General features: G+C 61.2%; 44 protein-coding genes and 8 pseudogenes (1 of these 52 running past the window's edge). 13 read left to right on the top strand and 39 right to left on the bottom strand.

The features are described 5' to 3' along the window. The 4 genes in view from WDLP6_RS34870 to WDLP6_RS34855 are tightly spaced (at most 13 nt apart) and all read left to right on the top strand, a layout consistent with a single transcriptional unit that may run on beyond the window. Positions 1 to 404 carry the 3' portion of a TraX family protein gene (locus WDLP6_RS34870; RefSeq protein ID WP_269474032.1) on the top strand. The gene continues 295 nt to the left of window position 1, outside the view, so 404 of the gene's 699 nt are visible here — the last part of the coding sequence; its start codon lies off the left edge, out of view; the stop codon is at positions 402 to 404. 13 nt (positions 405 to 417) lie between these two features. Beyond that, positions 418 to 843: an OmpA family protein gene (locus tag WDLP6_RS34865; protein WP_053057113.1), complete on the top strand. Its 426-nt coding sequence runs from the start codon at positions 418 to 420 to the stop codon at positions 841 to 843. A 1-nt stretch (position 844) separates the two neighbouring features. Further along, positions 845 to 1330, top strand: a complete 486-nt coding sequence (locus WDLP6_RS34860; protein ID WP_015063510.1) for a thermonuclease family protein — start codon at positions 845 to 847, stop codon at positions 1328 to 1330. Continuing rightward, positions 1327 to 1734 carry a hypothetical protein gene (locus WDLP6_RS34855; RefSeq protein ID WP_031944013.1) on the top strand — a complete coding sequence of 136 codons (408 nt, stop codon included), beginning with the start codon at positions 1327 to 1329 and terminating at the stop codon, positions 1732 to 1734. The genes WDLP6_RS34860 and WDLP6_RS34855 overlap by 4 nt, the downstream gene beginning before the upstream one ends. On the opposite strand, the pseudogene WDLP6_RS34850 reads toward WDLP6_RS34855, so the two are convergent. Beyond that, positions 1691 to 1972: pseudogene (locus WDLP6_RS34850) on the bottom strand (helix-turn-helix domain-containing protein); the annotation flags it as partial. The gene WDLP6_RS34855 and the pseudogene WDLP6_RS34850 sit on opposite strands and share 44 nt — an antisense overlap. Positions 1973 to 1995: 23 nt before the next feature. Here WDLP6_RS34850 and WDLP6_RS35600 point away from each other — a divergent pair. Next, positions 1996 to 2100, top strand: a complete 105-nt coding sequence (locus tag WDLP6_RS35600; protein ID WP_197894043.1) for an antitoxin VbhA family protein — start codon at positions 1996 to 1998, stop codon at positions 2098 to 2100. 111 nt (positions 2101 to 2211) lie between these two features. Here WDLP6_RS35600 and WDLP6_RS34840 read toward each other — a convergent pair whose 3' ends face one another. The 9 genes from WDLP6_RS34840 to traJ form a co-directional block, all read right to left on the bottom strand. After that, positions 2212 to 4350, bottom strand: coding sequence for an AAA family ATPase (locus WDLP6_RS34840; RefSeq protein WP_443083313.1), 2139 nt, complete (start codon positions 4348 to 4350; stop codon positions 2212 to 2214). A 146-nt stretch (positions 4351 to 4496) separates the two neighbouring features. Beyond that, entirely contained in the window at positions 4497 to 5171 is a 675-nt protein-coding gene (locus WDLP6_RS34835; RefSeq protein ID WP_162572167.1) for a recombinase family protein, read from the bottom strand. A 314-nt stretch (positions 5172 to 5485) separates the two neighbouring features. Next, positions 5486 to 9664, bottom strand: a complete 4179-nt coding sequence (locus WDLP6_RS34830) for a zincin-like metallopeptidase domain-containing protein (RefSeq protein ID WP_162572151.1) — start codon at positions 9662 to 9664, stop codon at positions 5486 to 5488. A 3-nt stretch (positions 9665 to 9667) separates the two neighbouring features. Further along, positions 9668 to 10045, bottom strand: a complete 378-nt coding sequence (locus WDLP6_RS34825) for a hypothetical protein (RefSeq protein WP_011171724.1) — start codon at positions 10043 to 10045, stop codon at positions 9668 to 9670. Positions 10046 to 10049: 4 nt separating this feature from the next. Then, complete coding sequence (locus WDLP6_RS34820; protein ID WP_011171725.1) at positions 10050 to 12242, bottom strand: DNA topoisomerase 3; 2193 nt, start codon at positions 12240 to 12242, stop codon at positions 10050 to 10052. Between the two features lie 8 nt (positions 12243 to 12250). Continuing rightward, a complete protein-coding gene (gene traF, locus WDLP6_RS34815; RefSeq protein WP_011171726.1) occupies positions 12251 to 12787 on the bottom strand; it encodes a conjugative transfer signal peptidase TraF in 537 nt (178 codons plus the stop codon). Next, the gene (locus WDLP6_RS34810; RefSeq protein ID WP_015063532.1) at positions 12784 to 14697 is read right to left on the bottom strand and encodes a type IV secretory system conjugative DNA transfer family protein; all 1914 of its coding nucleotides are present in this window, start codon (positions 14695 to 14697) and stop codon (positions 12784 to 12786) included. Before WDLP6_RS34810 ends, traF begins: the two co-directional genes overlap by 4 nt. Then, positions 14694 to 16886 carry a TraI/MobA(P) family conjugative relaxase gene (gene traI, locus WDLP6_RS34805; protein WP_015063533.1) on the bottom strand — a complete coding sequence of 731 codons (2193 nt, stop codon included), beginning with the start codon at positions 16884 to 16886 and terminating at the stop codon, positions 14694 to 14696. Before traI ends, WDLP6_RS34810 begins: the two co-directional genes overlap by 4 nt. Before the next feature lie 34 nt (positions 16887 to 16920). Further along, a complete protein-coding gene (traJ, locus tag WDLP6_RS34800; protein WP_011171731.1) occupies positions 16921 to 17310 on the bottom strand; it encodes a conjugal transfer transcriptional regulator TraJ in 390 nt (129 codons plus the stop codon). 391 nt (positions 17311 to 17701) lie between these two features. Here traJ and WDLP6_RS34795 point away from each other — a divergent pair, with 391 nt between their 5' ends. From WDLP6_RS34795 to WDLP6_RS34785, 3 genes are read left to right on the top strand one after another with little or no spacing between them, the layout of a single operon-like run. Further along, a complete protein-coding gene (locus WDLP6_RS34795) occupies positions 17702 to 18100 on the top strand; it encodes a TraK family protein (protein WP_011171732.1) in 399 nt (132 codons plus the stop codon). Further along, positions 18100 to 18825 (top strand): nucleotide-binding protein, encoded by a 726-nt coding sequence (locus WDLP6_RS34790; protein WP_011171733.1) that lies wholly within the window; start codon positions 18100 to 18102, stop codon positions 18823 to 18825. Before WDLP6_RS34795 ends, WDLP6_RS34790 begins: the two co-directional genes overlap by 1 nt. Further along, entirely contained in the window at positions 18825 to 19262 is a 438-nt protein-coding gene (locus WDLP6_RS34785; protein WP_011171734.1) for a conjugal transfer protein TraM, read from the top strand. The genes WDLP6_RS34790 and WDLP6_RS34785 overlap by 1 nt, the downstream gene beginning before the upstream one ends. Before the next feature lie 70 nt (positions 19263 to 19332). Here the strand turns inward: WDLP6_RS34785 and WDLP6_RS34780 are convergent, their stop codons facing one another. From WDLP6_RS34780 to qacG2, 23 genes and pseudogenes are all read right to left on the bottom strand, one after another. Next, positions 19333 to 19983, bottom strand: coding sequence for an IncP plasmid survival protein KfrC family protein (locus WDLP6_RS34780; protein ID WP_220812009.1), 651 nt, complete (start codon positions 19981 to 19983; stop codon positions 19333 to 19335). 30 nt (positions 19984 to 20013) lie between these two features. Further along, complete coding sequence (locus WDLP6_RS34775) at positions 20014 to 20358, bottom strand: KfrB domain-containing protein (protein WP_015063536.1); 345 nt, start codon at positions 20356 to 20358, stop codon at positions 20014 to 20016. A 16-nt stretch (positions 20359 to 20374) separates the two neighbouring features. Then, positions 20375 to 20983 carry a Fic/DOC family protein gene (locus WDLP6_RS34770; protein WP_011171676.1) on the bottom strand — a complete coding sequence of 203 codons (609 nt, stop codon included), beginning with the start codon at positions 20981 to 20983 and terminating at the stop codon, positions 20375 to 20377. After that, the gene (locus WDLP6_RS34765; RefSeq protein ID WP_011171677.1) at positions 20980 to 21168 is read right to left on the bottom strand and encodes an antitoxin VbhA family protein; all 189 of its coding nucleotides are present in this window, start codon (positions 21166 to 21168) and stop codon (positions 20980 to 20982) included. Before WDLP6_RS34765 ends, WDLP6_RS34770 begins: the two co-directional genes overlap by 4 nt. Positions 21169 to 21232: 64 nt before the next feature. Continuing rightward, positions 21233 to 22249 carry a DNA-binding protein gene (locus tag WDLP6_RS34760; protein WP_011171678.1) on the bottom strand — a complete coding sequence of 339 codons (1017 nt, stop codon included), beginning with the start codon at positions 22247 to 22249 and terminating at the stop codon, positions 21233 to 21235. Positions 22250 to 22443: 194 nt separating this feature from the next. Further along, entirely contained in the window at positions 22444 to 23517 is a 1074-nt protein-coding gene (locus tag WDLP6_RS34755) for a transcriptional repressor gene korB (RefSeq protein ID WP_011171679.1), read from the bottom strand. Then, entirely contained in the window at positions 23514 to 24287 is a 774-nt protein-coding gene (locus WDLP6_RS34750) for a ParA family protein (RefSeq protein WP_162572150.1), read from the bottom strand. The genes WDLP6_RS34755 and WDLP6_RS34750 overlap by 4 nt, the downstream gene beginning before the upstream one ends. Further along, on the bottom strand, positions 24284 to 24592 hold the full coding sequence (locus WDLP6_RS34745; RefSeq protein WP_015063537.1) for a transcriptional regulator KorA: 309 nt from the start codon (positions 24590 to 24592) through the stop codon (positions 24284 to 24286). Before WDLP6_RS34745 ends, WDLP6_RS34750 begins: the two co-directional genes overlap by 4 nt. Before the next feature lie 161 nt (positions 24593 to 24753). After that, the gene (locus WDLP6_RS34740; RefSeq protein ID WP_162572163.1) at positions 24754 to 25275 is read right to left on the bottom strand and encodes a DUF2761 domain-containing protein; all 522 of its coding nucleotides are present in this window, start codon (positions 25273 to 25275) and stop codon (positions 24754 to 24756) included. A gap of 1 nt (position 25276) precedes the next feature. Next, positions 25277 to 25600 carry a KleE stable inheritance protein gene (gene kleE / locus WDLP6_RS34735; RefSeq protein WP_075122821.1) on the bottom strand — a complete coding sequence of 108 codons (324 nt, stop codon included), beginning with the start codon at positions 25598 to 25600 and terminating at the stop codon, positions 25277 to 25279. A gap of 116 nt (positions 25601 to 25716) precedes the next feature. After that, positions 25717 to 25974: a stable inheritance protein KleA gene (kleA, locus tag WDLP6_RS34730; protein ID WP_011171685.1), complete on the bottom strand. Its 258-nt coding sequence runs from the start codon at positions 25972 to 25974 to the stop codon at positions 25717 to 25719. 190 nt (positions 25975 to 26164) lie between these two features. Next, complete coding sequence (locus WDLP6_RS34725) at positions 26165 to 26422, bottom strand: helix-turn-helix domain-containing protein (RefSeq protein WP_011171686.1); 258 nt, start codon at positions 26420 to 26422, stop codon at positions 26165 to 26167. A gap of 14 nt (positions 26423 to 26436) precedes the next feature. Beyond that, the gene (locus tag WDLP6_RS34720; RefSeq protein ID WP_011171687.1) at positions 26437 to 27843 is read right to left on the bottom strand and encodes a hypothetical protein; all 1407 of its coding nucleotides are present in this window, start codon (positions 27841 to 27843) and stop codon (positions 26437 to 26439) included. 47 nt (positions 27844 to 27890) lie between these two features. After that, entirely contained in the window at positions 27891 to 28325 is a 435-nt protein-coding gene (locus WDLP6_RS34715; RefSeq protein ID WP_011171688.1) for an antirestriction protein, read from the bottom strand. A gap of 96 nt (positions 28326 to 28421) precedes the next feature. Next, a complete protein-coding gene (locus WDLP6_RS34710) occupies positions 28422 to 28706 on the bottom strand; it encodes a hypothetical protein (protein ID WP_015063519.1) in 285 nt (94 codons plus the stop codon). A gap of 1145 nt (positions 28707 to 29851) precedes the next feature. Beyond that, positions 29852 to 30766, bottom strand: a pseudogene (locus WDLP6_RS34705) (Tn3 family transposase); the annotation flags it as partial. Positions 30767 to 30859: 93 nt separating this feature from the next. Beyond that, positions 30860 to 31624 carry an IS21-like element helper ATPase IstB gene (gene istB / locus WDLP6_RS34700; RefSeq protein WP_162572170.1) on the bottom strand — a complete coding sequence of 255 codons (765 nt, stop codon included), beginning with the start codon at positions 31622 to 31624 and terminating at the stop codon, positions 30860 to 30862. A gap of 38 nt (positions 31625 to 31662) precedes the next feature. Further along, positions 31663 to 33189 carry an IS21 family transposase gene (istA, locus tag WDLP6_RS34695; protein ID WP_162572162.1) on the bottom strand — a complete coding sequence of 509 codons (1527 nt, stop codon included), beginning with the start codon at positions 33187 to 33189 and terminating at the stop codon, positions 31663 to 31665. A 239-nt stretch (positions 33190 to 33428) separates the two neighbouring features. Continuing rightward, positions 33429 to 35435 (bottom strand): annotated as a pseudogene (locus WDLP6_RS34690) (Tn3-like element IS1071 family transposase); the annotation flags it as partial. Positions 35436 to 35549: 114 nt separating this feature from the next. After that, positions 35550 to 35714, bottom strand: a complete 165-nt coding sequence (locus WDLP6_RS34685; RefSeq protein ID WP_162572161.1) for a DUF3150 domain-containing protein — start codon at positions 35712 to 35714, stop codon at positions 35550 to 35552. Between the two features lie 324 nt (positions 35715 to 36038). Continuing rightward, positions 36039 to 39008: pseudogene (locus WDLP6_RS34680) on the bottom strand (Tn3 family transposase). Positions 39009 to 39010: 2 nt separating this feature from the next. Further along, positions 39011 to 39571 carry a recombinase family protein gene (locus tag WDLP6_RS34675; RefSeq protein ID WP_108499742.1) on the bottom strand — a complete coding sequence of 187 codons (561 nt, stop codon included), beginning with the start codon at positions 39569 to 39571 and terminating at the stop codon, positions 39011 to 39013. 309 nt (positions 39572 to 39880) lie between these two features. Beyond that, positions 39881 to 40213 carry a quaternary ammonium compound efflux SMR transporter QacG2 gene (gene qacG2, locus WDLP6_RS34670; protein ID WP_162572169.1) on the bottom strand — a complete coding sequence of 111 codons (333 nt, stop codon included), beginning with the start codon at positions 40211 to 40213 and terminating at the stop codon, positions 39881 to 39883. A 217-nt stretch (positions 40214 to 40430) separates the two neighbouring features. Here qacG2 and WDLP6_RS34665 point away from each other — a divergent pair. Next, positions 40431 to 40715: pseudogene (locus tag WDLP6_RS34665) on the top strand (phage integrase N-terminal SAM-like domain-containing protein); the annotation flags it as partial. 193 nt (positions 40716 to 40908) lie between these two features. On the opposite strand, the pseudogene istB (WDLP6_RS34660) reads toward WDLP6_RS34665, so the two are convergent. Beyond that, positions 40909 to 41421: pseudogene (istB, locus tag WDLP6_RS34660) on the bottom strand (IS21-like element helper ATPase IstB); the annotation flags it as partial. 151 nt (positions 41422 to 41572) lie between these two features. Between istB (WDLP6_RS34660) and WDLP6_RS34655 the strand changes: the two are divergent. The 4 genes and pseudogenes from WDLP6_RS34655 (at position 41573) to WDLP6_RS34640 (ending at position 49039) form a co-directional block, all read left to right on the top strand. After that, positions 41573 to 44488: a Tn3-like element IS1071 family transposase gene (locus WDLP6_RS34655; protein WP_162590687.1), complete on the top strand. Its 2916-nt coding sequence runs from the start codon at positions 41573 to 41575 to the stop codon at positions 44486 to 44488. A 123-nt stretch (positions 44489 to 44611) separates the two neighbouring features. Next, positions 44612 to 45733 (top strand): annotated as a pseudogene (locus tag WDLP6_RS34650) (IS91 family transposase); the annotation flags it as partial. Positions 45734 to 46493: 760 nt separating this feature from the next. Next, positions 46494 to 47525 carry a helix-turn-helix transcriptional regulator gene (locus tag WDLP6_RS34645; RefSeq protein ID WP_162577738.1) on the top strand — a complete coding sequence of 344 codons (1032 nt, stop codon included), beginning with the start codon at positions 46494 to 46496 and terminating at the stop codon, positions 47523 to 47525. Between the two features lie 86 nt (positions 47526 to 47611). Continuing rightward, entirely contained in the window at positions 47612 to 49039 is a 1428-nt protein-coding gene (locus WDLP6_RS34640; protein WP_162572158.1) for an amidase, read from the top strand. Positions 49040 to 49890: 851 nt separating this feature from the next. Here WDLP6_RS34640 and WDLP6_RS34635 read toward each other — a convergent pair. From WDLP6_RS34635 to trfA, 5 genes and pseudogenes are all read right to left on the bottom strand, one after another. Then, positions 49891 to 51012, bottom strand: a pseudogene (locus WDLP6_RS34635) (IS91 family transposase); the annotation flags it as partial. A gap of 123 nt (positions 51013 to 51135) precedes the next feature. Then, positions 51136 to 54051, bottom strand: coding sequence for a Tn3-like element IS1071 family transposase (locus WDLP6_RS34630; protein WP_162590687.1), 2916 nt, complete (start codon positions 54049 to 54051; stop codon positions 51136 to 51138). Positions 54052 to 54198: 147 nt separating this feature from the next. Continuing rightward, positions 54199 to 55227: a DNA adenine methylase gene (locus WDLP6_RS34625; RefSeq protein WP_162572157.1), complete on the bottom strand. Its 1029-nt coding sequence runs from the start codon at positions 55225 to 55227 to the stop codon at positions 54199 to 54201. Positions 55228 to 55326: 99 nt separating this feature from the next. Then, the gene (locus WDLP6_RS34620) at positions 55327 to 56433 is read right to left on the bottom strand and encodes a NotI family restriction endonuclease (protein WP_162572156.1); all 1107 of its coding nucleotides are present in this window, start codon (positions 56431 to 56433) and stop codon (positions 55327 to 55329) included. Between the two features lie 368 nt (positions 56434 to 56801). Next, positions 56802 to 57671 (bottom strand): plasmid replication initiator TrfA (gene trfA / locus WDLP6_RS34615; protein ID WP_015063508.1); only part of this gene is annotated, 870 nt, incomplete at its 5' end.

Raw genomic sequence — 57671 nt, 5'->3', positions numbered from 1 at the left:
CGCTGAACGTGATGTTCACGCTGCTGGCCGCAACGGCCGTGCTCTTCCTCATCGACCAGGGAGGCCGTCCGCGCCTGGTTGCCGCTGCCGCCGTGTTCCTCGTCGCCGGCAGCTCGGTCGAATACTGGTGGCCGGCGCTCTCGATCTGCCTGGCTGTCTGGTGGTACTGCAGGAAGCCATCGGTGCCGGCGCTCGCGCTGCTGCTGGCGTCCTGCGCCGCGCTGTGGTTCATCAACGGCAATTTTTGGGCGTTGGCGGCGCTCCCCGTGGTCGCCGCGGCTGCGCACGTCGATGTGCGCCTGCCCCGGCTGCGGTGGGCGTTTTACGCCTACTACCCCCTGCACCTGATCGCGCTTTGGCTCATCCGAATCCCGATGAGCAAGGCCGGCTACCTCTTTTTCTGATTGGAGCGTGTTCATGTTCAAACCGTGCCTGCTGGCCCTCTCTGCTGCCTTCCTGGTGGCCGCGCAAAGCGCATCGGCCCAGCCGATGACCGAATACGGCAGGCCGGTCCTGTCGGGTGTCTTCGTGTCGTTCCCCCATGGCGGCACGGCCTTCCGGCCCACGGCACGGCAGGAAGCGGAATTGCTCAACGCGAAGGATGCCGACCTGGTGACGATCAAGGGACGGACCAGCACACTCAAGCCGAGCGCGCAGGATGAATCGCTGGCCCTTGCTCGGGCACTGTCGGCGCGCTCCTATCTCATCGCACGCGGCGTTTCGCCGTTGAAGATCGTCGTCAACTTCGCATCTGCTGCAGACTTCATCGCGGACAACTCGACGCCAGAAGGCCGGCTTGAGAACCAGCGCGTGGAAGTCGAACTTGTCTTCGTGGGCAACTGACATGGCGCGCTTGGCTCGCCTGGTCGCGCTGGTCCTGTGCATCGCTGCAGGACAGGCACACGCCGATTTCGCGGGCCGCGTCGTCGGCGTTCTCGATGGTGATACGGTGGATGTGTTGGTGGATCGCACGCCGATCCGCACGCGCCTGGCTGAGATTGACGCCCCCGAGAAGGCGCAAGCCTTCGGCACCAGGTCAAGGCAGGCGCTTGCTGCGGCGGTGTTCCAGAAGTCGGTCTACGTGCGATCGGCGTCCGTCGATCGCTACGGCCGCGCGATCGGCACGCTGTTGGTGGACGGCCGCAGTGTCAACCGCATGATGGTGGAACAGGGCATGGCCTGGGTGTATCGGGCCTACCTGGTGGATCGGTCGCTGCTCGACGTCGAAGCAGCGGCACGCGCTGGGCGGGTCGGCCTGTGGGCCGATCCGCACGCGGTCGCGCCCTGGGAGTGGCGCGCAGAAAAAAGAAAGGGATGGGACGCCAAGTGAAATTCACCGACGAACAGAAGCACAAGGAAACGCTGGCCGTGCTCGAGAACGTTCTCGACTACCTGCAGCGTCTTCCCTCGGTGCCGGCCACCACGGCCATGTGCGAGAAGATCAAGGCCCACATGGACAAGCCGGCGCAGCGCCTGGTCGCCGACTCCAAGCGCGAGCTGATAGGCATGTGGATCACGCCGGCCGGCAAGCGCATGTTTGAAGCCTCATTGATCGGGGATCAGCTCACCGTGAGCGTTCCAGATTCAACGGATGACCTCCCACGCAAAAGCGTCGAAGAGAAAGCGCAGTCCCGCAATGAGGTGTCGGCCGCCGTGGTTAAGGCTCTCATGCGGCCTGCCGGCGTCACGGTCAAGCTGGTGAGGCCGTCGCCCGCATTGACCAAACGCGCTTGACCTGGCTTTCGCTGCAGCCGGCCAGCCTGGCCGTATCGGGGATGCTGTGCCCCGCAGTGCGCAGCGCAATGATCCTCTCGTGAGTTGCTGTGTCGGCCTGGCGGCCGGTGTACCGTCCCGCTTCCTTTGCAAGCGCCACGCCCTGGCGCTGCCGCTCGCGCCGGTCTTCGTAGTCGTCGCGGGCCATCTGCAGGGCAAGGCGCAATAGCAGCTCCTGCAGCGACTCCAGCACGATCTTCAGTGAACTAAGCCCGCGCATCCGTGGGCCTTGAAGGGTTCAAGCTATCCGAGGCCGAAGAACAGCGGGCCGCCAGGTTTGTTGCCGGTGAAATCGACCTTGCCGAGTTCGTGAAGCCGGTACGCTGAATTTGTCTTGCGTGGGCGGTTACGCCGGAATCGCATATTTTCGGGAATAGCGTAAAGCCAGGGACAGCGCAGGTTGAATGCCAAATAGCTGTCTTCTAATTCGCCCGCCACCTAAGCCAGAGGTAACATTCGCACGCATTCTTCGATGACATACTCGGGGATACTCTCAAATTTGTGGGGGTTGAGCTGCATAACATACTCGTTTTCGATGTGGTACGACTCGTTGATAAATTTCCGGATTACATCGTCATCGTGCGCAATGTTGAAAATTCGGAATAGTTGGATTTTCTCGTAACCGACATCGGTCGCTAGAAATTTGACTCGGATGCAGTTCACATTGTTCACTTCTGCGACAAGGGAGTCGTAGTTGAAACCGGGAAAGTGTTCGGTTTGAATATTGGCCTCAGCCGATTGCTTTTCCTCGGATGTCATGTCCCGATTCTCAGTCGCTGATTGCAGCGTCGGCACGACTCGACCCTTGAACAGGCTAGCCAATAGGTTGTATTCCAGACCGACTTCATCTCGCAGCTCATAGTCGCGCCGTAAATAAACCGCTTTAAGAATTGGATCGTGAAGGGTGGTAATGTTTGCTCGACAGATCATTGCAAAAGTTTGGATGTCTTCTTTTGCGATGGGCACTTCCCTCACCACACCATTACGCGATGATAGGAACGATGCTGAAGGCTTAGATGCCTGGAAAACGTCTTTGGTTGTCTTTATGATATCGATGGCAGGCTCAATGTCGTGAGTGAGCATCAGGGTGGTTCGCCCCTTGAGACTGGCTTTACCTTGGAACAACTCGTGGAGGATGGCGAATTTTTTATTCTTGTCGAACGAGGATATTGGGTCATCCAACACCACAAGGTCAGGATTCTCACTGAACACCTGATACATGAAAAGAACCAGGGCGAAGGCGTTCTTCTCGCCGTAGCTTAAGTGTTTTGAGGCAGTTTCCAGGTGCCCAATTAGGTCGCGGTGCACCAGCTTCATTTTGTAGGATTCGATCTCCGGTACGATCTCTACAGTGTATTTGTAACCTGCTGACTTCAGAAATGCATTGATGCTGGTCTGATTGGCCTCAATGGCCTTCTTGATTTTTGTTTTGTGCTTATTGACCTGTCCGGTTAGCTCACCGATCTTCAACAATAGCTCTTCCAGTTGCGCATTGACCGGATCAGTGATGCTCCTGGTTTCCCCGGAGTCCAGCTTGTCCATAAGTGCAAGGTCGATCTTCAGCGGGGTGATCCGCGCGTTGATTTGCTCTACGTCCCTCAATGAGAAGAAAGAAATAGCTCGCAGGCCTTCAAGTTGCGTGATCAAACCATCTATTTCAGCCTTAAGTCCAGTCAGGAAGCTCAGTTCCTGCGCGGTCAGCTCAACCTTGGTTTTCGTCACCTTCTCAAGGTTTTCGCGGCACCTCACGCTGAAGTACTTGCCGAGTCGTTCGATAACGGCCTTAAGCGTGTTTAGATGACCCACCGCAGTCGCGTCATACTCTTTCTCAACAGCAAGTGCAGTGTCTTTCTGGCCCTCGCCTGCCAATGCGGTTGAGCAATATGGGCAGGTATCGCCAAGCTTCAAAAAATCGTTGCCCTTAATTTGCCAAGCGATCCACTTAGATGGCTCTTGGCCCTTGATGAACGTCTCAAAAGGTTTCAGAGCCGCTGGGATGTTTTCAATTTTATTGCCAGTGCCAAACGCCTTATGAATTTTGCTATTCTTCGGGATATTGCCGGGTTTGGAATTGCCGAACGCATCACGTAATTCCTTCAAATCGGAAATGGTTTTCTCTATTTCGGCGTTGTTAGTGAGCGCCTTCTTTACACCCGACAGCAGGGCATCGATCGCGTCCATCGCTGCAACATATTCCGGGGTTTTTATAAAGATGTCGAAACTGTTTTTGAGCACTTCGTCTTTTTGGAATACGAACTGCTGGACGTAGCCCTCATCAAATACCAGAGTAGACTTCAAGTCATCGACGCCATCCACTTGGGGAGGCATGGCTTCCGCTTTGCCACGGTTCTTAAATGGAACGAGATCTTGGAGACTGCCATCCCCGCGGATTTGGCTAACGATTGCCTTTGCTAGGGTACTTTTACCCAAACCATTTGGGCCATACTTTATATTTAGCGTGCCTTTCGTGAGAACAACATCGGCCCGGTCAACGCTGTTGCAGTTGCTAATAGAAATATTAAATTGATTCACTTGCAACCCCAGAAAGTTACTTGCCAAAATATTGATATTGTTCATACCCTCCTATAGGAGGGCGTGAACCGTGCACCGAATTAATAACACTGCCGAGTAGAGTAATTGATGCTTTAAATGCGAGAATGAGTTTAGTACCGCTTCGCAGTCCGGTTGGGCTTAGCCTTCCTATATAGTGACAGGTTTATGACCTAGGGCTCCTTCATGTCGCCAACCGCTGGTAACGCCATCGCGCATATGCGCTTCACTTGGCTTTGACTGCATCCGGCCAGCCTTGCCGTTTCCGCGATGCTCTTACCGCCTTCGCGCAGGGCCACGATGCGGGCATGTGTGGCGGTATCGGGCGTGCGGCCAGCATAGCGGCCCGCAGCCTTCGCCAGCTCAATGCCTTGGCGCTGGCGTTCGCGCCTGTCCTCGTAGTCCTCGTGGGCCATTTGCAGGGCCAGTTTCAAAAGCATGTCCTGCACGGACTCCAAGACGATGCGGGGCACGCCCTGTGCTTCGGCCGCCAGTTCGTCCAAGTCGATGATGCCGGGCACCGATAGCCGGGCACCCTTGGCGCGTATCGAGGCCACAAGCCTTTCGGCTTCGGCCAAGGGTAGGCGGCTGATGCGGTCGATCTTCTCAGCCACCACGATTTCACCGGGTTGCAGATCGTCAATCATGCGCAGCAGCTCGGGACGGTCAGCGCGTGCCCCTGATGCCTTTTCCCGATAAATGCCGGCGACGTAGTACCCGGCCGCCCTTGCGGCCTGCGCGATACCTTCCTGTCGCTCCAAATCCTGCGCTTCGGTGCTTACTCGCATGTAGATGCGGGCAACCTTGACCGGCGCGGCCGAGCTGGTCGTCTTCCTCTTTGTCGTCATGGCATGGCCTTTTAGGGTATACGCAAATGAGCTGGTCATGCTACAGGGGGCCAAGAACTCGCGCCACGGGTCAAATTGGCCGGGTCGATTTTGGCTACCCAAATTGGCCGGCGTGGATCTCGTTCGGGATCTGCTGCAGTAGATCTCGACCAGGTTGGCCACGGCCGCCGCGTGCATGCTCGATGCGCGGCAGGGGCAAAAAAAAGCCGCCTCGGGGTGCGAGGCGGCAAGGGAGGCTGCGGAGCGGTAGGGAGGGAGGGAGGAACCCGCTCACACAGTGCAGCCATTATGCGGGCGGTTCGTTAAATCCGTTGTCAGATTTTCGCAGCGCGGCGCGGCTGCAACGGTTGGTCCTGTCGTTGCACGCGCTGTTGCTGCTGCTCGATACGCGCCTGGTGCTTCTCGATCACGTCATGGACGGCGGCCCGCACCTGGCGGTCGATCCCTTCCTTGCCCAGCACGCTCTTGTTCGCCAGGTCGTTGAAGTCGGTCTTGCCCTTCATGTGATCGAGCGCGGCAAGCTGCTGGTCGCTGAGTGTCGTCCCGGTGCGCTGATGCTCCCTGAACTTGTCCGGGGTGACGGGTGGAAGGCCAGCGGGATAGCTGTTCTCGCCCGGCGCAAAGATCGGCAGCATTGCCTTGCCTCCGGTGATCTTCGCGGCCTCCTGGGCCTTCGCCTTGCCTGGGTTGACGCCCTGCGTCAGCTCCAGGTGGCGGTCATCGTCGCCGGCGATGATGACGGGCTTGTCCGGGAATTTCTCGTGCAGCGCCTTCGCAACGGCCGGCAGGTTCCCCGAGTCGAACGCGGCCACGGTGGCGAAGCCCAGCGATTGCGACAAGCTGCCGGCAGTCGCATAGCCTTCACCGATCACAAGGGCGGGGGCCTGGGCCAGCGCATCCATGCCGCCGACGACATGGAAGCAACCTTCCTTGCGGCTGTCCTTCGCAAACCGCTTTGTGCCGTCCTCCTGGATGTATTGCATCGTCCACTGCTTGCCGTCCACGTCCGTTGCGGGGATGTAGGTCTTCTGGCCTGCGCGGTCGGTGAAGACGCCGGCCTGCGGCTCGATGCCCTTGGCCTGCATGTAGGGCGTCGGCTGCTCGACCGGCACCAGGTCGGCCATCTGGCGGCCGACACGTTGCGCGGTCGCTTCGTGGGCCTGAGCCTGCTCGGCTTCGCGGGCCTGCAGCTTGGTGGCGGCCTCGGCCGCCATGCGTGCCTTCTCTTCGGGATCGAGGGTGTAGCCCTTGGACTTCCATTTCATGTCGATGCCGGTCTTGTTGTTCTTCATGTAGCCGGCAGGGTGTCCGTCAAGATGGCCGACATAGAAACCCGAGCCGGCTTTCTCGCTGGGCTTCTCGCCTTCCACGCTGATGCGGTGTTTCTTGCCGTCCATGATGGGATGCTCGCCGCTGACCACGCAGCCGATGGAGCGCAGCGCATCGGCAAACTCTTCCTGCGGCGTCATGGCCGGCCCCTGCTGGTCGGGCACGTTCTCGGGCTTCCAGCGGGCCAGCTTCTCCATGTCGGCCTTCGGGCCGGCATACCAGGACTTCGCTACCTTGTCCCACTCGGCGCCGGCCGCCTTGGCCGCGATGCGCTCGCCGTAGGGAACAGCCAGGTATTCCCGCTCCTGGGCCGCTTTGCGGCCCACGGTGGGGCCTTCGGTCGTCTGCACGGCCTGCGGCGCGTCTACGGCGGCCGTAGCGGCCCCCTGCGCCCATTTTGCGAAGGGGCCTGCAGCGACACCGGCCGGAACGTACCAGGACTGTTCCTGCCGGTCCCACTTCGCACCCAGCGCCTTCGCCTCGTCTTTCTCGCGGTAGGGCACTTGGATGAAGGTCTTTTGCGCCTGGGCCTCGGCCTTGATCTGGCTCGGGGACTGCGCTGCCGGCGCTGCGGCCTGCTGCTGGCCCCGTTCCCGCTCGAACTCGGCGATTCGGCGCTGCATGTCGGCATCGTTGAGCATGGCCGCGCCCTCGGCATCCTTGCGGGCCTCTTTAGCGGCTGAAATTTGCTCGTCCGTGCTGTTCGGGTCGCGGCGCACCGCGTTTTCGAGCACGCGGGCCAGCTTGGCCGCCTGCTCGTGCGGGTTCTGCTCGGTAATGGCATCGACCATGCGCAGCTGGTCGGCCAGCTCGTCGGCCTCGGTGACGGATGGGAAGTCGGCCAGCCACTGATGCGTGCCGTCCTCGTGCTGCGCGTAGACCCCGAAGAACTCCGGTTCAACGCCAAGGGAATGTGCTGCGGCGACGTGAGGCTTGCCGTCGATCTGTTGCGTCACGTTGCCCTGCACATGGATTCGACCGTTCCAATCGGCCGGCATGTCCACGCCGAAGCCTTCCTTCGCGCTCTGCTGGAACGATGCCGGGCTGATGGTGCGTGCGTCGGCCGTCAAGATGATGGCGTTGCGCCGCTCGGCCAGCTCGAATTTCTCGCTCGTCTGCAGGGCGGCCGGGTCGGACACCCGCGTGACGGCTTCTAGTACGCGCTCGATGTAGGCCGCCTCGGCCCGCTTGGCTTGTTGTGCTTGCATGTTCGCCTCCTGCTGCTTCCCTTCGTCCAACATGGCGGCAACGCGGACGCCGTAGGAATCCTGAATCGACTTATCGGCCCGTGCGGCGGCGGCTGTCGCAATTCGGGCGGCCTGCTCGGCCGTCGCACCTACTGGAATGAGCGCGCCATCTGCCGCCACCACGTTGCGCCCTTCGCTGAGGTACTGGAATTGCAAAGTGCGGTTGATGCCATCGCCGGCCGTGATGAACGCATGTGCATCGTTCTTACCGTTCACCGTATCGAACGACTTGGACGCGATGGCAGCGCCATCGCTGCGCACCCAGCCGGCCGACTCCAGCGCGGCCACAACACTTTCAGCTTGTGTCTCCGGCAGCGCCTGGCGCTGCTGCTGCTGGTCCTGCTCCTGCACCTGTTGCTGCTCCAGGCCCAGCACATAGTCTTGAATCTTCTCGGCATCTGCAGCGGCCCGGAAAATCTCCAGCGGATCGTCCTGCAGCGCCTTGATCCACGAACCCACATAGGCGACGTGCTGGCCGGGATCGTGGCCGATGCCCAGCTCGTCGCCCAAGATCATGCTGGCGATTTCCGCCCGCAGCTCTTCCTTGGCGTACCCCTCGGACCCGAATGGATTGGACAAGTCTCGATCAAGGCGCGACTCGTGGCCGGTCCAGTGGCCCAGCTCGTGGAGCGCGGTCGCGTAGTAGTTGTCGGCCGTGGGGAACTGCCCCTTGTCGGGCATGTGGATGCTGTCCGTCGCCGGGCGGTAGAACGCCCGGTTCTGCTCGCCGTGGCGGATCACGGCACCGGACGCCTGCAGGATGTGTTCGGCGCGCTCCACGGCCGTCCAATCCTGTTGCTTGCGCGGTTGCAGCGGTGGAAGCCCGTCGATCTGCTCGGCGTTGAACACCGTCGCAAAGAACACCCTCGGCCGCTCCAGCTTGACCGACTGCTTGACCGGCTCGCCCTGTGCATCAAGGACGGGCTTGCCGTCCGCGTCGGTCTTGATCTGCTCGTCGCTGAACTTCCAGTATTGGATCGGCGTTCCCTTCTCGCCCTTGCGCACCTGGGCACCAACGGCAGCCGCCTGCTTGTAGGTCATCCAGCGCTGGTCGCTGTGGCCCTGGCTCATGAGCTGGATAGCGTTGATGCCCCGGTAGCGCTTGCCGGTGGTCGGGTTCGTCGGAATGAAAGCACCAGGTTGACCAGGCTCCCACGGCTTTTGCCATGGAGCGGTGCCCTCTTTCAATTGCTCGATCAGCTTCTCGGCCACTGTCTCGTGAAATGGCTTTTTCGGCTCCATCTTGTCGTCCCTTCTGAATAGCTCGTTGATCTGCGGAAAGGTCTGCTGCGTCCTGGATCGGTCGTGCAGGCCCTGAGCGACGACGCACACGATGTTGTGCAAGTCGTCCGCCTGCATGGGCCGCACGCGGGCGATGCAGGTTTCCGCGAATGACTGCTGGCCCTTCTGCCGCACCTGGTCTGTGCCCTGGGCGAAGAGGTCCGCGCCCTGGTGATGGCTTGGCTCGATGCCCTCGCAGTACAGGGCAAAGACTTCCTCGGCGCGCACGTCCACGGGATAGCCGGCGTAACGCCGGTCTATGTCGTCCCATAGCGGTTTGAGGCTGGGTTCCTCGCGGGCGGCCACCAGGCCGTCCAGCAAGGCACGCTTCTCTGCCGGCGCGAAGGTGTTGGCTCCGTAGTGGCCCAACACCTCGTGCCGCAGCGTCAGCAGCAGGTCGCCGGCATCCTCCACGTTCGCCAGGGGCACGTCCACGCGGCCACGGTAGGCACGGCCGGCGTGCTGCGTCTCCTTCGGGACGTAGCCGCCTTTCATGTCCTGGGGCACTTCGGCGGCTCGCGGCCCGTACAGCTCGGCGGCGTCCTCGCGGAATTTGTAGGCCAGCTCAAGCGCGCCGGGGTAGTCGCGGACAAAGGCCCGCGTCACCTCCTGCGCCTCGGCTTTCGTGATGGGCATGGATCAGCCCTCCTTGGCCTTGCGTGCGGCGGCCTGGGCGACCGACTCGCCGGGGCGCAGCTCGTACAGCTTGCGGGCGTTGGTGGTCGAGACGATGCGCGGGAGGTCTGCGCTCGGGCCGTCATCGTCAAGGAATGCCGGCTCCAGCGACCCATCGCCGGCCAGGTCGGCCAGGTCGTCGGTGCTGGCGAGGGCATCGCCTTCGCTCAAGGCGTCTTCTGCGAACGCGCCGGCACGGTCGGCCTCGTCGGGATCGAATTCGGCCTGGTAGCCGGGCGTCTGTGCATCGGTCAGCTTCTCGCGCAAGGCTTCCGCGCTGGCTGCGGCGTCGTCAATGGCCGGGATCACTTCGGCGGCCTGGTCGTTGGTTTGCTGGGTCATGTCATCACTCCTTCGGTTTGCTGTAATCGGGCTTGCCCTTGATGTCGGGATAGGTCTGTGTGCATGTCGGGTAGTTGCTGCAACCCCACCAGAACATGCCTTTCTTCTTCGTGCTGGCCCGCCTAGACAAGCCGCTGCCGCAAGCCATGCACTTGTGCAGCTCCGACACCTTTGGCGTCTCTCGCGGCACGGGCTTGCCGGCCTTGTCTTCGCAGACGAACTTGCAGCCATCGGCGAAGCCGGTGCATCCCCAAAAGAACTCGTTCTTTTCCTTCTTCTTGATGCGGCGCAACGGCTTGGCGCAGAGCGGGCAAGGGTGCGTGTCAACCTTGATTGCCAGCCCGTTTTCCTTCACGCCGGCCACCTCGCCAGCGATGTAGTCCATCAGCTCGCGCACGAATGATTCGGTGTCGCGCTGGCCGGCCTGGATGGCCTTCTGCTGCTCATGCCAGAGCGCGGTCATGTCGGGGAATTTGGCCTGGTCGGGCAGGGCGTCGTAGAACTCTTCGGCCGTGGGTGTGGGCACGATGTTCTTGCCTTGCTCGACCAGGTAGGCGCGCTCGAAGAGCGTGGCGATGATGCTGTCTCGCGTGGCCGGCGTCCCGATGCCGCCATGCTCGCCTTCCTTGCCCTTGTCCTTCTCCAGCAGCAGCTTGCGCAGGCGGTCGTCGCGGATGTACTTGGCAACGCGGGTCAAGTCCCCTAGCAGGGTCGCCATCGTGTAGAGCGGCTGCGGCTTCGTTTCCTGCTTGGCGGCCTCGGCATCGACGCAGACGCCGGCCTGGCCGTCGCGCAGCGTGCGTATGTCGATGGACAGGTCGTTCTCGTCGCCTTCCAGGTCTTCATTGCCCGCGTCGTTCTTGTAGAGAACAAGCCAGCCTTGGCGCGTGGTGACGTTGGAGCGCACGGCGAAGCGGTGCCCCTCGGACTCCACCAGCACATCGGTCTGGTCGTATTGGTGCTTGGGCCAGAACTGCGCGATGTAGGCGCGGGCGATCAGCAAATAGATCTTCTGTTCCCCCTCGCTCAACGCCGCCAGGTTCGCCGTCGCCTCTGTTGGAATGATCCCGTGGTGGGCGGAAACCTTGGACGAATTGAAGGCCCGGCTCTTGATCGAGGGATCGGCCCGCTGCGCAACGGCGGCCAACATGGGCGCGGTCTGCGTGATCGCCGCCAGCACGCCCGGCGCGTCCCCGTGCTGCTCGTCGCTGAGGTATTCGCAGTCGCTGCGGTTGTACGTGATGAGCTTGTGCTTTTCGCGCAGCGACTGCGTTATGTCCTTGGTCTGGTCGGGCTTGAAACCGAACTTGCGGGAGGCATCGGTTTGCAGCTTCAACAGGTTGTAAGGCAAGGGCGGATGCTGTTCTTTCTGCTTGGTGTCGGCGCTGACGATTCGCGCAGGCTTGCCCTTGACGGCATCCGCGATGGCCTGGGCATGCTGCTCTTCGATCAGCCGGCCCTTCTCGTCCACTGGATCGGCTTCAACGATCTGATACCGCGCAGGGAAGGCAACGCCTTCGACCTCAAACCGTCCGGTGACGTTGTAGTAGTACGCCTTCTTGTGGGCCTTGAATGCCCGCGTGCGGCGCACGACAAGGCCGACGATGGGGGTCTGCACCCGGCCCACGCTCATGACGCCCTGGTAGCCCTTCTGGCGGGCCGCCAGGGTGTAGGCGCGGGTCATGTTGTAGCCGTAGAGCTGGTCGCCCACGCTGCGGGCCTCGGCGGCGGCCGACAGGCCGGCGAACTCGCGGTTGTCGCGCATGCTCTCCAGCGCCTTGCGCACAACCTTGGTGTTGTTGTCGTTGATGAGAACCCGCTTCACCGGAAGAGTGCAGCCGGCGTACTCCAGGATTTCATCGACAAGAAGCTGCCCTTCATCGTCGGGGTCGCCAGCGTTGACGACGCTGCTGGCTTTCTTCAACAGGCCGAGAATGACCTTGAGCTGGTCCTTCGCGCCCTTGTCACCGCTGGGCTTCTTCTTCCAAGGAATATGGGACATGGGCAGGTCGTCCATGTTCCATTTGCTGTATCGCTCGTCGTAGTCCTCGGGGTCCAGCAGTTGCAGCATGTGGCCGTAGCACCAGGCCACATAGTCGCCGCCGCAGTCGTAGTACCCGTCCTTGCGGCTTCCGCCTCCCAAGCCTTCGACAATGGCTTTCGCCAGGTCGGGCTTTTCTGCAATGAACAAACGCATGGTGCCTCCTACCAGGTGATGACCGGGACGATCACGGTCTTGATTTGCGAAACGTTGACCGGCCCGAAGTAGCGGCCGTCGAACGATGTGCCGCTCACGTCCGACATAAGCAGCACCTCGGAATTGCCCAGCTCGTAGCTGTTGGTCTGGTAGCGCGGCAAGGGCCGGCCAGCCTTGTCGGTCTTGAGCGGTGCGCTCAGTGGCAGCAGTGCGCCATTCACTCGCACGCCGTCATCGGCCACGGTGACGGCATCGGCTTTAGCGGCTAAAACCTTTTTCATGAGGTAGCCGTAGCCGCCAGGGCAGAACCCGCCCCCGATGTAGCCCCGTTCCTTGGCGTCACCGAACACGCCGACTTGCGGCGGGCAAAACATGACGTAAGCGCCCTTCTCTACCGGCGCGCTGCTTGCCCAATAGAGGCCGACGGGAATGCTCTTCGTGGTGTTGACGCGGGCACCGGCTGCATAGCAGGCAACGCCCAAGGCGAGCACGGCAGCGCCGCCGATGGCGGTGCCGATGGTGATCCGTTTCAGCAAGCGGCTCATATCGTGATCCCCTCCCCTGCGGGCGCGACAAAGCTGTTACGCAGCTTGTCGCTGTTCTTCGGTGCGGGAATCGCCGCCCGCGCCTGAAAGGTCGGGTCTTGGAAATACAGTGGCTGCTTGCCGTAGATCGCGGGATAGCCCGCGACGTACACCACCATGTCGCCGGCCTTTGCAATGTCGCCGCCCTCGGTCTTCACCGGGCCGGGCATGCGCAGGCACTCATCGGGCGTGAGCAAGGGGCGCTGAACTTCCTGGATCGTGCGCGACACCTGGCCCAGCAAAGCGCTCGTGCGCCGGCCGCTGGTGGTGATCTGCTCCTTCGCTACGGTGGTCTGGCCGGTGAGCTTGGAAAGATGCTCGGCCGTCTCAACGCGGTTCGGTGGGTAGGCGTTCTGGACGTGGCAGTTCGACGTGATGCTCTCGTCGTGGCCGTAGCCGGTTTCGCGGCTCTTGAGCTGGTTAATGTCCTGGCAAATCAGGTAGCACTTGATGCCGTAGCCGGCCACGAATGCCAGCGACTCCTGCATGATTTCGAGCTTCCCCAGGCTGGGAAACTCGTCAAGCATCATCAGCATGCGGTGCTTGTAGTGCGCCACCGGACGGCCGTTCTCGAAGTCCATCTTGTCGGCCAGCAGGCGAACGATCATGTTCACCATGACCCGCACCAACGGCCGCAGGCGGGCCTTGTCGTTTGGCTGCGTGACGATGTAGAGACTCACCGCGTTGTCGTGGTGCATCAAGTCCTTGATCTTGAATTCGGACTTGCTCACGTTGCGGGCCACGATGGGATCGCGGTACAGGGCCAAGTAGGACTTGGCGGTGGACAGCACCGATCCTGCTTCCTCGTCGGGCCGGTCCATCATGTCGCGGGCGGCAGAGCCGACAACCGGGTGGACCTGGCCGTCTACGTGGCTGTAGGTGGTCATTTCCATCCACAGCTCGCCAATGTCGCGGTTGGGGTCGGCCAGCATGGCATCGACGCCGGGCAGCGTGGCCGGCGTGCCTTCGGCCTTGGCCTTGTAGAGCGCATGCAGGATCACGCCGACAAGCAGCGCCTGGCTGGTCTTTTGCCAGTGCGATTCGAGGCCCTTGCCGTCCGGGTCAACGATCAGCGTTGCGAGGTTCTGCACGTCGCCCACTTCGTTTTCCGTGCCAAGGCGGATTTCATCGAGTGGGTTCCAGCAAACGCTACCGCTGGCCGTCGCCGGCTCGAAACGCAGAACCTTGTTCTTCGCATGCTTCTGCCGCCATCCGGCCGTCAGCGCCCACAGCTCGCCTTTCAGGTCGGTGATGACTGCGCTATGGCCCCAGGACAGCAGCGTAGGAACCACCAGGCCGACGCCCTTGCCGGAACGGGTCGGCGCATAGCAAAGCACATGCTCCGGCCCGTTGTGGCGCAAGTAGTGCTGCTTGCCCTTCTTGTCGATCCACGCGCCCACGTAGACGCCTGAGCTGGCCGCCGCATCCTTGCCGGTGATGGTTTGCCAGAACGACCGCGCACGCGGGATGAGGCCGGCCGCCTGAATGTCCCTGACGTTCGCCCAGCGGGCCGAGCCGTGCAGGTACTCGTTCACCTTCGATGAATTCGCCAGCACCATCTTGGCGACAACCAGGCTGATGAGGCCAACGCCGGTAATCGTGACGCCGATGCTTCCGGCGCGCATGAAGGCGTCGGGGTACTGGCCGTACCACTTGCCGGCCCACTGGACGATTCCCCACGGCGGGTAAATGTGGTTGATGTGCGCGCCAAGCGCGGCCTGGTACTTGAAGTCATGGGCGAAGAACTGCGTAGCAGCCTGCAATCCGCCGCCAAGGGACAGCACGGCCAGCGCCGGGATGACCTTGCCAGGCCCCTCCTTCTCGGCGCGTACCTGCGGCCCTACCGCGTTGTTGAACCTGTCTTTTGTCATCTGCTACGTCCTTTCGTCGTTTTGATGGAACCCTGGGGGGTCACGGTGATGGCATCACCAACGGCAAGGCGCTTGAGGCGTCGTGCGGTCGGCTCATCAACTGGCAGCACCATGACTTCCTCGCCGCGTGTCAGAAGGGCCAGTGATTGCCCCTCGACCTGGCGGATGCCGGCGAAAGTCGCGGCCCCGTCCTGCCCGTCAGTATAGCGGGAGTGCTTCGGTATATCGAATCCTTTAAGGCGCTTGCCCTCCCGCTCCGCTATGTATTTGTCGGCGGCAGCGGCAACCTGCGGGCTTAGTCTTCCTGGCCCAAAAATATCCCGTCGCAGGCCGTCAACTGGTTTGGCTCCTTGTTGCTCCACGTCACCAGGAACATGACGCGGCAATAGCACTTCACTTCCGCTGGCGAGCTGAACCACACCGAGTTGGGACAGTCTTCGCAGACGGTTTTGGCTTTGGGGCGGCGGCTTTCGTCCAACGCGGCCAACGTTGGGCTTGGTGGTCCGTCCGGCTGCGGCGGCTCGTGGCTGTCCGGCTCGGGCGGCTCCGGGGATTGCGGCAATGGCTGGTCCACTGCCGCTAATGCCGCCTCCAGCAGCTCGTCCTCGGTCGGTTCGGTCATGGTCGTTCTCCTTCGTGGTTGCTTGGGTCAATAGTTCTTGACGGCGGCGCTCCAGGGCGTCGTCGTCAAAGGTGATGGGTAATTTCGAGGCCGCCGCCGCTTGGGCGATCTGCTCTTTGAATGCCGGCGTGCCGCCGACGCTGATGCGGTCGCCGTAGCGATCCATTGCCATGCGCAACGCGGCCTGCATGCCGTCCTGGTCGGCCCCGCGCGAGACTTTCAGGCGGTCGCCATCGTCGCGGACGGCGGTAGGGCCGACGCGATAGATGATCGTGCCCTTCTTCGTCACGCTGTCCTGCTCTGCAGCGGCCGCCTGGGGCCGCAGCGGCCCCGTGCCGGCCACGGTGTTGCCCTTGAGGCCCTGGGCAGCATCGCGGGCGCGCAGCGCCCCTAGCGCCTCCTGGTCGCCCTCTGCGGCCTTGGCGCGCAGCCAATCGGCCCACGCACGGCGCTGGTACTTCTCATGTATCTCTTGCCGTTCCTTGAGGTACTGCTTGTTGATCTTCTCGATCTCGGATTTCATGGTCTTGCTGGTGGCCGAATACATCAGCTTCTTGCCCACGCCGGCCCCTGAAATCAGCTTGATGGTCGAACGCTTGAGCCGCCCGCTACGCTTCGCGGCTTCAATGAGGCGGTCTTTCTTCGCCCTCGCCTTCTCCCATTCGGCCGTGCGCGATCCGCTGATGGTGAGTTGATCGGCCTTGTACTTCGCGTGCAGCTCTACCGTGTTGACACGGGACCGCACCGGCTTCTTGTCGTACTGTTTGCGCGGCTTCTGCGCTGCGCGCTCCAAGTGCTCGGCCGATGGCTCGAAGGTGCCCAGCCTTTCTTCCAGCTTGGCCTTGGAGAATTCGCGGCCGATGGAACTGGCCTTGACGGCAAGGCCGTCAGCGGCTTGGATCACGAACCCATTGCCGCGCTCGCGCAGCTCCAGGCCGTTGTCCCGCATGACCTGGTGCAGAGCCTCCCACGACTGCGCGGCCTGCATGTCTGCGGCGCATTCGCGCTTGACCCAGCCCTGCAGGCTTTCGACGCCTGCATGCCGCTCCATGTCTTGGGCGCGGCCCTCCGATACCAGCTTGTTCCCCTGGTGGTTGTCGCGCTCCAGGCCGTATTCGCGTTCGAGCTTTTCGCAGAGCTGCCCGAGCGTGTGATAAGCGTTGAATGGCTCCAGGATCGTGTAGCGCGTTGGGTGAATCTTGTTGATGGCGATGTGAATGTGCAGGTTGTCGGTGTCGTGGTGAACGGCACTGACGCGCTGATGCTCGCCAAACCCCAGCCCTTCGCATATCCGCGCCTCGATGGCCTTCAAGGTCGCGTCGTCGGGTTGCTCGCCTGGCCGGAAGCTGACGATCAGGTGATACGTCTTGTCGGCCCCCGACCGGGTGTTTTGCGCCTGGGTGTTGAGGACTTCGGTGATCGCCACTTCGGGCCGGTCTGTGTGGCAGTTCGTGACAGCCACGTAGCCCACGCGCTCGTTCTTCGCCTGTTCGTCGGTGATGTACTTCACCAGACCGGCGAAGTCACTCTTCTGCACCGTCTTCATGGAAACGTGCTTTGCGATCACGGCCACCCCCCGCAATTTTTAGCGGCTAAAGGGCTCATCGCTTCACCCTTGGAGTGACAACCTCCTGCATGACCTCGTGCATGCGGTCCTGCGTGGATTCGATCCTCGACAACAGGGCGAGGATGGTCGTCTCTCCAAACTGGAGCGTCCTCACGTCATCGGTGAGCCACAGCTTCAGCAGCCCACCCAGCCGCCCAAGGTCGCCATTGATGCGAGCAAGTTCTTCAACTCGCTTGTTGTCCAGGATGCCGGGCACCTGGTAGCCAAGACCCACGTTCCGCAGGTACGCCGCCACGGGAAGCCCGACCGAAGCCGCCAGTCGTTTGATTTCGGCTTCCTCGTCGGGAAGCACGGGGACGCGCAAATGCCGGCCCGCTTTGCGGGTCGGCATTCGCGGATCGTCGCTGTTTCTTGTCTTTGCCATTGGCCTCTCTTTAGCGGCTAAAGCCGCGCACCTCAGACGGCGGTAGCCGTCAGCCTCGCAGAGCAGGATTCCCCGTTGAGCACGAAGTGCGAATAAGGGGATAGTGAAGATAGATAACCGGCTTTCCGGTTAGCTAACTTCACCTATCCTGCCCGCCTTTCGGCGGTATGAACACCAAGGAAAGCATACACCACCGCGCCGCATTTAACCGCTGTTATTGCGCTGAAAGCTAACCGATATAGCGAAAAAGCGCATAGGATGCCTATAATCAGCCTCAATCGCCTTGTTTCAGCGCACTGTCAGCACATTGACAGCGCTGTAACAGCGATCTTTTTGCGATCTAACGCAGTGCTAGAGTTGTACGCAATAGGAACGACATGGAAAACGAACGATGCCGAAGAGCTACCCCGAAGAGCTGGCCGAATGGGTGAAAAAACGCGAAGCAACCAGGCCGAGACAGGACAAGAACGTGGTGGCGTTCTTGGCCCTCAAGAGCGACGTGCAGGACGCAATCGCGGCCGGCTATTCGCTTCTAACGATCTGGGAGCATCTGCACGAGAAGGGGAAGATCCCGTATCGCTACGAAACCTTCTTGAAGCATGTACGCCGGCACATCAAGGGCCGGCCTCCTGCGGTGGTAGACGGCCAGCCATCGACGCCACCAGACCCGCCACGTCCACCCGCTGCAGGCAAGACCGCTGCACCACGGCCGCAACAACCAACGAAGTCAGCGCCAGCTCCGGCCGGCTTCAAATTTGACTCTCAACCGAAAAAAGAGGATTTACTGTAATGGCGAAAATTCACATGGTTCTGCAAGGCAAGGGCGGGGTGGGCAAGTCGTTCATCGCGGCCACCTTGGCACAGTACAAGGCAAGCAAGGGTCAGAAGCCACTCTGCATCGACACGGACCCGGTGAACGCCACGTTCGCCGGCTACAAAGCCCTCGGGGTGAAGCGCCTCCAGATCATGGAAGGCGACGAAATCAACCCGCGCAACTTCGATACCTTGGTCGAATTAGTTGCGCCGTCGAAGGATGACGTAATCATCGACAACGGGGCCAGCTCGTTCGTGCCGCTTTCGCACTACCTCATCAGCAACCAGGTGCCGGCACTCCTGGCAGACATGGGGCATGAACTGGTCGTGCATACGGTCATCACGGGCGGCCAGGCTCTTCTTGACACCGTGAGCGGCTTTTCGCAGCTCGTGAGCCAGTTCCCCACGGAAGCAATTTTCGTGGTGTGGCTGAATCCGTATTGGGGGCCGATTGAGCACGAAGGTAAGGGCTTTGAACAGTTGAAGGCATACACGGCCAACAAGGCCCGCGTTTCGGCCATCGTGTCGATTCCAGCCCTCAAGGAAGAAACCTACGGCCGCGATCTGAGCGACATGCTGCAGGAACGTTTGACGTTCGATGAAGCCCTGGCGATGGACTCCCTCACGATCATGACCAGGCAGCGGCTCAAGATCGTGAAGGGCCAGCTCTTCGGCCAGCTCGATAGCGCAGCGGTGCTGTGATGGCCGACCAGGTAGAGGAACTCATCAAGGAGATTGCCGCGAAGCACGGCATAGCCGTCTCGCGTGATGATCCGATCCTGGTCCTGCAGACGATCAACAACCGGCTGATGCAGGACAGCTCCAAGGCGCAACAGGCCCAGCTCGATCAGTACAAGGAAGAGCTGGAGGCCCTGGCGCTCCGCTGGGGGACGGACGCCAAAGACAAGGCCGAGCGCATCCTGAATGCGGCACTGACCGCAAGCAAAGGGGCGATGGACAAGGCCATGCAGGAGAACGCCAAGAGCACGGCAGCCACGGTGCGCGCCGAGGTCGATGCAGCCTTGGGCCGTGTCGCTGGCCAGGTCAAGGATGCGCGGCGGATCGGCCTGCTGAACGTGCTTGCATCGTGCATCACGCTCGCGGCGGCGGCGGTTGCGTTGTGGGTAGCGCTGCGATAGCGCAGCGCCTGCAGGCGCGCATAAAAAAGCCCGGCATCGCCGGGCTTCTTTTTTTGGGGATGCGGCGCAGCTAGCGCGCCTGCGAAAGCCCTAGCCGCACGCCTCGGCCGGTTCGTTCGATCTGCTCTCGACGCTCGCGGTCCTGAGCCTGCTTTTTCTCCTGCTCTTCCTTGCGCTGCAGGGCTTCGTGCCGGCGCTGCGCTTCGCGCATGTCGGCCCATTCGCTGGCAAGCTCTGGCTCTTGAGCACGCAGCTTTCGAGCGGCAAGCTCTTCGATGCGGGGGGAATGGATGCCCATGCCCTCCTTGATTTCACGGACGGTTTCTAGCCGTCCATGCAGGCGCTGCAAGGTGGCTTGCTGCTGCTGCATCTGCTGTTGCCACTTGGCACGGGTCGAGGGCAAAGCAAGCATGCCCGGCTGCTTGGCCTGCGCCTGCTGCATCCGGGATTCTTGCCGCTCGATCAGGTCTTCAAGCCGGTCCTCGATCCTTTCCGCCTGGTCGTGCTTCGCCTCGACCTGCGCCGCGAAAGCGGCGCTGTATTGAGACTCCAAGGGGGAGGCTTCAAGCAAGGCCGCTTGCTCGGCCTGGGCCTCCAGGGCGCGATCCTGCAGGGCGTCGGCTTGAACCTCTGCGTCTGCGCCGGCCTGGCGGGCACCGGCAAGCGTGGCGCGGGCGGTTTGCTGCGTCTGCTGCTGCAGTCGCTCCCTGGGAATGCTCATGGCCTTGGCTCCTTTTTAGCGGCTAAAGCTTCATCGGGACAACCCTCGCCCCAGCTTGATGGATGACGGGGCGACTTGCGCCTTGTCACCATCGTATTTGATGCTGGAATTGCTCCCGATTTCAGGTACTTTATCGAAATTCGTCCGGTCATGCTGGACGAACTGTTTGCCGACCTGTTGATACACATGATCTTTGTCGGCATGGACGATCACTCCATCGTGGCTCTGGCTCTTGTCGGCCTTGGTGGATAGGTGGATGTTGTAAATCCCCGGCTTGATCGGGCCGGCTTTTTCGACCTTATCCGTGGCCCACTGTCCTCCCTGCTCGCTCTGAACGAGCCTCTGCCCGTTCATCACAAGAAGGCGCTGTTTCATTCCAATACTCCTAGACTCATGGGTTAAAAAAAAGCTGGTCTGGCATGCCAGCGCGAATAAGGCCAGCCATACCGCTTGAGTCGCCGTTGTAGGCCTCGATTGACGCCTGGGTCATGCTGGCCTGACTGACCCCGCTCCAGTCGATCCTGTGGCCCGCCTGCTGGGCCAGTTGCCCGATGAACTCACGCTGCGTCCTGCCGTTCCCTTCACGGAAGGGATGAAGCACGTTGATTTCCCCGAGATAGTGGCCGGCCCGCTTGCTGAACTCGTCGGCATCGAGGCCGCGCAAGAGCTGTTCCTTGGCAAGCTGCCCAAAGAGCTGCTGCGCCGCGCTCTGGATCGCAACCTGCCGGGCAAACATGGTGCTGCCTTTCGAGATTTCGACCTGGCGGATTTGGCCCGCCCAGTCGTACACGTCGCCAAAAAGGCGCTTGTGAATTCGCTGCAGGTGCGCTAAATCGAATTTGCCTTTAACGGGCTGCTCGCGCAATTCGCTGGCCCGCAAAAAGGAAAGGGTGGATTCGGCTTTATCGAGTCCACCCTGTTCCTTGATTCCAAGGAGATTGCGGAGAACACCCGTTTCGCTGTCCAGGTAAGGATCGCCGCGATCCCCGGCGTATTTCATGCCATTTCTAGCCGCATGCGCGCCTTGTACTGGTCCACGGCGGCACCGATGGTCATCTCGCCACGCGCCCAGCGCTCGGCGTCGGCCACGGCCTGCGCATCGGGCTCTAAGCCCTCGATGCGCTGGCTCGCAAGGGCGCTTTGCACCACGGCGCGGCGCTCGGTCTGTTCCTGCTCTGCGATCATGATTTTTGCCCCTCGGATGTAGCTGCCAAACAACATGCCATTTTAGCGCAAAACCCCCGAAATATCAGTCCTTTTTGGTACGTGAAACGGCCTTATCGGCTTTTTCCGAGTCTCGGAATGCGGCCATCAATTGCGTGTGCTGCTCCTTGAAGGCTTCGAGCTGGCCGCGCAGCCCTGCCGCCTCTTCCCGCGCCGCAGCCGCGTCCCGCTGCGCCTGGTCGCGCTCGGCCTGGGCACCAGTGAAGCGCTCGACCATGCGCGCCGCTTCCTGGGCGGCCGTCTTGCGCTGCTCCTGGTGCGCCTCTGCCTGGGACTCCGCACGGGCCTTGACGCCGGCCAGCTCGCTCCGCAACGCCTCGACCTGGACCTGAGCCTGGCGTAGTTGGTCGGCCAGCTTGACGCCTTCGGCCTCGGCCAGCTCCTGGCGCTGCTGCACCTTGTCGCGTTCGGTGCGCAGGCTATCGGCCGTGGCCTTGGCCTGGGCGGCGGCAGTCTCGGCCTCGGCGTGCGCGTGATCGAGTTCGGCGCGCAGCTCACCCGCCCGACGCTCAATTTCTTCGGCCCGGCCCTCGGCCACGGCGGCCCGCTGCTGCATGCCCAGCAGGGCGGTATGCCCTTCCTCGATCTGCTGCCGGCTCGCCTCGGCCAGCTCGGCCGCCTGGCGAGCCGCCGCCTCCAGCTCGGCAATGCGGCCCTGCGCCGCCTCCAGCTCGGCCGCCTGCGACTCGTAGGCGTCGGCCATCTGTTTGTTCAGCGTCTCGGCCTCGATGCGCTCCGCGTCCCAGCCCGCTTGCGCAGCCCGAAGGGACTCGTTCGCCAGCTCCTGGGCCTCCTTCCACAAGGACGCCAGCGCGGCGCTGCTGGCCTGCTGAACGGCCTCGGGCACCTGGACGGCCACCGGGGCCGCCTGGGCGGTCTGCGCACGCCGCCATTCCTTCATGCCAGCGCTGGCGTCGTTCATGTTGACGCGGGCGACCTTCCGCACGGCATCGACCGTGGGAAAGGCGGCCCGGCCGGCCTGCTCGTAGAGCGAATCAGCGGCGGCAAAGATGCGGTCGCGGGTGTCTTTGGCAAGTTCCATGGTGCGCGGCTCCGGGTTGAGTAATACGATAATAAGAGTTATATTATTATTATTATTCTTACCTGTCAAGCGTTTAGCTAAACTTTTTTTAGCGGCTAAAACCGTGGGACGAAAAAAAACCCGCCGGGAGCGGGCGGGCTTGTGGGGTGCGGCGTGGGCCTGGGCGCGGCCCTGCGGGGGAATCAGGGCTTGGTTTAGCCTTCCAGCAGGGCCACCAGAGTGACGCTGCTCAAGTTGGCTTCAAACTCTTGGCCGTCATCCTCGTACTTCAACCAGGCGAAGCCCTCGGCCGGTGGGCGACGGTTGAGGATCAGCCGGGCAGGGCGTTCGTTGTGCTGCACCTGGACGATGGCCTTTTTCAGCTTGTCGGGGTCGGGCTCCTTCTCTTCCTTCTTGGAGTCAGAACCTGAACCCTGCTCGCCGTCGCCAGCTTCGGCGTCCGTCTTTCCGGTGAGTACGTCTACCGTATTCGGATCGCGGTCGTCGTCCTCGTGCTTGCGCTTGTCGTCCAGAAACTCGCGCAGCAGCTTGACCGAACCCCGCGTGATTTCCTGGTTCTCATCTTCCAGCCAGTCCGTGACCTCCTGCGGCTTCTTCTTGAACGCCGTCACCAGCTCGTTGACCACGGTAACGTCCTTGACGCGGCCCGAGTTGAACGCCTCGGCAATGGGATCAGGCAAGTCCAGCAGCGCGGCATGCTGCGTCACGAAGGCGGGCGACTTGCTGATGGCCTTGGCAATCTCGCCCTTCTTGACTCCCTTCGCCAGCTCGCGGCCGATGTAGTCGGCAATCTCGCGGGCCGTCAGTTCATTGCGCTGCAGGTTCTCCACCACCTGGTCGGCCTCGTTGTAGTCGTTGTCGATGAAGCCGGGGATCGTGGCCTTGTCGGCTCGCTTCGAGCCACGGAAGCGACGCGCGCCGTGGTTGATGAGGTAGCGACCAGGCGCATCCGGGTTGTCGCGCACGGAAATGGGGGTCTTGACGCCACGGAGGCGGATCGAGGCGGCCAGCTCGTCCAGGCTCTCGTCGGAGAAACCGGGGTTGTCCTCTGTGCGCGGCTGGTGCGGGTCTTCATCAATCAGGCCCATGTCCAGGTCCAGCGGCCCGCCACCGTTCGCGGCGGCCGTAGGGCCGGCCAGGAGCGCCGACAGGTCGCCCATGCCCTCCAGGCCCAGCCCACCGGCTTGCGGCTTCGCCTCGGCCTCGGGAGCGGCCTTTGCAGGCGTCTTCGACTTGGGGGCAATCTTCTTGTTTGCGGCGGTGCTCATTGCGCGATCTCCATCTTTTCAAAAACATAGGCGGCCAAAGCGCGAACTTCGTGCGTGGCCTTGCGGGCGGCGGTCTTCCTGATCTTCCAGACGGGCACCCCGGACGCCAGGGCGTCGGCAATGCTGCTGCGCAGGCCGATGCTGGCCGGCGCCATCAGCTTCGGATAGGCCGCCTGTAGCTCGACCTGGTGGCGCACATGGCGCGGGTTCCTCGCGTCTACCTTGGACGGCACCATGCCCAGGAACTGCAGGCCGGCGTTCTCCTTGCGGACGTTCATGATCGTGGTCAGCATCATCTTGATGCCCTGAATGCTGTACGCCTCCAGCTCGATAGGGGACAGCACGCAATCGGCTGCGTAGAGCGCGGCCACCAGGGCAACGCCAAGGCCGGGTGCCGTGTCGATCAGGCACACGTCGAACCCTTGGCCAGCCAGCGCCTTGAGGTTGGCTTTCAGGTTCTGCTTGGCCTTGTCCAGCGGCAGAAAAACGGCATTGGCCAGCTCGGGATCTGCTTCGATCAGGGCCAGGCGTGCGCCGTCGCTATCGGCCGCGGCTGCGCCTCGCCAGCCATCGGCCGGCACCGGACCAAAGAAACCGCTCGCCCGAGCCTCGATCTTGTACTGCGCCAGGGTGAAGGAGGCATTGGCTTGCGTGTCCAGGTCGATTACGGCAACGCGAAGGCCACGCTCCAGGAAGTCGAACGCCAGGTGAACAACACTCGAAGTCTTCCCGACTCCGCCTTTCTGTTGAGCGACGACCAGGGTTTTCATTTCTTGGGTTCCTTCTTCTTTGTCGCCGCGTCCTCGGCCCACTTCTTGACGATGAACGCCTGATGCTCCGGCAGCACTGCCGAAACCCGCTCGTACCCCTGGGGTACGTTCTTGGACGAAAACGCCGTCCACACCCTGCTCACGGCCTGCGAGACTGCCCCTTTGGTCAGTCCCAGCGACGTGATGAAAACCGCTTGCGGCTGGCCCAAAACCAGCACGCCCCGCGCTATTTCGATGGTCTGCTGGCCCACGTCCAAGCCCTTTATGCACGCCTGGAACTGGGCTTCGGTTAGCCGTTTCTTCATGGATTGCACCCATATCATTGACTCCGCGCCTAGTTAAAAAAAGCTGGTGACAGCCAGCACCCATAAGACAAAGTTTAGCTAAACTTTGTCCTTGAGTCAAGCGTTTTAGCCGCTAAAATTTTCTTTGGCACGAAAAACGGCCCGAAAAAACGGGTCACCTGTTAATGCGCCTTTGCCTGGCGGATTGCGCGTACTGCCGCACCCCTGGCAAGCGCTTCCCGCCAGCACTCGGAATCGAGACTGCACGCGCTGCGCGTAGTGCCGTCCGGCATGTCGTAGAACACTGCCGGGCGGCTCTCGATGAGGCTTTCGATGCGCAAGGCCGATGCATCAAGCCCAAGGTCGCCCGCAATCACGGCCAGCGCCTCACGTCGCTCGTCTTCCTCCTTGGCGTTCAACCGGGCCGCGTCAGCGGCACCCAGGAAGATCGTCATCAACGGCCCGACTGTCGAAACCGAACCGTTGGCAAAACAAATGTCATACGACCCACCGGCCGCGTGTGGATCAACACCTTCCACCAGCTTCCACGGGTCAAGGCCCCATTCCTCCGACTTCTGGCTGTACCAGTAGGCCGGTGCATCGCCGTTCAGGTCGCTATCGGCGTAGGCCCGGACCAGCACCGCCACCCGGCCCGTGTTCGGGCACACGTAGCCAAGCGGATAAGGGCGCAGCATCTTCGTCATGTCAAATTCCTTTGGGCTTGTAGATGGATACGAAATACGTCAAGGCCACCAGCACAGCGAAGTGCGCGAGGAACGTCCAGCCGGCGAAAACGCCCGGCGTGTTCCAGTGGTAGACCATGCGGATGAACTGAAAAAACACGTCAATCGAGACGATCCATTTCAGCAGCGGCCACACCAGTACGACGACAACCCAGACGGCCTTGACCACGGGCGCGAACAGGCCCCGGCGCGGCGCGGCAGGCGCTGGCTTCTCCTGCGCTGCCGGCTCCGGTGCGACCTCGGCGGGTGCCTCGGCCTTGCCTGGAAACTTGATGATGTTCGTCATCGCTTGACCCCTTTTCGCATTGCCTATCCAATGCAGGGTGCAACCGCGCCTATGGTTGGGCCTTTGGTGTGACAGCACCAGGGCCGAATGCCCCGGATCACTCCGGGGCGTTCCTCCTACCAATCAGCTCGGCGCTTCGCCTGCTCTACTTCCTCATAACCCCATTTCCCCTTGGCGTCGCCCTCCAGGCTCAACGCTGCGTAGTACGCCTTGGCGCGCAGCTCGGCCGCCTTGTTCAGCAACCCCGTTGCTTGCTCTGTCAACGCCGCTGCTTCGTCCATCACTACAGCGATTTGATCGCGTCGAGCGGGAAAGTCGGTAGCGGGTGCGCCTGCAAGTTGATCGACCCACGGCATGATCGGTGCCTTGTTCATCGGATGGTTCTCCGGTTATTGACCTGAGCGGTATGCCCGGCCTTCTAAGTAACATGATAGGGCAAAATGCCCTAGCTGTCAACTGATTTAACGAAAATATTTTCGCTAAATTGCCGTGAAAATCTTCTTCCTTGGCGTAAAAATTCGGCGCAGCCGGGGTATTCATGGCTTTAGCCGCTAAAGCGGCTAGCTAGTCCTTCTTCCAGATTTGGCCCAAATTGCCGAAGTCGCACAGCAAGGCCCATGCGGCATAGGGGATGGCCGAATCCCCGCCGATCCAGCGGCGTACGGTTCTATCGCCCTTTGCCCCCAGCCCGAGGGCTTTCGCGGCTTGGCCTCCCGTGAAGCCCGCCGCTTTCAGCGCCTCGCGCACCTCTTCGCCGGTCGGCTGCTCCCAGCCGTCGTTTGCGGGCCGCAGGCATTCAAGCCTGATATTTGCCTCTGACATTGCATTGCTCCTGGTCATAGGATGCGCAAGGCATCCATGCTGTAAATCGACTCAATACAGCGCGGGTCTGAATCCACCACGCGCCGCCCATTCCGGTTGATTTTGTACGTTACGGGTCGATCCTCATGCGCGAACACCTGGCGGGTGTCTGCGGCAACTCTGGTCACGACCACTTTTTTGCCTATGTCCTTGGCGAAAACAGGATGGTGGACGCTCTTGATCTGGCACCGAACGCCCTTGAAAAACGCCTCTGTCGCCGGGGGTTCCTCGTAGTAGTAGTCGTCGCTCTCGGCAGCAGGGGAGGGCGCTACGTCTTCTTCCTTGGCGTCGATCCGGGCCGGCACGGCCTTGGCGGCCCCCCTGGCCGCCTTGACTTTCAGGCGCGCAGCTTCGGCCCACTTCTTGACGATGAATGCCTGGTGCTTGGTCAGGACGGCATCCACCAGCACGAACCCGGACGGCAGTGGTTCGGCCAGGTCATCGGCTCCCACCGGCTCGATGGCCCGCGCCCGCCTGGGCGGTTGCGCCATGCCAGCCAGCCAGGGGCGCACCGGCTTGGCGGCATGCCTGTTTTGCGCTTCGGCTGTCAGGTAGCGACGATGCGCTTTGAGATAGCCGGCGAACACGGCGGCGGCCACCTGGTCAACGGTCATCCCGCCCTGTGCCGTCTCGAAATGCGAACGGTAGCCCGTCTCTGAGATAAATGGCCCGTCCAGGTCAACGACATGGAACGCGAAATGCCGATCCAGCAGCGAACCAAAGCCATCACCGACTTCCACCAGGCAGCGCACGCCGGCCGACTCCATCAGGAATTCCCCCGACTGGCCCCACATCGGCACCACGCCAGGCGCGGCGCTGCAATGTAGCTCGATCAACGTGCCGGCCGCCTCGGGGTTCGCGCCATCCTTGCAGCCTTGGTACGTGCCGCCGTTGAGCTTCCAAATGCTCGCGTCGTAACGATTCGCGGCTGCTTCGGCGGCAGCGCCGTCGCTGGCCAGCACGGCCGCGTGACAAGCGGCCACGGCCTCGGCCGCGACCGCCAGCAGGCCGGCCCGCTCTTCGGGCAGCTCGGCCGCCAGGTCCGCCGCCGCCTCGTCGCGCTCGCGTAGTCGCTCCTCGACGCCCCCGGCCTTCTTGGCGCGCTTCTTGGTCTTCACGGCGGCCGGCGCTGCCGGCGTCGGATGCTTGACCAGGTGCGAGTCGATGCACTCCGGTTTTCGGTCGTCGTCGCAGAAACGCAGGCCGTCCACCACGCAGCAGCCCGGCAGGGGGTATTGCATCCAGTATTCGGGCTCGGGGTAGGGGTGCAGCAGCTCGCCGCACGCATGGCAGCGCTCGGCTGCGCCCACGTCCCCATCCGCGAGAAGGCGGCCGGGCTCGATGGCCGCATTGCGCCGGTCGGTTCTGTCTTCATGATCCATGATCGCGCTCCAGGTGGCCCCAGCCTTTCGGCTGGAGCCGGCCCCCTTTAGTCGATCGCTCGGAAGATTTCTGCGGCCTCGGCGTGGTCGCGTGCGAAGTCGCGCAGGAAGTGGTAGCGGTCGATCAGCACATCCGCCACGTCCGTGCCCTGGTTGTCAGCGGCAAGCTGGCCCAAGGTGAACAGGGTTGCGACGATGCCGGCCGCATCGGCCGACAGCTCGCCGCTGTACCCGTTCCCGTCGACCTCCAGGCACAGCCGGCCAGTCAGCTCGGGCGCGAGATAGAACCCGCCGTTGCTCAGTTCGTAGTAGTTCCAGAACCCGCCGTTGTAGTCTTCACTGAGCCGGCGCAGCCAGGCATACACCAGCGATTCGCCGCGCATCATCAGGCGCGGTCCGAAGTAAGTAGGTAGGAAGGTAAGCCGGCGATTACTGGCGACCAGGGACGCGGTGACGGGTTGGTTTGCTTGGGTGTCGTTCATCGGAGTTCTCCGGTTGTTGACCTGGGCGAAATGCCCGGCCTTCAAAATGAATTATAGGGCAAAATGCCCTAAGTTACAGCAATTTAGCTAAACTTTTTAGCCGCTAAAGCGGGAATCGTTGGCCGCTTTGGCTTGGCCGCGCTCGACGGCCTGAGTGATGCGTTCCTTCACGGCCTCGACAGCCTTGCGGAACTGCTCCAGGTCGTAGGGCGTGGCGCGCTTGCATTCGCAGTGCTCGACCTCGGCCAGCACGCGGCCGGCGACGGCTCGCCAGTTGTCCAGCTCGTGGGCACCGACGCAGGCGTGGTAATCGACGTTCGCCAGTCGAAACAGGTGATCGGCTTCGGCACGAAAGGCGGCCACTTTCAAAGTCTTGCTCATCGGAAATGCTCCGGTTGTTGACCTGGGCGAAGCGCCCGGCCTTGCCATCAATTATAGGGCAAAATGCCCTATTCCGTCAACCCGTACCCGCGTTTCTTTGACACTTGAGGGGCCACTTCTCCCAGCAATCCGGCTAACGGTCGCCGGCCCTTTTCCCCTTGGAGTAAAACCTTGCGTCCGTTGCGCTGCGCGGTCCTTCCATCGTGGCCGCGATGGTTGAGCTGCATGGAGAGTTGCAGGAGTCCAGAGGGGCGCAGCCCCTTTGGGCATAGCGCAGCGACCTAGAGACGAAATTAGGGCTGTTGCAGGCGCTTGCGCCTGTTTGGTAGCCCTCTGCGCCGTTAGGCGCAGCTCGAATGCAGGTGAGGCCGAAGGCCGAGGGGCGCAGCCCCTGGGGGGATGGGAGGCCGCTTGCGGCCGGGTGGGATCGAGAAGGGGGGTCTCCCCCCTTCGGCGCGTGCTTTTTAAGCACGCAGGTTAATAACTACGGTTTATAAAATTTGGTTTAAAAAGTGGTTATAAAGCGGTTAGCGCATCGGAAAACATGCCGTAAGTCGTTGATACGCCAAGAAAAAAGCAAAACCGCTGCCCCTCAAGTGTCTAGGGTGCGCCCCTCAAATGTCTGTAGTTGGCCCCACAAGTGTCAACGAAGCCGCCCCCCAAGTGTCTAGGGTTGCGCCCCTCAAGTGTCTATAGAAATCGGGCTTTTCCACAGGCTTATGCACAGTTCCTGTGCATAACTTGACCGCGGCGAGCGCTTGCAGGCACTTGGCCACGCCTGGCTAGGCTGAAAACCGACGTTTGCCCCTCAAGTGTCTGCAGTGCGCCGGGGTACTCTGCCCCCCAAGTGTCAATGAACGCCCCCCAAGTGTCACGGTGAGCCGATTTGTCCACAAGCCGCCCACAGGGCGCGGGTGGATCTTCGGCAGACCTGGTGTGATTTCCATCGCTGAATCAGACTGAACATCGCTCGGCGCGACTGCACACCATTCGCTACAACTAGGGGTCTCCTCGTTTTCAGTGCAATAAGTGACGGTACGAAAAGCTAGCACTGGCGCGGAGGTGGTGTTGGTAGATCGTTGATTTCATTGACTTTCCTGTTCACTTTCAAATCTGCGATTCGTGGCGTCAAACCGTGGTCGGTTTCATCCATTGGTGCCAGTTATCGATGCATTTGGCCGCGAAGGCAGGATTTGGTCAGCATAGCGGTCAACCGGGAAGCGAAACACACCCCGCAAGTTGATGCTCTCCAGCCTGGTGGGCGCAATCTTCCCGATCAGTTCCGGTGGAATGACCTGGCGGCGGTTCGACCAGCGATCCAGGACCGCCTGCATCTGTGAGGTATTCCACGCCATCACGATGTTGGCCATCAGGCTCAACGCATCGGCCACAGCCTGCATTTCATCGACACGTTTGGCCTGCGCCGGGCTGATCCGGCCGGTATAAATGGCGCGCTTGAGGGCGTTAACAGCCTCGCCCCGATTGAGCACCCGGCGCAACTCGTTCCTGAAAGCGTCCTTGACAAAGTAGTCAGCCAAAAACGCCGTACGCAGCAACCGCCCCAATTGCACGCCAGCCTCATAGATTGGATCGCCCTGGGCGGCAGAACCGAACCGCGCAAGAGCTGCCACCGCACTGGCATGTCCGCTCATGACCGAGGCTGCCAGGTGCACCAGACTATCCCAATGCTTTTCGATCAAAGCGACGTCGACATTGGCTTCGCACACCGCAGCGATTTCTGCGGGCACTTTGGTGCCGCGTGGCACAAAGAGGTGGCGCTGTTTGAGTTCCTTCAACCGCGGGCAAAGATCAAAACCAAGCAAACGGGCATGTGACATGGCAAAGTCGGTGTAGCCATGGGTATCCACAGCAAGCTGGCTGGTCTCCAGCTTTTCTTGGCGGATGACACCTTCAATGGCCACGCCCGCCTGGCGCTCATTGAGCACAAAGGGCTGCGCATGGAAGATGCCCCACCGGTCTTTTACATGGGAGTAGATTCCAATGGAAGGTGTGTTGCGCCGAGGATCAAGCCGGGCTTGCCACACCCGTTTGGTGGTCTCTGCGTATTCCGGCGAACGTGACCGCTGATTCCGCTCTATCGTGACCGGTCGTCCTTCGTGCTGAGTTGCGCGTTCAGATTTTAGAAGCGTCGGTCACGATGGTTGTGTGTTCTTCTCCTTTGTGTCGGGTTTTGGTTTCTGTCGAAGAGATTCACCCGTCAAGGTGAGCCGATGGTTTTTCTGCATCAGACGATCCAGGATCGCGTCGGCGATGGTGGCGTCGCCGACCCACGCATGCCAATGCTCGATCGGCAACTGGCTGGTGATGATCGTGGCCTTGCTGGCCGCCCGGTCGTCAATGATCTCCAGCAGGTCGGACCTGGCCTGAACATCCAGCGCCGACATGCCCCAGTCGTCCAGCAACAGCACATCCGTCTTTGCCAGTTGGATCAGCCATTTGCCGAAGGTCCCGTTGCCGTGCCGGATGCGCAGCTCCTCACCGAGCCTGGGCATGCGCTGGTAATACGCAGAACGCCCGCGCCGGCAGGCGTACTGCGCCAGCGCACAAGCCAGCCACGACTTGCCCGCACCGGTCGGGCCTGTGATCAGAACGCTGTGGCCCGAATCGATCCAGTCGCCCAGGGCCAGACTCATCACCGCCTTGCGATCGACGCCGCGACCGGCGCGCGCATCCATGTCCTCGATGGCCGCCTGCGGGTACTTCAGTCGAGCCTCCTTCAAGAGCCGCTCGCGTCGCTTGTCGCCGCGCCAGTGGACCTCGCGCTCGACCAGCAAGGCCGTGCGCTCCTCGAAGCTCATGGCCGTCATGCCGGCGCTGGTGAGCTGGTCTTGCAGACCTGCTGCCATGCCCATCAACTTCATGCTGCGCAGTTGATCCAGGGTCGTATTCATCATCATTGGGTATTCCTTGTTGTTCGGGGCGCTGTGCCTGAAGGTCACTGGTAATAGGCAGGACCACGCACGTGCTCATGCGCCGGACTGGTCCAGTTCGGCGCCGTGCTCGCGGTCGCCTTGTCGCGCTCATTGACCAGGATGGCCTTCACATGCACGTACTTCGCCGTGCCCAGTTCCAGGGCAATCAGGCTGGCCGCCTCCAGCCGTTCCTTGCCATAGCGGCGCGCCAGCGACAGCAGCCCGAGGCAAGCCCGGTAGCCGTGTTCAGGGTGGCGCCGCTCCTCGATCAGACGCACCACCAGGCGGCCCGTGGCCACGCCGATGCTCTGACCCCAGTGCACCAGCCGCTCGGGTGTCCATTCCAGATGCGCGCGGTGTGCCGCCGGCAGGTGAGCGACGACGGTCGTGAAGCCGCCCTTGTGCGCGCTGCGCTGATGCGAGGCCACACGCTGTCCGCGGTGCAGCAGTTCGACCGCGCGGGTGGTGATGCGGGCCTCCAGCAGCAGGCCCACGAGGTTCTGCGGGACGCTGTAGCGATGACCCTCGATCTCGACGTGATGGTCGATGTGCACCCGCACGCTCTTGAAGACGGCCCATTCCCAGGGCTGCAACGGCAGCGCCTGCAAGGCAGGTGCATCCAGCTCGGCGAAGGCGCTCGCGCGGCTGCCGGGCAGCTTCTGGAAGGCCTTGGCGTTGAGCTGCTGCAGCAAGGGCTCGATCGCCTCGTTCACGTCGTCGACGGTAGCGAAGCGGTGGTGACGCAGGCGCATCAGGATCCAGCGCTCGACCACCTGCACGGCCGATTCCACCTTCGCCTTGTCCTGCGGATGGCGCGGGCGCGCCGGCAGCACCGAGGTGCCGTAGTGACGCGCGAAGTCCTCCACCGTGTCGTTGACCCGCGGCTCGTAGCGGTTCGGGTTCGCGATCATGGCGCGCGGGTTGTCCGGGACGATCAACTGGGGTACGCCGCCGATGAAGCTCAGGGCGCGCGCGCAGCCTTCGAGCCAGTCGGCCATGGTCTCGCGCGGCGTTGCGCAGGCGAAGGTGTAGCTGGACGCGCCCAGTGCGGCCACGAAGATGTGTGCCCGGCTGCCATCGGCAAGCTCGATTGTGGGGCCGGCGTAGTCGACGAAGAGCTTCTCGCCGGCGCGGTGGACTTGGCGCATGGAGCGCTTCAGGCGCAGTGCATAGCGCCGATACCGCTCGCAGAACTGGCTGTAGCGGTAGGTCGGCTGCCCGGGGTGGGCGGCGACGTACTCCTCCCACAACAGCATGAGGGTCATGCCTTTGCGCCGCAGCTCCTGGTGGACGCGACCGTAGTCGGGCAGCACGTAATGGGTCGGCCGGTCCATCCGGCCTTGCACGACCCGGCGCTCCAGGGCCGTGTCGCTCAGCGTCTGGATGGCCGCCCAATCCAGCCCGGCGACAGCGGCCAGGCTGACGTACTTGGCCACGACGCCCTTGGAGATGCCCAGAGAGGCAGCGATTCGCTCATGGGAGAGGCGGGCTTCGAGTTTGAGACGTAAGACGTCTCTGATCTTGCGCATGTTGATCCTTGGTGCGGGCACGCTTGTCTCCGGCAAAAAGCCGGCGAGGCTACCCGCATGGGGTGGATGAAATGCGCAACACCAACACGCTGACATACGGCAGCGTTCCGCTGCCGTGACCATCGATTCCGCCATCGTGACCGGGGATTCCGGGCTACCCGGAAATCGGTCACGTTGAGCCCAGAATCGTCGGTCACGTTCGAGCGGAATACTCGGTCACGATGGCCCGGAATGAGCGGTCACGATGCTCCGGAATACCCAGTCTCCATGCTCATCATGTCAGAAGATGCCAAATCGGACCGCCCCCAGGTGGCGGCAATCGGGTGTCGCTGCATGAATTCCAGCACAGCCTGGCAGGCCTGGCTCAGACGCCGTTCGTCCCGCGCCCAGCGCATGGCCTGGCGAATGCTGGTGGCAGACAATTGCGGAATCATGCGCGCGCATTCGACCGCAGTCAGACTGGTGCCGTGGGCCATGATGCCGGCATAGACCATCAGCAGCTCGTCGGTAGAGCGCGGCTCACGTCCGAGCATGATCCAGCTAAAGCGCACCTGGGCGTCAACGGCCAGAATCACTTCCGGCAATTGAACCTCACCGATGCGGTGATCCAAAGCCGCGCGCAGCTTGGTCACTTCTGGGTCTTCGTCCTCTGCGGGCAATGGCGACAAATGGAGTTCATCATCCACGCGCAGTACGCCACTGCGGGCTGCAGCGGCCACCGCATCGACACCGGCAGTTACTCTGGCCAGCAAAGGCTTCAAGAAAGTGGCAGCCTTGCTGGGTAACGATAGACGGGCATAGTGTTTCTTGGACTCTGCCTGCCAACGCTCGTCCGTGAAGAACAAGCGCGCACGACCCCGAAAGCTCAGGCTGTGCTCAATCCAGACCGAGCCATTGCGCACCGCGCGGCGCAGGGCAAACAGGGTGGCCACCTCCAACGCCTGAAACGCCCGTTCCCGGTCTGGGCTGGAGATCGAAACCTGCCAGATCATTCCCAGACTTGGTGCCACCACTTCAACTGGCAGCTTTCTGGATCCTTTGAGATATAAAGCTTGCAGCTTGGCAAGGTACTCGATGGCAGGATGCTCGCCGGTGGCCTGCCAGGGCAGCTTTGCAATGGCGACGAGCAACGACCGCACGGGGCGAATTCCATCAATCAATCCCTCGCGGACCAGGGAGGCCCTGCTCGGTGGTTTGCGTTTCTGGGTTTCGGTGATCAAGGCTTCAAGACGGGCACGCAACTCAGCATCTGGCACCGCACCTTGCGCGCTCAAGGCAACAAGTTCGCCGAGCAGCGTTTTGTACATTGCGGCCCAATTGACGGTAGCGGGGACATCGGCGGCAGCCTGACGCCACAGATCGGCGATCCGGCGCTGCACCATAAGGATCAACTGGTCTGTGGTGGTGAACAGGCAATACCGAAGAAAGCATGCGACCTCCACGGTGCGCGCTGGCTCTTTGATCTTGGCTCCGGCTGAGGGCGGCCTGGAGACAAGTCGGCGCGCGTAGCGGCGCAAGATGAGATCGGGGATGTCTGCCAGGTGCTTATGAACGTCCAGCGTGTAAAGCAGGTCGATGCGCTCCAGTACCTCGCTGATTTGGCGGGTTGAGTGTTTCGCCGGTGCAGCCCATAGCCAACTCTGCTGGGTTTGTCCATCTGGGCGCAGCTCTGAAACTGAGGCTCGCCAGCGATCAAGTGTTGCTGGATCAACGCTGGCGGCGATGGCGGTGCCTGTTTCAACTTCAAGCTGGGCAAGTGCCGCCGCAATCAGTGTCCGAATTGCCCGCTCGTGCACGATCACCAGCTTGTTCTTGTACAGCCATTGACGCGCCCGCACGAGTAGCTGATCGCGGTCGGCGCAGCGCGCCACTTCGTCGCGCAGTTCACGTACCAGTGAGCGGCGCTGGTGCTCGCTCATCCACTGGAATCCAAGGACCGTGCAGGCTACTTGTTGGTGATCGAATAGCGTGCGCCCGCGTTCATACATGGCTCTCAGCGAGGCGACTTCTGGTGCTGCAATGCCAAGCTCGTTGCCAAGGTGGCGCCACAAGGCTACTGGAATTACCCGAAAGGCACCGAGCAAACGCCCACTCATGCGCAGGAAACCAATATGGAGCGCCAGACCAAGCTTGTGGGAATCACCTCGGCGTGCATTGATTGCGTCGCGCTCGGCACCATCGAAGGTGAAAAATGCCTTCATCTCGAAGTCGCTGATATCGCGGGGGAGCCCACGCATCCCCAAAAACGTTGTGTGCCAACCCTGCATCGTGAACCTCAAAAGTGGGAGGCCACCATACCCGTTTACAAAGCGAACAGGAAAGTCAATGAAATCAACGGTCTACCCAGACCACCCCCGCGCCAGTGCTAGCTTTGCGTACCGTCACTTATTGCACTGAAAACGAGGAGACCCCAGCTCCGGGTTCTTGGCCAGCAAGTTTTCCTTGCGGAGACGCTTGCGGCCAGACCAGAGGTGGATGTCCAGAGAGACACAGACGATGCCGTTGGCTTGCGTCTGTTTGATGTTGAGAACGGCGGGTGCGTTCATGTGGGTACTCCAAAAGAGGAGCGGGAACCCACTACCCCTTGCGGGAATGTGAATTCCCGCTGGGGTTGACAGTTAAATGCAAGCGCTAAGACCTGCGGACGGAAGAACCGAACGAGCCGATCTTAGGGGAAGGACTCGGGCCCCGCAATCGAACCGGACCAGGCCTGTGGCAACATAAAGCCACGTCGCCCTACCCCGCCCAAGCACACCACCTGGTTACTCCACCATGCCCGCAACGCACGCACTGAGCCTCACCCTTCACATCGACCGCCTGGCCAAGGGGCACTATCAGGGGTCATCTCAGAAAACGGAAAATAAAGCACGCTAAGCCGGTTGCAACGGTCGTAGCGGCCTGAACTTGCCCGCGCCGATCTTTGCGCTGCTGCGCCAGAGGTAATCGCCGGTCAGGTTGATGTGCTCCCAGCCGAGCGGCGACAGGTATTGCAATAGCGTGTCATCGACAGCATGCCCGTTGCCACGCAACGCATGTGCTGCGCGCTCCAAATAGACCGTGTTCCACAACACGACGGCCGCCGTGACCAGGTTGAGGCCGCTGGCCCGGTAGCGCTGCTGCTCGAAGCTGCGGTCGCGGATTTCGCCCAGCCGATTGAAGAATACGGCGCGGGCCAGCGCGTTGCGCGCTTCGCCCTTGTTGAGTCCGGCGTGGACGCGGCGGCGCAGCTCCACGCTTTGCAACCAGTCCAGGATGAACAGCGTGCGTTCGATGCGCCCCAGCTCGCGCAGGGCGACGGCTAAGCCGTTCTGGCGCGGATAGCTGCCGAGTTTCCGAAGCATCAGCGAGGCTGTCACCGTGCCCTGCTTGATCGAGGTGGCCAGCCGCAGAATTTCATCCCAGTGGGCACGAATAGCCTTGATGTTCAGCCTGTCGCTGCTAATCATCGGTTTGAGCGCGTCATAGGCGGTATCCCCCTTGGGGATGAACAGCTTGGTGTCGCCCAGGTCACGGATGCGCGGCGCAAAGCGGAAGCCCAGGAGATGCATCAGGGCAAAGACGTGATCGGTGAAGCCTGCCGTGTCGGTGTAGTGTTCCTCGATGCGCAGGTCGGACTCGTGGTACAGCAGGCCGTCAAGTACATAGGTCGAGTCGCGCACGCCGACATTGACCACCTTGGTGTGGAACGGCGCGTACTGGTCGGATATATGGGTGTAGAAGGTTCGCCCAGGGCTGCTGCCATATTTCGGGTTGATGTGACCGGTACTCTCGGCCTTGCTCCCGGTTCGGAAGTTCTGGCCGTCCGACGATGACGTGGTGCCGTCGCCCCAGTGTTCGGCGAAGGGATGCCGGAATTGGGCGTTCACCAACTCGGCCAGCGCTGTCGAATAGGTTTCGTCGCGGGTATGCCAGGCTTGTAGCCAGGCGAGCTTGGCGTAGGTCGTGCCGGGGCAGGACTCGGCCATCTTGGTCAGGCCCAGGTTGATCGCGTCGGCCAGGATGGTGGTCAACAGCAGATTTTTGTCCTTGGCCAGATCGCCCGATTTCAGGTGCGTGAAGTGGCGGGTGAAGCCCGTCCACTCATCGACTTCGAGCAGCAGTTCGGTGATCTTGACGTGTGGCAGGATCATGGCTGTCTGGTCGATCAGCGCCTGCGCGGTGTCGGGTACCGCCGCATCCAGCGGCGTGATCTTCAGGCCCGACTCGGTGATGATCGCATTCGGCAGGTCGTTGGCCGCTGCCATGCGGTTGACCGTGGCAAGCTGCGCTTCAAGCAGCGTCAGGCGGTCGTGCAGGTACTGGTCGCAGTCGGTGGCCACGGCCAGCGGCAATGCGCTGGACTGCTTGAGGCTGGCGAACTTCGCGGGCGGCACCAGGTAGTCCTCGAAGTCCTTGAACTGGCGCGATCCCTGCACCCAGATGTCGCCCGAGCGCAGCGAGTTCTTCAGCTCGGACAGCGCGCACAGCTCGTAGTAGCGCCGGTCGATACCCGCGTCAGTCATCACCAGCTTCTGCCAGCGCGGCTTGATGAAGTCGGTCGGGGCATCGGCAGGCACTTTGCGGGCGTTGTCGGTGTTCATGCCGCGCAGCACCTCGATGGCGTCCAGCACGTCCTTGGCGGCGGGCGCGGCTCGCAGCTTGAGCACGTCGAGGAATTCCGGCGCGTAGCGGCGCAAGGTGGCGTAGCTCTCGCCGATACGGTGCAGGAAATCGAAGTCATCGGGCTGCGCGAGCTTTTGCGCCTCAGTGACGCTCTCGGCGAAGGCATCCCAGGACATGACGGCCTCGATGGCAGCGAACGGGTCGCGGCCCGACTGCTTGGCGTCGATCAGCGCCTGCCCAATGCGCCCGTACAGGCGCACCTTGGCGTTGATAGCCTTGCCGGATGCCTGGAACTGCTGCTGATGTTTGTTTTTGGCGGCGTTGAACAGCTTGCCCAGGATGCGGTCGTGCAGGTCGATGATTTCGTCGGTGACCGTAGCCATGCCCTCGATGGCCAGCGCCACGAGAGTGGCGTAGCGCCGTTGCGGCTCGAACTTGGACAGGTCGGCAGGCGTCATCTGGCCGCCCTCACGGGCGATCTTGAGCAAGCGATTCTGGTGAACCAACCGCTCGCTGCCGGGCGGCAGATCGAGCGCCTACCAGGCTTTGAGGCGCTCAATGTGTTCGAGCATGTGGCGCGAGTTCGGTTTGGCGGGCGACTGGCGCAGCCAGGCCAGCCAGGTCGTCTTGCCGTTGTCGCGGCGTTTCAGCAAATCGTCGAGGCGATGCCTGTGCCCGTTCGACAATGGTTCGGACAGCGCTTCGTAGATACGCCGGTTGGCGCGGGTAATGGCCTCGGCACTGGCGCGCTCAATGGCGTTGAGTGCGGGCAGGATGATCGACTGCCGCCGCAGATGCTCAATCAGTGCACTGGCCAGCACGATGCCTTTGTCGGTTTGCATGGCCAGCTCGGTCAGCGTGTGCACGGCCTGCCGGTAGTGGCTCATCGTGAACGGCTGGAAGCCGAACACCGTTTGCAGTTCGACCAGGTGCTCGCGCCGGGTCTGCTCCCGCTGCCCGTAGTCGTCCCAGCTTTCGACGCCGACCTTGAGCTGGTCGGCGACCAGTTTCAGTAGGGGCAAAGACGGCGCCTGATCGACACCAAGGAAGATTCCGGGAAAGCGCAGGTAGCAGAGCTGGACGGCAAAGCCCAAGCGATTCGCAGGCCCGCGCCGCTGCCGGATAATGGAGAGATCGGTATCGCTGAACGTGTAATGTCGAATTAGGTCGTCCTTGGTGTCCGGCAACGCCAGCAGGCTTTCCCGCTCGGCGGCGGACAGTATGGAACGACGAGGCATATTTATTGATCCAATCTCAAGTATTGATACAGGGTCTCCCGGCTGACACCAAATTCACGTGCCAGCTTCGCTTTTTGTTCGCCGGCGGCGGCCCGCTGCCGCAGCTCGGCTACCTGTTCTGGCGACAGCGCTTTCTTGCGGCCCCGGTAGGCTCCGCGCTGTCTGGCGAGCGCGATGCCTTCCCTCTGCCGCTCGCGGATCAAGGCCCGCTCGAATTCGGCGAACGCCCCCATGACCGACAGCATCAGGTTCGCCATCGGTGAATCCTCGCCGGTGAAGGTCAGGCTTTCCTTGACGAACTCGATGCGCACGCCGCGCTTGGTCAGCTTTTGTACGAGGCGGCGCAAGTCATCGAGGTTGCGCGCCAAGCGATCCATGCTGTGAACCACCACGGTGTCGCCTTCGCGCACGAAGGCCAGCAGCGAATCAAGCTCGGGCCGCTGGGTGTCCTTGCCCGACGCCTTGTCGGTGAACACCCTGCCGACTTCGACATGCTCCAGTTGCCGCTCCGGGTTCTGGTCGAAGCTGCTGACCCGGACGTAGCCGATGCGTTGACCCTGCAAGATACCTCCAAATACGAAAGTGTCAGGAAGAAATCTATGACCTTTCGCCGCAGGTGTCAAGAAACACAAAAGTTAACTCTATTCTGACGTTGCTGGGTGGCTTCTCCTGACATCAGGATAGGGTATAGATCAGGTTGACGCCCCAACTCTGGGTTTCGGCTCCCGGCCAGGAGCGGCCGACCGTCAAACGGGTAAGCAGTCGCTCAACGTTTGACGTGAGGGGCCGCCGTAGCGGCGAAGCCGCGAAGGGAACCCGCAAGCGCAGCTTGTGGGCGGTCCCTCTCGACGGAATGGTTAGATGCGACCGTTTTAGTGAACACTTGCCTTAGATAGCAAGTTGAGCACAGCAACGCCGCTGATAATGAAGCCGACACCAACAAATCCCCACATATCTAGTTTTTGACCATGCAAAACCCATGCAATCGCAGTGACCAAGACGATCCCGAGGCCCGACCAAACTGCGTAGGCGATTCCAACAGGAATCGATTTGAGTGTCAGCGACAGGAAATAAAAAGCAGCAGCGTATCCCGCTACGACGATAAAAGACGGTACTAACCTAGTAAAGCCCTCACTAGACTTGAGCGCAGAGGTTGCAATGACCTCAGAAATAATGGCCGTAGCCAGAAATAACCAATTTTTCAAAATATTTCTCCATGGAGTTCCGCGAAGAAATTTTAGGTTCGATTTAAGAAAACAAACAGTCTTGTTGCTGGCCGAAATTTGTGCGCACAGCAAAGCATCTAACTTATGGTTTATCTGACCAAACACCGGATACCCACAACCGTGGTCGTTAAACAATGTCGCACGGCACCCAAAAAAAGTGTTTGAAATCAATTCTGTAAAGCATCATACTGGATGCATGAACAGGTATAACAGAAATGACAAACCTGACTGGGTCCCTCCCCGATCCATCAAGCTGCTCGATCAGGTGCGCGAACGGGTTCGCTACCTGCATTACAGCCTACAGACCGAGAAGGCTTATGTCTACTGGGCCAAGGCATTTGTGTTGTGGACGGCCCGCAGCCATGGTGGGTTTCGACATCCGCGCGAAATGGGGCAAGCTGAAGTCGAGGGTTTTCTGACCATGCTCGCCACCGAGAAGCAAGTGGCGCCGGCCACCCACCGGCAGGCGCTCAACGTGTTGGCGCCGATTCAAAATTGAGCCACCGTGCCGATTGAATTTTGAGCCAGGGCTAATGGCCAACCTGTGAAGGTCGGCTGTGGATAAGTGTAGTGCCTTGGGTCGGTTTTGGTCTCCTTGGTGATCGAGCTCGGTGGTCGTCCGTTGAGGGTAAGCCGCGCAGGGCGAAGCCCGTAGCGGCTTGCCCTTGAACCGCTCAGAACGGCTCAGCCTTCTTGGCCTGTTCGCGTGCCTTGATGCGTTTCTTGGCCACGGCTGTGCTGTGCATGAACCTGTGGGACTCGTTGCCCGTCTCGACGATGTGGCAGTGGTGCGTGAGTCGATCCAGCAGTGCCGTGGTCATCTTGGCATCGCCGAACACGCTGGACCATTCCTTGAAGTCCAGGTTGGTGGTGATCATCACGCTGGTCTGCTCGTAGAGCTTGCTCAGCAGGTGGAACAGCAAGGCGCCGCCTGCCTGGCTGAAGGGCAGGTAGCCCAGCTCATCAAGGATGACCAGGTCCATGCGCTGCAAGCTCGCTGCGATGCGGCCTGCCTTGCCTTGGGCCTTCTCCTGCTCCAGTGCGTTGACCAGGTCCACCGTGGAGTAAAACCGCACGCGTGAGCCATGGCGCGTGATGCCCGCCACGCCGATGGCCGTGGCCAGATGCGTCTTGCCCGTGCCGGGGCCACCCACCAGCACCACGTTGTGCGCCTGCTCGGTGAACGCCATGCTGGGGTCTCCTCGTTTTCAGTGCAATAAGTGACGGTACGCAAAGCTAGCACTGGCGCGGGGGTGGTCTGGGTAGACCGTTGATTTCATTGACTTTCCTGTTCGCTTTGTAAACGGGTATGGTGGCCTCCCACTTTTGAGGTTCACGATGCAGGGTTGGCACACAACGTTTTTGTGGATGCGTGGGCTCCCCCGCGATATCAGCGACTTCGAGATGAAGGCATTTTTCACCTTCGATGGTGCCGAGCGCGACGCAATCAATGCACGCCGAGGTGATTCCCACAAGCTTGGTCTGGCGCTCCATATTGGTTTCCTGCGCATGAGTGGGCGTTTGCTCGGTGCCTTTCGGGTAATTCCAGTAGCCTTGTGGCGCCACCTTGGCAACGAGCTTGGCATTGCAGCACCAGAAGTCGCCTCGCTGAGAGCCATGTATGAACGCGGGCGCACGCTATTCGATCACCAACAAGTAGCCTGCACGGTCCTTGGATTCCAGTGGATGAGCGAGCACCAGCGCCGCTCACTGGTACGTGAACTGCGCGACGAAGTGGCGCGCTGCGCCGACCGCGATCAGCTACTCGTGCGGGCGCGTCAATGGCTGTACAAGAACAAGCTGGTGATCGTGCACGAGCGGGCAATTCGGACACTGATTGCGGCGGCACTTGCCCAGCTTGAAGTTGAAACAGGCACCGCCATCGCCGCCAGCGTTGATCCAGCAACACTTGATCGCTGGCGAGCCTCAGTTTCAGAGCTGCGCCCAGATGGACAAACCCAGCAGAGTTGGCTATGGGCTGCACCGGCGAAACACTCAACCCGCCAAATCAGCGAGGTACTGGAGCGCATCGACCTGCTTTACACGCTGGACGTTCATAAGCACCTGGCAGACATCCCCGATCTCATCTTGCGCCGCTACGCGCGCCGACTTGTCTCCAGGCCGCCCTCAGCCGGAGCCAAGATCAAAGAGCCAGCGCGCACCGTGGAGGTCGCATGCTTTCTTCGGTATTGCCTGTTCACCACCACAGACCAGTTGATCCTTATGGTGCAGCGCCGGATCGCCGATCTGTGGCGTCAGGCTGCCGCCGATGTCCCCGCTACCGTCAATTGGGCCGCAATGTACAAAACGCTGCTCGGCGAACTTGTTGCCTTGAGCGCGCAAGGTGCGGTGCCAGATGCTGAGTTGCGTGCCCGTCTTGAAGCCTTGATCACCGAAACCCAGAAACGCAAACCACCGAGCAGGGCCTCCCTGGTCCGCGAGGGATTGATTGATGGAATTCGCCCCGTGCGGTCGTTGCTCGTCGCCATTGCAAAGCTGCCCTGGCAGGCCACCGGCGAGCATCCTGCCATCGAGTACCTTGCCAAGCTGCAAGCTTTATATCTCAAAGGATCCAGAAAGCTGCCAGTTGAAGTGGTGGCACCAAGTCTGGGAATGATCTGGCAGGTTTCGATCTCCAGCCCAGACCGGGAACGGGCGTTTCAGGCGTTGGAGGTGGCCACCCTGTTTGCCCTGCGCCGCGCGGTGCGCAATGGCTCGGTCTGGATTGAGCACAGCCTGAGCTTTCGGGGTCGTGCGCGCTTGTTCTTCACGGACGAGCGTTGGCAGGCAGAGTCCAAGAAACACTATGCCCGTCTATCGTTACCCAGCAAGGCTGCCACTTTCTTGAAGCCTTTGCTGGCCAGAGTAACTGCCGGTGTCGATGCGGTGGCCGCTGCAGCCCGCAGTGGCGTACTGCGCGTGGATGATGAACTCCATTTGTCGCCATTGCCCGCAGAGGACGAAGACCCAGAAGTGACCAAGCTGCGCGCGGCTTTGGATCACCGCATCGGTGAGGTTCAATTGCCGGAAGTGATTCTGGCCGTTGACGCCCAGGTGCGCTTTAGCTGGATCATGCTCGGACGTGAGCCGCGCTCTACCGACGAGCTGCTGATGGTCTATGCCGGCATCATGGCCCACGGCACCAGTCTGACTGCGGTCGAATGCGCGCGCATGATTCCGCAATTGTCTGCCACCAGCATTCGCCAGGCCATGCGCTGGGCGCGGGACGAACGGCGTCTGAGCCAGGCCTGCCAGGCTGTGCTGGAATTCATGCAGCGACACCCGATTGCCGCCACCTGGGGGCGGTCCGATTTGGCATCTTCTGACATGATGACCATGGAGACCACCAAACGGGTGTGGCAAGCCCGGCTTGATCCTCGGCGCAACACACCTTCCATTGGAATCTACTCCCATGTAAAAGACCGGTGGGGCATCTTCCATGCGCAGCCCTTTGTGCTCAATGAGCGCCAGGCGGGCGTGGCCATTGAAGGTGTCATCCGCCAAGAAAAGCTGGAGACCAGCCAGCTTGCTGTGGATACCCATGGCTACACCGACTTTGCCATGTCACATGCCCGTTTGCTTGGTTTTGATCTTTGCCCGCGGTTGAAGGAACTCAAACAGCGCCACCTCTTTGTGCCACGCGGCACCAAAGTGCCCGCAGAAATCGCTGCGGTGTGCGAAGCCAATGTCGACGTCGCTTTGATCGAAAAGCATTGGGATAGTCTGGTGCACCTGGCAGCCTCGGTCATGAGCGGACATGCCAGTGCGGTGGCAGCTCTTGCGCGGTTCGGTTCTGCCGCCCAGGGCGATCCAATCTATGAGGCTGGCGTGCAATTGGGGCGGTTGCTGCGTACGGCGTTTTTGGCTGACTACTTTGTCAAGGACGCTTTCAGGAACGAGTTGCGCCGGGTGCTCAATCGGGGCGAGGCTGTTAACGCCCTCAAGCGCGCCATTTATACCGGCCGGATCAGCCCGGCGCAGGCCAAACGTGTCGATGAAATGCAGGCTGTGGCCGATGCGTTGAGCCTGATGGCCAACATCGTGATGGCGTGGAATACCTCACAGATGCAGGCGGTCCTGGATCGCTGGTCGAACCGCCGCCAGGTCATTCCACCGGAACTGATCGGGAAGATTGCGCCCACCAGGCTGGAGAGCATCAACTTGCGGGGTGTGTTTCGCTTCCCGGTTGACCGCTATGCTGACCAAATCCTGCCTTCGCGGCCAAATGCATCGATAACTGGCACCAATGGATGAAACCGACCACGGTTTGACGCCACGAATCGCAGATTTGAAAGTGAACAGGAAAGTCAATGAAATCAACGATCTACCAACACCACCTCCGCGCCAGTGCTAGCTTTTCGTACCGTCACTTATTGCACTGAAAACGAGGAGACCCCGATTAGCGCCATCGAGCGCTGCCGCACGTCCGCGCTGGGTGGTCACGTCGAGCAGTGCGACGCCTGCGGGCACCAGCGCATCGCTTTCAACAGTTGCCGCAACAGGCACTGTCCGAAGTGCCAGTCGCTGGTGCGCGCCCAGTGGCTGCAGGACCGGCAGGCCGAACTGCTGCCGGTCGAGTACTTTCACATCGTCTTCACCGTACCGCAGGAGATTGCCGCCATCGCGTACCAGAACAAGGCCGTGGTGTACGACATCCTGTTTCACGCCACCTCTGAGACGCTGCGCACCATCGCCGCCGACCCCAAACATCTCGGAGCCGAGATCGGCTTCATCACCATCCTGCATACCTGGGGCCAGAACTTGCTGCATCACCCGCATCTGCACTGCGTCGTGCCCGGCGGTGGGGTGGCCCCGGACGGCAAGCGCTGGATCGCCTGCCGAGCGGGCTTCTTCCTGCCGGTGCGGGTGCTGTCGCGGCTGTTTCGCCGCCTGTTCCTGACACAGTTGCGCAGCGCCTTCGACAACGGGGAACTGCGCTTCTTCAACGGCCTGGCTGCGCTACAGGATTGCGATGCCTTCGCCAGCTACCTGGCGCCCGCAACCCAGGCCGAGTGGGTGGTCTACGCCAAGCCACCTTTCGGCGGGCCCGAGCAGGTCCTGAACTACCTCGGGCGCTACACCCATCGCGTGGCGATCTCCAACAACCGCCTGGTCGACTTCGCCGATGGCGAGGTGGCCTTTGCGTGGAAGGACTACCGCCACGAATCGCGCCACAAGGTCATGCGCCTGGATGCCCAGGAGTTCGTCCGCCGCTTCCTGCTGCATGTCCTGCCCCCTGGATTCCAGCGCATCCGCCACTATGGGCTCCTGGCCAACCGCTATCGCGAGACCAAGCTCGACCACTGTCGCCAGCTGCTGGCGGCACCCGCACCGGTCGTGGAGTTGCCCGATGCACCGCTGGACTATCGGGACCGCTATCAGCGCCTGACTGGCGTGTCTCTGCGCGACTGCCAGCATTGCGGTCGTGGCCAGATGGTGCGAATCGAATCCTTTCTGCCGGGAACCTTGCCGCGCGGTCCGCCGCCCATCCCCTCATGAACACAAGCCCGGCCTTCACCCCATGCGCTTCCAGATCCGTGTCGCGAAGCGATAGGTGTCCCTTTGCATGCTCACGCCCATCAATGGCGAGAGCCTCTCGCCACGCCCTCGTGGCAGCGCCAATGCACACGCCGCAGCCCCCCGTTCTTCGGTGCCAGCTCAACCCAGCGCTGCAATTTCCTCAGCCTTGCGCACCTGCGCCTCGCGCTTGGACAAGTCGGTGCTGATTCAATCCCCATAGCGCACCACCACCTGGACGGCGGTTTAGTTCAACGGGATCTTTAGCCTACCGGCTGCGGAACAGGCGTCGCGGGGTTGATCAGCGTCTGCGCGCCGCAGCCGCCAGGCTAAAGACTCTCTGCATTATGCACAGCTGTACATAAAGGCTGACTGCAGCCGGTCAGGTTTTGCAGCCCAATGACAGTCGCCGCCGAAACCTGCCATTCGTCATCCTGCGAGGCGCCCAACCGCTGTAAATTCGGCAGCGGCCACTCATCAGCGATGGGCTATTGCCTGCCATGCGTTGCCCTGCCAATGTCAGATGTTGTCATCGCCCAGACCTGACCCCGAGTGAGTACGTCAAAAAGAGGTCGGGTCAACAAGCCGGAAGCCGTCCAACTCCAGTTTGAAAGTGTCCGGATATGGGGGAGACGTCACAACTTCGAACTGGAAGATGATAATTGTCTACAGAAGCGGTTGAAGTCCAGTACATTGATACGCGTGCTACTCCTTTCCATTCTTAAGCAACGGGGGCCAGCTGTTGACCTGCAGCATTCGAACCTTTTCGACCTACCTCAATGATGTCGATCGACTTCTAGAGGAAATGCCCCCGCTTTCTGCTCTGGATGGGTGCGTGAGGCGGCTGGCTAAGGTGCTGGGCTTTGATTCGGCCTGGTATGGGTTCCTGGGCTGGGAGACTTCAAGCGCGGGCAATGGCGTGCCGTCAAACTCAAGCAATACCGGCCCGGTGATGCATGGCACGGCTGCGCTGAACCTGCCGGGTGACTTCTATCAAACATGGCAGGCGATGAGCCACGAAGATCTGTTGCTTGATCAGATTCGCAAGGCCCCGAGACGAGTTGCCACGTACCTGCGAAGTCAAGCCGTGCAGACGGACGGGATGATGGCGATGGTGGATCGGTATGGCATCGGGTCCATCGCCACAGCCACCCAGATACGAACGGATCATCAAGGCTCATTGTTCTTGGCCTGTTTGCGCCATGGGGGATCGTCCGTGCGCCGCTGGCACAACGGAGAACGCGATTTTCTGTACGCATCGGTTGAGGTGTTGGACCGACAAATCCGCCAACGGGCAGACGTGACTGCCGCGACTAGCGGTGAGGGTGTTGAGCTGCTGGTCTCCGCTGCCGGGCACTGCGTCTTTGGCGGTGCCGGGTTGCTTGCCTTGGGAATGGATGCTGAGGGCCCCGTCCGCGATAAGTTGCAGGCAGCCATCCGAACGGCACTGACGCGCACCGGTCGACTCGTGGCTGATGATTTGGGACTGGTCATCACCGCGAAGCCAGCCAAAGTCGACGACGGCGCTGGACTTCGGAGAGTGCACGTCAGACCCCTGTCACCGGTCAGTCGGTTAAGCCCGCGCGAAGCGGAAGTGGCAGCACTCTTGACCCAAGGCCTCAGCCATAAACACGTCGCGCGCCATCTGGGTATTTCCCCGGCTACGGTGCGCAATCAGACGAGCCAAATCTACGACAAGCTGGGCGTCCACAACCGAGCGACGCTGGCCTCCGTCCTTGCTTCGGCCAGCCCCGACCGATCTTCGCCACCATAGGTCATTTGCATCATTCAAAAGATTGACGCTTTGCTGCAAGCTCTCTTTGCCCTGAAGTGACAGGACATAAATAAGGAGCTTGAGACATGGACTTGAAGGACTACAGCGCACATGACGCCACTGGATTGGCCGATTTGGTCAGAGCCGGAGAAGTGAGCGGAGCAGAACTCACCGACTGTGCCAACCGCGCAATCGATTCGGTAAACGGTTCAATCAATGCCGTTGTCCGCAGGCTGGACCCTCCAGTGATGGGCGACAGCGAGGGCGCTTTTGCTGGCGTGCCATTTTTGGTCAAGGACCAGGTTCTGGCGGTAGGCGGCGTGCCGCAAATGATGGGCACCCGCATGCTGGCCAAGGGCGAGTTCATTCCTCCGGCAGACAGTGAACTGTTCACGCGCTTTCGCAAGGCGGGCCTCAACACCATCGGGATCACAGCAACGCCCGAGTTCGGCTTCAACGCCACCACCGAGTCGGTTCTTCACGGGCCCACCCGCAACCCCTACAACCTCGATCGCTCTTCTGGCGGCTCTTCAGGGGGTTCAGCGGCCGCTGTAGCGGCTGGCATTGTGCCCGTGGCGCATGCCAACGATGCCGCAGGTTCCATACGGATTCCAGCGGCCTCTTGCGGCCTGATCGGATTGAAACCATCTCGGGGCCGAACGCCTCTTGGCCCTTACCACGGGATGCCAGTGCTCGGTATGGCCTGCGAATTCGCCGTGACCCGAACGGTACGCGATTGCGCGGCATTGCTCGATGCTGTCGCAGGCCCCGACATCGGCGCGACCCAAGGCATCGCCTTGCCAACCCAGTCCTACGTGCGCGCGATTGCTTCCGACACCCGGCCACTGAAAGTAGCGTTGGTGCGGCAGTGGCCCAAGGCGCCGGCGGTGGAGCGGCAAATCGACGAGGCGCTGCAGCGCACCGCCCGCTTGTTGGAGGCCCAGGGGCATGTGATTGAGGAAACGGCGCCTGTCTATGACGTTGATGCTTTCATGCGCGCGAATTTTTCGGCGTGGATGTCTTTCCTTGCGGTGGGGGTCAATGGGTTGAAAGCCGCTATGGGCCGTGAACCTGGGCCAGATGTGCTTGAGGCAGTGACGCTGGCCTGCGCGCAGGCGGGCAACGCATTGACGGCGATGGACATCGAGGATGTGTTTGCCGTGATGAACACCATGTCCCGAAGTCTCGGCGTATTTCTCACGCGCTACGACATCATCTTGATGCCCGCCTTGAAACGCACGCCACTGCCCCTTGGGTACCTGGATCAAAACGATGCGAGTCTCGACGCTCATGGCTGGTACGACCGGCTCTTCGATGCGATTCCTTTCACGGCGCAGTTCAACATGACCGGACTGCCAGCGCTAACCTTGCCAGCAGGCATGCATGACGAGATGCCCGTCCCCATTCAAATGGTGGCGGGAATGGGGCGTGAAGATGTTTTGCTTCAGGTCGCTCGTGACCTTGAACGATTGCAGCCTTGGCGAGCATTCAGGCCCAAAGTGTTCGCTCAATAAAAGTGGATTCTTCAAACCTGCTCAACTCAAGCCTTTGACGTTCCCGGGAAACCTCAAACAAAGTTAAAACACCGGGGGTCAGATGTTGGTATCCGTTCTCGGTCTTCGCACTGGCATTTTTGAATGTGGCGAACCCTGAGGAAATCAATATGCGCTACCCATAAGGTTCCTGTGCGGACGCTAGGACAGGTGTAGACTTCTGGAAGGTGGGCTTCACCCGCTTCGCTAAACAGTTTTCAACTTCCAGTTCAAAGATACTCATAGTCCATGGATGCCTTGAGATCGATAGCACCTGTTGGGCCTTGGGGGCGTCGTCGTTCGAGACAAAGCGCAGTAGCGACATTTCCCCAAAGTCGGCCGTATCTAAAACTGGACATAGGGCCTCAGAGGCTGCGTATCCCTCCGATGGCGGCTTGGGTACAAAGAGCGAGAAGTCATGGCGCTCCCGCAACCAGCAGCAACCGCTGCTTATGGAAAGCTCTCCATAATGCAGAGAGTCTTTAGCCTGGCGGCTGCGGCGCGCAGACGCTGATCAACCCCGCGACGCCTGTTCCGCAGCCGGTAGGCTAAAGATCCCGTTGAACTAAACCGCCGTCCAGGTGGTGGTGCGCTATGGGGATTGAATCAGCACCGACTTGTCCAAGCGCGAGGCGCAGGTGCGCAAGGCTGAGGAAATTGCAGCGCTGGGTTGAGCTGGCACCGAAGAACGGGGGGCTGCGGCGTGTGCATTGGCGCTGCCACGAGGGCGTGGCGAGAGGCTCTCGCCATTGATGGGCGTGAGCATGCAAAGGGACACCTATCGCTTCGCGACACGGATCTGGAAGCGCATGGGGTGAAGGCCGGGCTTGTGTTCATGAGGGGATGGGCGGCGGACCGCGCGGCAAGGTTCCCGGCAGAAAGGATTCGATTCGCACCATCTGGCCACGACCGCAATGCTGGCAGTCGCGCAGAGACACGCCAGTCAGGCGCTGATAGCGGTCCCGATAGTCCAGCGGTGCATCGGGCAACTCCACGACCGGTGCGGGTGCCGCCAGCAGCTGGCGACAGTGGTCGAGCTTGGTCTCGCGATAGCGGTTGGCCAGGAGCCCATAGTGGCGGATGCGCTGGAATCCAGGGGGCAGGACATGCAGCAGGAAGCGGCGGACGAACTCCTGGGCATCCAGGCGCATGACCTTGTGGCGCGATTCGTGGCGGTAGTCCTTCCACGCAAAGGCCACCTCGCCATCGGCGAAGTCGACCAGGCGGTTGTTGGAGATCGCCACGCGATGGGTGTAGCGCCCGAGGTAGTTCAGGACCTGCTCGGGCCCGCCGAAAGGTGGCTTGGCGTAGACCACCCACTCGGCCTGGGTTGCGGGCGCCAGGTAGCTGGCGAAGGCATCGCAATCCTGTAGCGCAGCCAGGCCGTTGAAGAAGCGCAGTTCCCCGTTGTCGAAGGCGCTGCGCAACTGTGTCAGGAACAGGCGGCGAAACAGCCGCGACAGCACCCGCACCGGCAGGAAGAAGCCCGCTCGGCAGGCGATCCAGCGCTTGCCGTCCGGGGCCACCCCACCGCCGGGCACGACGCAGTGCAGATGCGGGTGATGCAGCAAGTTCTGGCCCCAGGTATGCAGGATGGTGATGAAGCCGATCTCGGCTCCGAGATGTTTGGGGTCGGCGGCGATGGTGCGCAGCGTCTCAGAGGTGGCGTGAAACAGGATGTCGTACACCACGGCCTTGTTCTGGTACGCGATGGCGGCAATCTCCTGCGGTACGGTGAAGACGATGTGAAAGTACTCGACCGGCAGCAGTTCGGCCTGCCGGTCCTGCAGCCACTGGGCGCGCACCAGCGACTGGCACTTCGGACAGTGCCTGTTGCGGCAACTGTTGAAAGCGATGCGCTGGTGCCCGCAGGCGTCGCACTGCTCGACGTGACCACCCAGCGCGGACGTGCGGCAGCGCTCGATGGCGCTAATCGGGGTCTCCTCGTTTTCAGTGCAATAAGTGACGGTACGAAAAGCTAGCACTGGCGCGGAGGTGGTGTTGGTAGATCGTTGATTTCATTGACTTTCCTGTTCACTTTCAAATCTGCGATTCGTGGCGTCAAACCGTGGTCGGTTTCATCCATTGGTGCCAGTTATCGATGCATTTGGCCGCGAAGGCAGGATTTGGTCAGCATAGCGGTCAACCGGGAAGCGAAACACACCCCGCAAGTTGATGCTCTCCAGCCTGGTGGGCGCAATCTTCCCGATCAGTTCCGGTGGAATGACCTGGCGGCGGTTCGACCAGCGATCCAGGACCGCCTGCATCTGTGAGGTATTCCACGCCATCACGATGTTGGCCATCAGGCTCAACGCATCGGCCACAGCCTGCATTTCATCGACACGTTTGGCCTGCGCCGGGCTGATCCGGCCGGTATAAATGGCGCGCTTGAGGGCGTTAACAGCCTCGCCCCGATTGAGCACCCGGCGCAACTCGTTCCTGAAAGCGTCCTTGACAAAGTAGTCAGCCAAAAACGCCGTACGCAGCAACCGCCCCAATTGCACGCCAGCCTCATAGATTGGATCGCCCTGGGCGGCAGAACCGAACCGCGCAAGAGCTGCCACCGCACTGGCATGTCCGCTCATGACCGAGGCTGCCAGGTGCACCAGACTATCCCAATGCTTTTCGATCAAAGCGACGTCGACATTGGCTTCGCACACCGCAGCGATTTCTGCGGGCACTTTGGTGCCGCGTGGCACAAAGAGGTGGCGCTGTTTGAGTTCCTTCAACCGCGGGCAAAGATCAAAACCAAGCAAACGGGCATGTGACATGGCAAAGTCGGTGTAGCCATGGGTATCCACAGCAAGCTGGCTGGTCTCCAGCTTTTCTTGGCGGATGACACCTTCAATGGCCACGCCCGCCTGGCGCTCATTGAGCACAAAGGGCTGCGCATGGAAGATGCCCCACCGGTCTTTTACATGGGAGTAGATTCCAATGGAAGGTGTGTTGCGCCGAGGATCAAGCCGGGCTTGCCACACCCGTTTGGTGGTCTCCATGGTCATCATGTCAGAAGATGCCAAATCGGACCGCCCCCAGGTGGCGGCAATCGGGTGTCGCTGCATGAATTCCAGCACAGCCTGGCAGGCCTGGCTCAGACGCCGTTCGTCCCGCGCCCAGCGCATGGCCTGGCGAATGCTGGTGGCAGACAATTGCGGAATCATGCGCGCGCATTCGACCGCAGTCAGACTGGTGCCGTGGGCCATGATGCCGGCATAGACCATCAGCAGCTCGTCGGTAGAGCGCGGCTCACGTCCGAGCATGATCCAGCTAAAGCGCACCTGGGCGTCAACGGCCAGAATCACTTCCGGCAATTGAACCTCACCGATGCGGTGATCCAAAGCCGCGCGCAGCTTGGTCACTTCTGGGTCTTCGTCCTCTGCGGGCAATGGCGACAAATGGAGTTCATCATCCACGCGCAGTACGCCACTGCGGGCTGCAGCGGCCACCGCATCGACACCGGCAGTTACTCTGGCCAGCAAAGGCTTCAAGAAAGTGGCAGCCTTGCTGGGTAACGATAGACGGGCATAGTGTTTCTTGGACTCTGCCTGCCAACGCTCGTCCGTGAAGAACAAGCGCGCACGACCCCGAAAGCTCAGGCTGTGCTCAATCCAGACCGAGCCATTGCGCACCGCGCGGCGCAGGGCAAACAGGGTGGCCACCTCCAACGCCTGAAACGCCCGTTCCCGGTCTGGGCTGGAGATCGAAACCTGCCAGATCATTCCCAGACTTGGTGCCACCACTTCAACTGGCAGCTTTCTGGATCCTTTGAGATATAAAGCTTGCAGCTTGGCAAGGTACTCGATGGCAGGATGCTCGCCGGTGGCCTGCCAGGGCAGCTTTGCAATGGCGACGAGCAACGACCGCACGGGGCGAATTCCATCAATCAATCCCTCGCGGACCAGGGAGGCCCTGCTCGGTGGTTTGCGTTTCTGGGTTTCGGTGATCAAGGCTTCAAGACGGGCACGCAACTCAGCATCTGGCACCGCACCTTGCGCGCTCAAGGCAACAAGTTCGCCGAGCAGCGTTTTGTACATTGCGGCCCAATTGACGGTAGCGGGGACATCGGCGGCAGCCTGACGCCACAGATCGGCGATCCGGCGCTGCACCATAAGGATCAACTGGTCTGTGGTGGTGAACAGGCAATACCGAAGAAAGCATGCGACCTCCACGGTGCGCGCTGGCTCTTTGATCTTGGCTCCGGCTGAGGGCGGCCTGGAGACAAGTCGGCGCGCGTAGCGGCGCAAGATGAGATCGGGGATGTCTGCCAGGTGCTTATGAACGTCCAGCGTGTAAAGCAGGTCGATGCGCTCCAGTACCTCGCTGATTTGGCGGGTTGAGTGTTTCGCCGGTGCAGCCCATAGCCAACTCTGCTGGGTTTGTCCATCTGGGCGCAGCTCTGAAACTGAGGCTCGCCAGCGATCAAGTGTTGCTGGATCAACGCTGGCGGCGATGGCGGTGCCTGTTTCAACTTCAAGCTGGGCAAGTGCCGCCGCAATCAGTGTCCGAATTGCCCGCTCGTGCACGATCACCAGCTTGTTCTTGTACAGCCATTGACGCGCCCGCACGAGTAGCTGATCGCGGTCGGCGCAGCGCGCCACTTCGTCGCGCAGTTCACGTACCAGTGAGCGGCGCTGGTGCTCGCTCATCCACTGGAATCCAAGGACCGTGCAGGCTACTTGTTGGTGATCGAATAGCGTGCGCCCGCGTTCATACATGGCTCTCAGCGAGGCGACTTCTGGTGCTGCAATGCCAAGCTCGTTGCCAAGGTGGCGCCACAAGGCTACTGGAATTACCCGAAAGGCACCGAGCAAACGCCCACTCATGCGCAGGAAACCAATATGGAGCGCCAGACCAAGCTTGTGGGAATCACCTCGGCGTGCATTGATTGCGTCGCGCTCGGCACCATCGAAGGTGAAAAATGCCTTCATCTCGAAGTCGCTGATATCGCGGGGGAGCCCACGCATCCACAAAAACGTTGTGTGCCAACCCTGCATCGTGAACCTCAAAAGTGGGAGGCCACCATACCCGTTTACAAAGCGAACAGGAAAGTCAATGAAATCAACGGTCTACCCAGACCACCCCCGCGCCAGTGCTAGCTTTGCGTACCGTCACTTATTGCACTGAAAACGAGGAGACCCCAACTAGGGCTTCAAGATCAACAGCTCGCGGATGACTTCATGGTGGGTGTTCTTCATCGGCACCGGCTCAACGCGGAAGCCGTGACGCTCTGCCATCGAGCGCACTTCGGGCGCGTCGTCATAGGTCAGCATCACTGAACCACGCACCGAGGCCATGAGCGCGAACAGCCCTTCATGGTCGATTTCGTTGTGGGTGTAGAGCCGTGCCCCGGCCTTCTTGCCGCCTGCGGTGTACGGCGGATCAACGAAGAAGAACGCATTGGCATCATCAGCGTAGCGCTGCACCACCTCGAAGGCGTCGGCCTGCTCGAAGGTGATCCGATCGCGCATGGCCTGCAAGGCTTCGATGCGACGGGCCAGCGTTTCGGGATACCAGCGCGAATTGAGGCCGCGCCCGGCCTCTCCGGTCTTAACGAGGCCAGCGCCTGCGGCCATGATGCCGCCGCGCTGCATCCGGTTTTTGACGATGGTTCGGAAGGCCCGGCCGCGAATGCTCTTGGGGTTGCCGTCGAGGATCTCCCGGACGTTCTCAAGGTTCACATCGAAGTCGATGATCTGCTTGCAAAGCCACTTCACGTCAGCGGGCTTGCCGTGGAAGATGGTTTGCCAGACAGCGGCCACATCGTCGTCCAGTTCGCCCAGAAAGACGTGTTCGGCCAAACCCTCAGCGGCGGCCGACAGGCCCGCCATTGCTCCACCCGCGAAGGGTTCCACAAACACCGATGGCGTGATCTTGGATGCCGTCAGCCACTTGCGCACCTCTGGGACAAGCCACGTCTTGCCGCCCGGATAGCGGAACGGACTGAGCTGGCGAACCTGCGCAACGTTCGTCGGGGCTTTCTTGTCGTGGAGTTGTTCAACCAGTGAGGCCAGCGCCTGCGCTTTGTCGGGGTCAACGAAGTGATGCCGCAGCCCTTCAAGGGCCGGTTTGCATTCGCTGTGAACCAGTACCGTGGCGCGGGTGACGCCTTGCTCTTTCAGGCGTTCGATGCGGCGGTTCTGCCGTTGTAATGCAGTGGCGTCGGTTGTCATTGTTATTTTCTCCGTGAACATTCACGGAGCGTAACAAGGACGTATAGGCGCGTCAAGACCCGTGAATGTTCACGGTCTTGTCAAACAAGCAACTTGTGGTCATTTTGCGGCGTCGGAGCCGTTGCCGTTCTCAAGCGGCAGACCGTCCTCGACCGGCTCAGTGATGGGCACCGGGTGAACGATCTTGTCAGTGATGCGAGTCTCAAACACCGGCAGAGGAACCGGCTTGCCACCCGTCAGCCCTTCCACCGAGCGCTCAAGCGTGGTGTAGCGGACTTCATCCCGCACGATGCGCGTGCGCTTCTGGCCTTCGACCTCTTCAAAGCGGACGATAAACCATGCAATGTCAGCATTGGATATGTCGGCCACGTTGTCCATCTCACCGATGGAATCGAAGAAGGCGCGATCAACGACCACGGCCATCTTCTTGCCCCAACGGCGCAGCGTGGGGACTTTGATTTGAAGCTGCGGCATCAAGCGCTTGGGGCCGCTGCTGCGGTAGTCCGGGCGACGACGACCGGCCGGGAAAATGACCCAATCCACGGCGTCATCGTTGAAGGCTTCAAACTCGCCCTTCATGGCGTTACCGCTGAAATAGACGGCCTGAATCTCAAGGGCAGCCCAATTCATCGGGGCTTCCTTGGGCGTCTTGGAGCTGACCAGAACCATGTCGATTCGGCCCACGTCATCGCCGCCTTCGCTGTCGGTCGATGCCCCGGCTTCGAGGAAGCCGACTTCACCGACCAGCAGCGGGTCAGGGTCGCCAAGGATGGTTTCGCCTACCCACTTGAACACGTCGAGTTCATCGTGGAAGCGATAGGGGCAGGTGGCGCGGAGGTCGCCTTGCTTGCCCTCAACAGGGACACCGACCGCCCGGCCGTTGTCTGGGTGTGTGTTGTAGGAGTAGAGCCGGAGCGAACACACCCCGCCATCCTTGGAGCAGACAGCGCCTGTTTTGCGCGCCTGAAAGGGGCAGGGTTGTGGGGTTCGCTCTTTCTTCGGCTTGAGGACTTCGGCGGCAAGCTGGCGGCGTTCCTCCCCGGAAAGCTGCGTCAGATTGAAGCCGAACCACTCCCCGATCCCGAATCGTGGCGTTATGTCTTTTGGTTTTTTTGCCATAACCTTATAACGTAACACATTGGACAGTTGCGTGCCGAGGGGTAAAGCAAACAGTCGTCCGCAGTTTTGTGCGGCAGTCGAGGGCAACCTGGAAACCTGCCGTTTAAGTGCGGCGCCAGTCGGGTTGATCGTTGGAAGTCACACCTGGCCCCCGGGCAGGGATCGGTCGGCCTTGGATGGCCGCTTGCGGCGGTCGTATGGCCCGCTGGCGGGCCTGTAGCCCAGCGGCGAGGGGCATGGGCCCGGTGAGCGTCGGAAAGGCGCTGGAAGCCCGCAGGGGTCGAGACGCGGAACGTGGCTCGATGCGCAGCACGACATAGCCGGTTTTCGCGCCCGCGAAAATTCCCCGTCCCTGGCTTGGCCCCTCAAGTGTCTGCATGCCGCCGCTGCGCCCCTCATCTGTCAATGAAAAACGGGAGCCTAGGCCCCCGTTCTCTGTCGCATGTCCACCTGGTCTACCGCTGGCAGTAGATCGAGTCACCCTGCACCCATGACAGCTTGATAAGCCCGCTCTGGCTCAACTCTTCGCACGCCTGGCCGGTCTGCTCGCGCCACTTCTTGAGCCTGGCGGAATCGGACCCGCACATCAGCCTGAACGTCTCCAGCTTCAAGGGGAACGGTTCCTTGTGAGAGACGAAGTAATCGAACATGCGCCGGGCAGTAGGGGACAGCTCGCGGTACTTTTCCCACACGAATTTCGAGTAATGATCGCCGGCAAAAAGCACTACCATTTCCTCGTCGATTTCGACCTGGCAGCGCGACGTTTTCTTGCCGCGATCCAGCACGCGGAAGCGATGGATCAGGGACACCGATTCAAGCCGGCCGATCCGGCCTGAACTGAACTGCATGGCGGTCGCCTGCAGGCGCGTCAGGCACTCTTCGGCCTTGTCGTAGTACCGGCCGTTGATCGCCCAGCCCAGGTCTGTGCAAAGCTCGTAGAACGTGAAGGAAACGGGCGTACCGACCGGCGAACGCTTCGCGTATTCAAGAACCTGCTGCCAAACCAGCTCGTCGTCATCGGCCCGCAGCTCGATCCCGGTATAGGTGATGAGCACGTCCTTATTGACGTGAAAAATTACGTGTTGCTGCCGCACCTCACGCGGGGTCTTCTTGTTCCTGGTCGTGAAGAGCGCAGCACGCGCCAGGTCGTTCGGCATCGCCCGCATGTCGTCGCCCCAGGGCGCGAGGTCGAACAGCGAAAGCTGCATTGCCTTAATCTGCTCTTTCGTGTGCTTGAGCAAAGCGGCCTGCTTGACTTCGCTCACCTTGTCGGCGGTCTTCTCGACGGCAGTTTTTCGTTTCGGCGCTGGGGCGGGTGCGGACAT

The organism is Variovorax sp. PBL-E5 (genome assembly GCF_901827185.1).
Taxonomy (GTDB): Bacteria; Pseudomonadota; Gammaproteobacteria; order Burkholderiales; family Burkholderiaceae_C; genus Variovorax.
This window is presented reverse-complemented; position numbering and strand designations above follow the sequence as displayed.

What these genes read in the sequence shown, in the direction of transcription:
- WDLP6_RS34865 (WP_053057113.1), top strand. Translation starts at nt 418, where the DNA reads ATGTTCAAACCGTGCCTGCTGGCCCTCTCTGCTGCCTTCCTGGTGGCC.
- WDLP6_RS34860 (WP_015063510.1), top strand. Translation starts at nt 845, where the DNA reads ATGGCGCGCTTGGCTCGCCTGGTCGCGCTGGTCCTGTGCATCGCTGCA.
- WDLP6_RS34840 (WP_443083313.1), bottom strand. Translation starts at nt 4,350, where the DNA reads ATGAACAATATCAATATTTTGGCAAGTAACTTTCTGGGGTTGCAAGTG.
- WDLP6_RS34835 (WP_162572167.1), bottom strand. Translation starts at nt 5,171, where the DNA reads ATGACGACAAAGAGGAAGACGACCAGCTCGGCCGCGCCGGTCAAGGTT.
- WDLP6_RS34830 (WP_162572151.1), bottom strand. Translation starts at nt 9,664, where the DNA reads ATGCCCATCACGAAAGCCGAGGCGCAGGAGGTGACGCGGGCCTTTGTC.
- WDLP6_RS34825 (WP_011171724.1), bottom strand. Translation starts at nt 10,045, where the DNA reads ATGACCCAGCAAACCAACGACCAGGCCGCCGAAGTGATCCCGGCCATT.
- WDLP6_RS34820 (WP_011171725.1), bottom strand. Translation starts at nt 12,242, where the DNA reads ATGCGTTTGTTCATTGCAGAAAAGCCCGACCTGGCGAAAGCCATTGTC.
- traF (WP_011171726.1), bottom strand. Translation starts at nt 12,787, where the DNA reads ATGAGCCGCTTGCTGAAACGGATCACCATCGGCACCGCCATCGGCGGC.
- WDLP6_RS34810 (WP_015063532.1), bottom strand. Translation starts at nt 14,697, where the DNA reads ATGACAAAAGACAGGTTCAACAACGCGGTAGGGCCGCAGGTACGCGCC.
- traJ (WP_011171731.1), bottom strand. Translation starts at nt 17,310, where the DNA reads ATGGCAAAGACAAGAAACAGCGACGATCCGCGAATGCCGACCCGCAAA.
- WDLP6_RS34795 (WP_011171732.1), top strand. Translation starts at nt 17,702, where the DNA reads ATGCCGAAGAGCTACCCCGAAGAGCTGGCCGAATGGGTGAAAAAACGC.
- WDLP6_RS34790 (WP_011171733.1), top strand. Translation starts at nt 18,100, where the DNA reads ATGGCGAAAATTCACATGGTTCTGCAAGGCAAGGGCGGGGTGGGCAAG.
- WDLP6_RS34785 (WP_011171734.1), top strand. Translation starts at nt 18,825, where the DNA reads ATGGCCGACCAGGTAGAGGAACTCATCAAGGAGATTGCCGCGAAGCAC.
- WDLP6_RS34780 (WP_220812009.1), bottom strand. Translation starts at nt 19,983, where the DNA reads ATGAGCATTCCCAGGGAGCGACTGCAGCAGCAGACGCAGCAAACCGCC.
- WDLP6_RS34775 (WP_015063536.1), bottom strand. Translation starts at nt 20,358, where the DNA reads ATGAAACAGCGCCTTCTTGTGATGAACGGGCAGAGGCTCGTTCAGAGC.
- WDLP6_RS34770 (WP_011171676.1), bottom strand. Translation starts at nt 20,983, where the DNA reads ATGAAATACGCCGGGGATCGCGGCGATCCTTACCTGGACAGCGAAACG.
- WDLP6_RS34765 (WP_011171677.1), bottom strand. Translation starts at nt 21,168, where the DNA reads ATGATCGCAGAGCAGGAACAGACCGAGCGCCGCGCCGTGGTGCAAAGC.
- WDLP6_RS34760 (WP_011171678.1), bottom strand. Translation starts at nt 22,249, where the DNA reads ATGGAACTTGCCAAAGACACCCGCGACCGCATCTTTGCCGCCGCTGAT.
- WDLP6_RS34755 (WP_011171679.1), bottom strand. Translation starts at nt 23,517, where the DNA reads ATGAGCACCGCCGCAAACAAGAAGATTGCCCCCAAGTCGAAGACGCCT.
- WDLP6_RS34750 (WP_162572150.1), bottom strand. Translation starts at nt 24,287, where the DNA reads ATGAAAACCCTGGTCGTCGCTCAACAGAAAGGCGGAGTCGGGAAGACT.
- WDLP6_RS34745 (WP_015063537.1), bottom strand. Translation starts at nt 24,592, where the DNA reads ATGAAGAAACGGCTAACCGAAGCCCAGTTCCAGGCGTGCATAAAGGGC.
- WDLP6_RS34740 (WP_162572163.1), bottom strand. Translation starts at nt 25,275, where the DNA reads ATGACGAAGATGCTGCGCCCTTATCCGCTTGGCTACGTGTGCCCGAAC.
- kleE (WP_075122821.1), bottom strand. Translation starts at nt 25,600, where the DNA reads ATGACGAACATCATCAAGTTTCCAGGCAAGGCCGAGGCACCCGCCGAG.
- kleA (WP_011171685.1), bottom strand. Translation starts at nt 25,974, where the DNA reads ATGAACAAGGCACCGATCATGCCGTGGGTCGATCAACTTGCAGGCGCA.
- WDLP6_RS34725 (WP_011171686.1), bottom strand. Translation starts at nt 26,422, where the DNA reads ATGTCAGAGGCAAATATCAGGCTTGAATGCCTGCGGCCCGCAAACGAC.
- WDLP6_RS34720 (WP_011171687.1), bottom strand. Translation starts at nt 27,843, where the DNA reads ATGGATCATGAAGACAGAACCGACCGGCGCAATGCGGCCATCGAGCCC.
- WDLP6_RS34715 (WP_011171688.1), bottom strand. Translation starts at nt 28,325, where the DNA reads ATGAACGACACCCAAGCAAACCAACCCGTCACCGCGTCCCTGGTCGCC.
- WDLP6_RS34710 (WP_015063519.1), bottom strand. Translation starts at nt 28,706, where the DNA reads ATGAGCAAGACTTTGAAAGTGGCCGCCTTTCGTGCCGAAGCCGATCAC.
- istB (WP_162572170.1), bottom strand. Translation starts at nt 31,624, where the DNA reads ATGATGATGAATACGACCCTGGATCAACTGCGCAGCATGAAGTTGATG.
- WDLP6_RS34685 (WP_162572161.1), bottom strand. Translation starts at nt 35,714, where the DNA reads ATGAACGCACCCGCCGTTCTCAACATCAAACAGACGCAAGCCAACGGC.
- WDLP6_RS34655 (WP_162590687.1), top strand. Translation starts at nt 41,573, where the DNA reads ATGCAGGGTTGGCACACAACGTTTTTGTGGATGCGTGGGCTCCCCCGC.
- WDLP6_RS34640 (WP_162572158.1), top strand. Translation starts at nt 47,612, where the DNA reads ATGGACTTGAAGGACTACAGCGCACATGACGCCACTGGATTGGCCGAT.
- WDLP6_RS34630 (WP_162590687.1), bottom strand. Translation starts at nt 54,051, where the DNA reads ATGCAGGGTTGGCACACAACGTTTTTGTGGATGCGTGGGCTCCCCCGC.
- WDLP6_RS34625 (WP_162572157.1), bottom strand. Translation starts at nt 55,227, where the DNA reads ATGACAACCGACGCCACTGCATTACAACGGCAGAACCGCCGCATCGAA.